Source organism: Streptantibioticus silvisoli (assembly GCF_027947535.2).
Taxonomy (GTDB): Bacteria; Actinomycetota; Actinomycetes; order Streptomycetales; family Streptomycetaceae; genus Streptantibioticus_C; species Streptantibioticus_C silvisoli.
Genome location: NZ_JAAGKO020000033.1, coordinates 1 through 57671 on the forward strand (window position 1 = coordinate 1; position 57671 = coordinate 57671).

Here is a 57671-nt window from a genome sequence, read left to right on the forward strand (position 1 = left end):
CCCCCATCCCCCCGACCTGTGTCATTTGGGGTGCCGTCGGTCCCGTACACTTTCTCTGGCGACCCGGGCCACCGGGTCGACTTCGCACGCCCCGCCTCCGTTGATCGTCCCGACCGGTGAGAAAACCGGTGCGGATGGTGCGGGGGCCGCGTCCCTCGGTCCTCGGAAGACCGCCTCACGGCGGGCCCCGCGGCACGACGCACCGGGCGTCAGGCGTGGCCGCCGGCCGGCGGCCACGGAACCGAGTACCCAAGGAGCACGGCCATGGCCGTCGTCACGATGCGGGAGCTGCTGGAGAGCGGCGTCCACTTCGGGCACCAGACCCGTCGCTGGAACCCGAAGATGAAGCGCTTCATCTTCACCGAGCGCAACGGCATCTACATCATCGACCTGCTCCAGTCGCTGTCGTACATCGACCGCGCCTACGAGTTCGTCAAGGAGACCGTCGCCCACGGCGGTTCCGTGCTGTTCGTCGGCACCAAGAAGCAGGCGCAGGAAGCGATCGCCGAGCAGGCGACCCGGGTCGGCATGCCCTACGTCAACCAGCGCTGGCTGGGCGGCATGCTCACCAACTTCTCGACCGTCTACAAGCGGCTCCAGCGCCTCAAGGAGCTCGAGGAGATCGACTTCACGGACGTGGCCGCCTCCGGCCTCACCAAGAAGGAACTCCTCGTCCTCGAGCGCGAGAAGAACAAGCTGGAGAAGACCCTCGGCGGTATCCGCGACATGGCGAAGGTCCCCTCCGCCGTGTGGATCGTGGACACCAAGAAGGAGCACATCGCCGTCGGCGAGGCGCGCAAGCTGCGCATCCCGGTCGTCGCGATCCTGGACACGAACTGCGACCCCGACGAGGTCGACTTCAAGATCCCGGGCAACGACGACGCGATCCGTTCCGTCACGCTGCTCACCCGCGTGATCGCCGACGCCGCCGCCGAGGGCCTCATCGCCCGTTCCGGTGCCGCCACCGGTGACACCAAGGCCGCTCCGGCCGAGCCGCTGGCCGAGTGGGAGCGCGACCTGCTCGAGGGCGAGAAGAAGTCCGAGGAGGCCGCTCCGGCCGCCGAGGCTTCGGCCGAGACCCCGGCCGCCGACGAGGCTCCGGCCGCTGAGGCCGCCGCCGACGAGGCCCCCGCCGCTGAGGCACCGGCCGCCGAGGCTGCCACCGAGGCTCCGGCCGAGGGCGAGCAGGCCTGACGCACCGGGCCGCGAGGCCACGGTCATCGACGGCGGGGGAGGGGCGTCATCGCCCGCCCCCGCCGTCCACCGCACCGGCCGCCGTTCCGTCCGGACCCGGTCGTGGCGTGACGCGTTCGGCGTGTCACGCCCTGCCGTGTCCGGGCAGGCCACCGCGTCGTCCCTGCCGCACCCGCCGGCCCCGTCGGACCTGCTCCGACGGACCGCGGGCGCACACTCCCCGTAGCCGTACCCCGTACCCGTGCCGGACCGCAGGCCCGGCAGGCCGGACCACGAGCCGGTGACCGGCCCGGAAGCCGCACGGCCCCGGGTCACGGCCCGGGCCTGGCTCCGGTGGTACGGGTCCCGGTAATACGGACTCCGGTAGTACGGGCCCAGCCGTCCGGCCGACAGCCGAGCGGCGATCGTCCCCCGGGACCGCGCAGCACGGGCCCCGGCGGATACGGGCCCGGGCGTGACCGGCGGATACGGGTCCGGCAGGACCGGCGGAGACGACGGGCACAGCGAGAAACGTGCCGCGCGACAGCGGCACGGCGGACATCGGACACGGCGGAAACCGGACGAGACCGGCGCCCGCCCGACGGCACGCCGCCGGCCCGGACCGGCCGGTACAACCCACGACTTTCGAGAAGAGATTTCTGAGACATGGCGAACTTCACCGCCGCCGACGTCAAGAAGCTCCGCGAGCTGACCGGCGCCGGCATGATGGACTGTAAGAAGGCGCTGGACGAGGCCGAGGGCAACGTCGACAAGGCCGTCGAGATCCTGCGCGTCAAGGGCCAGAAGGGCGTGGCCAAGCGGGAGAGCCGCAACGCCTCCAACGGCGCCGTGGTCTCGCTGATCGCCGACGCCAACGAGGCCGGCGTGCTGCTGGAGCTCAACTGCGAGACCGACTTCGTCGCCAAGGGTGACAAGTTCGTGGCCGTCGCCGAGGCGATCGCCAAGCACGTCGCCGACAGCCGGCCCGCCGACCTCGACGCGCTGCTCGCCTCCGAGATCGAGGCCGGCAAGACCGTCCAGGCGTTCGTGGACGAGGCCAACGCGACCCTCGGCGAGAAGATCGTGCTGAGCCGCTTCGCCCAGTTCACCGACGGCTACGTCGCCTCCTACCTGCACCGCACCAGCCCCGACCTGCCCCCGCAGGTCGGCGTGCTCGTCGCGCTGGACCAGGAGAACGCCCAGGTCGCCAAGGACGTCGCGCAGCACATCGCCGCGTTCGGCCCGAAGTTCCTGACCCGCGACGAGATCCCGGCCGAGACGGTGGAGAACGAGCGCCGCGTCGCCGAGGCCACCGCCCGCGAGGAGGGCAAGCCGGAGGCCGCGCTGCCGAAGATCGTCGAAGGCCGCGTCACCGGCTTCTTCAAGGAGAACGTCCTGCTGGAGCAGGCGTTCGCCAAGGACAACAAGAAGACCGTGCAGAAGGTGCTGACCGAGGCCGGCGTCACGCTGAAGGGCTTCGCCCGCTTCCGCGTAGGCGTCTGACCCCCGGCAGCGAACGACCGACGACCCGGTTAGGGTCGATAGCAGCCGGCCGCTCGTCAGGCCGGCCGCAGATGTGACGAGGAGGCCATTGCCGCGCAGGGACAGATTTTCTGGACCCCGGCAATGGCCTCCTTCGTACGCGCACGAGGAGATACCCATGCACCAGGACGCCGCTACCGAATCCACCCAGGCCGCACCCGCTGCCGGCGAGAGCGCCACCCGTCAGCGCCGCTTCCTGCTGAAGCTGTCCGGCGAGGCCTTCGGCGGCGGCAGCGTCGGCGTCGACCCGGACGTCGTGCACAAGATCGCCCGGGAGATCGCCACGGTCGTCCGCGGCGGTACCCAGATCGCCATCGTGATCGGCGGCGGCAACTTCTTCCGCGGCGCGGAACTCCAGCAGCGCGGCATGGACCGGGCCCGGTCCGACTACATGGGCATGCTGGGCATTGTGATGAACTGCCTGGCGCTGCAGGACTTCCTGGAGAAGGAAGGCATCGACACCCGGGTGCAGACCGCCATCACCATGGGCCAGGTCGCCGAGCCGTACATCCCGCTGCGGGCCGTGCGGCACCTGGAGAAGGGCCGCGTCGTGATCTTCGGCGCCGGCATGGGCATGCCGTACTTCTCCACCGACACCACCGCCGCCCAGCGCGCCCTGGAGATCCACGCCGAGGAGATCCTCATGGGCAAGAACGGCGTGGACGGCGTCTACGACTCCGACCCGGCCCACAACCCGGACGCGGTCAAGTTCGACGCGCTGGAGTACGACGAGGTGCTGGCCCGCGACCTGAAGGTCGCCGACGCGACCGCCATCACGCTGTGCCGGGACAACAACCTCCCCATCCTGGTCTTCGAGCTGCTCGCCGAAGGCAACATCGCCCGTGCCGTAAAGGGTGAGAAGATCGGCACGCTGGTGAACGAGCACGGCACCCGGGACTGACGCGCGGTCCGGACACGAGACGTCCGGTTCCGGCATGGACAACGGTGCCGCCGGTTCGACACCGTGCAGGTAGCAGGTACGACGCAGGCAAGAAGCTCACGAAGAAGACCAGGAGCACATGGTGATCGAAGAGACCCTCCTCGAAGCCGAGGAGAAGATGGAGAAGGCCGTCGTGGTCGCCAAGGATGACTTCGCCGCGATCCGTACCGGCCGAGCGCACCCGGCGATGTTCAACAAGATCGTCGCCGAGTACTACGGGAGCCTGACGCCGATCAACCAGATGGCGTCCTTCTCGGTGCCCGAGCCGCGTATGGCGGTGGTGACCCCGTTCGACAAGACCTCGCTGCGGGCCATCGAGACCGCGATCCGCGACTCCGACCTCGGCGTCAACCCGTCCAACGACGGCCACATCATCCGGGTGCTCTTCCCGCAGCTCACCGAGGAGCGCCGCCGGGACTTCATCAAGGTCGCCAAGGGCAAGGCGGAGGACGCGCGGGTCTCGATCCGCAGCGTGCGCCGCAAGGCCAAGGAGACCCTGGACAAGCTCGTCAAGGACAGTGAGGCCGGCGAGGACGAGGTCCGCCGCGCCGAGAAGGAACTCGAGGACATCACGGCCAAGTACGTGGCCCAGGTCGACGAGTTGCTCAAGCACAAGGAAGCCGAGCTGCTCGAGGTCTGATGAACGACTCTTCACCGGGGGGCGCGCCGGACGCGGGGTACCGGGGAGCCGCCGAGGACCCGGCCGCCCCGGGCCGGCCGTACGCCTCGGCGGGTCCCGTGTACGACGTGGCCGCCGCGGCGCAGACTCGACCCATGCCACCAGTACCCGACGAGACCACCGGCCTGCCCGCCGGTCCGCCCGGCACCCCGGGCGGGCCCGGTGAGCCGTCCGGCGGCGCCGGAGGCCACCGCAAGTCCGGCAAGAACGCCGGCCGCAACCTGCGGGCCGCCATAGGCGTCGGGGTCGGACTCGGCGTGGTCATCATCGCGACGCTCTTCATCTACAAGGTGATCTTCCTCGCCGTCGTGGTGGCCGCCGTCGTCGTCGGCCTGTGGGAGCTGACCAGCCGCCTGCGGGAGCGCAAGGGCATCAACGCGCCCCTGGTCCCGCTGGCGGTCGGCGGCGCCGCGACGGTCGTCGCCGGCTACGCCTGGGCCGCCGAGGGCGCCTGGGTGGCCACCGCGTTCACCGTGCTGGCCGTCCTGCTCTGGCGGATGACCCAGTCACCGCACGATTACCTCAAGGACGTCACGGCCGGCGTCTTCGCCGTGTTCTACGTGCCGTTTCTGGCCACGTTCGTGGTGATGATGCTCGCCGCGCACGACGGGCCGTGGCGGGTGTTCGTCTTCCTGCTGCTCACCGTCGTCAGCGACACCGGCGCGTACGCCGTCGGCTGGCGGTTCGGCAAGCACAAGCTGGCGCCGCGCATCAGCCCCGGCAAGACCCGCGAGGGACTGCTGGGCGCGGTGTCCTTCGCCATGGTGGCCGGCGCACTGTCGATGCAGTACCTGATCGACGACGGCAAGTGGTGGCAGGGCCTGGTCCTGGGCCTGGCGGCGGCGGCCAGCGCCACCGTCGGCGACCTCGGCGAGTCGATGATCAAGCGGGACCTGGGCATCAAGGACATGGGCACCCTGCTCCCCGGCCACGGCGGCATCATGGACCGACTCGACTCCCTGCTGCCGACCGCCCCGGTGGTCTGGCTCCTCCTGGTGCTGTTCGTCGGCTCCACCTGAGCCGCCCCGCTCCGCCCCGCCCCGAGGGCCCGCCGCGCACCCCCGCGCCGGGCCCTCGGGGCTGTGGGGGCGACGCAGCTTCCACCGGCAGGCCGTGCCGTGCTCTCTTGCACCCAGCGCGATGGGTCCTCCTCAGATGAGTCCTCCTCAAGGGAAGCGGATCCTGTCGAGGCGGGCCCGTCGCCCCCCTCTCCATTTCGATCTCCTGCGGCAACGGTCACCTGAGCTGTCGCGGGGCCCGGCGAGGCCGGATCCGGGCCGTGCGGGGCCGGCCCATGCCTCCAACGTCGCCCGCCCGTGACCACCCCCACCCCGCTCCCGCCCGGGCCACGCCTCTCCGTCTGAGACACTGGACGAACCATGCCTGCACCTGGAGAACTCACCTTTGTCTCGCCGCGCGGAGCGAAGAAGCCGCCGCGGCACCTCGCCGATCTCACGCCTGCCGAGCGGCGGGAGGCGGTGGCCGGGCTCGGGGAGAAGCCGTTCCGGGCCAAGCAGTTGTCGCAGCACTACTTCGCGCGGTACGCCGACGACCCGGCGGCCTGGACCGACATCCCCGCCGCGGCGCGGGAACGGCTGGCTAGCGCACTGCTGCCCGAGCTGATGTCCGTGGTGCGGCACGTCTCCTGCGACGACGACACGACGTGCAAGACGCTGTGGCGCCTGTTCGACGGCACGCTCGTGGAGTCCGTGCTGATGCGCTACCCGGACCGGGTGACCATGTGCATCAGCTCGCAGGCGGGCTGCGGCATGAACTGCCCGTTCTGCGCGACCGGCCAGGCCGGCCTGACCCGCAACCTGTCGACCGCCGAGATCGTCCACCAGATCGTGGCCGGCATGCGGTCGCTGCGTGACGGCGAGGTGCCCGGCGGGCCCGCCCGGCTGTCGAACATCGTCTTCATGGGCATGGGCGAACCGCTGGCCAACTACAACCGGGTCGTCGGCTCGATCCGCCGGCTGACCGACCCCGAGCCGGAGGGCCTCGGCCTGTCCCAGCGCGGCATCACCGTCTCGACCGTGGGCCTGGTTCCGGCCATGCTGCGCTTCGCCGACGAGGGCTTCAAGTGCCGCCTCGCGGTCTCGCTGCACGCCCCCGACGACGAGCTGCGCGACACCCTCGTGCCGGTCAACACCCGCTGGCGGGTCCGCGAGGTGCTGGACGCCGCCTGGCACTACGCCGACGTCTCCGGCCGCCGCGTCTCGGTGGAGTACGCGCTGATCAAGGACATCAACGACCAGGCGTGGCGCGCCGACCTGCTCGGCCGGCTGCTGCGCGGCCGTCGGGTGCACGTCAACCTCATCCCGCTCAACCCGACCCCCGGCTCGAAGTGGACCGCGTCCCGGCCGCAGGACGAGCAGCGGTTCGTGGAGGTCCTGGAGTCGCACGGCGTGCCGGTCACCGTCCGTGACACCCGCGGCCAGGAGATCGAGGGCGCCTGCGGTCAGCTCGCCGCCGCCGAGCGCTGAGGACACTGCCCCCGGGGCGGGCACCGGGCACGTCCGCCACCGGGCGGTCGCCGGCATCCACCGCTGAAGCGTCGGGCTGCTGAGGACGCGGGCCGCTGAAGACGCCGACCGCTGAGGACGCCGGCACCGCGTACGCGTCCGGCACCGCCCGCCCCCGGCCTCGTGCGCCGCAGGTCACCCCCGGGCTCGTGCGCCGCAGGGCACCCCGCCGCCCCCAGCCCCGCGCGCCGCATGGCACCCCCCAGCTGCGCGCGCCGCGCCCCGCGTACCGCGCAACACCCCGCGTGACCGCCTCCCGAATCCGGCCGGCGGGCCGCTTACGGGGGCTGAGGGGGCGCTGATAGTGTCGTAGGACAAGTTCCGACAGGGGAGCGCGACAGCGCTGAGAGTGCGGAGCCGTCACCGGAAGGTGAGCGGTGGACCGCAGACCCTCGAACCTGATCCGGGTCATGCCGGCGAAGGGAGTTCGGCCATGCAGGCCAACACGTCCACGCCCACCTCCAGCGCGCCCTCCGACGGGGGGGCCGCCGGCGGCTTCCGCTGGCGGACCGTCGACATCGTGGTGGTCGCCGTCCTCGGCGCCGCCTTCGGTGTGGTCTTCTGGGGCTGGAACTCGCTCTACGAGGGAGTGGCCAACGTCATCCCGCTGCCGGCCAAGGCGTTCATGTACGGCGTCTGGCTGCTACCGGCGGTCCTGGGCCCGCTGATCATCCGCAAGCCCGGCGCCGGGATCTTCTGCGAGCTGGTCGCCGCCTCCGTCGAGACGCTCTTCGGGTCCTCGTGGGGGCTGGTCACCCTGGCGTACGGCGTGCTCCAGGGGATGGCCGGCGAGTTCGGCTTCGCCATCACCGCGTACCGGATCTGGCGGCGGCCCACCGCGCTGACCGGCGGTGCGCTGGCCGGCGCGGCCGCCGCGCTGCTCGACCTCGCGCTGTACTACCCGTCGTACTCCACCGGCTGGCAGATCGGCTACCTGGCCATCGTGGTCGTCAGCTCCGCGCTGATCGCCGGGCTCGGCGGCTACGCGCTCACCAGGGCGCTGGCGCAGACCGGCGCGCTGGACCCGTTCCCCTCCGGCCGCGAACGGGCCCTGGTCTGACGGTCCCCGACGGCGGCGAGACCCTCCGATGAGCACCGTCAGGCTGCGCGGGTTCGGCCACCGGCACCCGGGGCGCCGGCGCTGGGCGGTGCGCGGTGTCGACCTCGACATCGCGCACGGCGAACGCGTCGCGCTGCTCGGCCCGTCCGGCGCCGGCAAGTCCACCCTGCTCGCCGCGCTGGCCGGACTGCTGCCCCCGGAGGCCGGCGACCGGGAGGGCACCGTCGAGATCGACGGCCGCGACCCGCGCGAGGCCCGCGACCGGGTCGGCATCGTCTTCCAGGACCCGCAGTCCCAGCTGGTCATGGAACGCGCCGGTGACGACGTCGCGTTCGGCCTGGAGAACCGCGGTACACCGCCGGACGACATCCCCCGCCTGGTCGCCGCCGCCCTGGACCGGGTCGGGTTCCCGTATCCGCCGCTACGGGCCACCTCCGCGCTGTCCGGCGGCGAGCAGCAGCGGCTGGCGCTGGCCGGCGCCCTGGTGCACGGGCCCGGGCTGCTGCTGCTCGACGAGCCGACCGCCAACCTCGACCCGCCCGGCGCCCGGCTGGTGCGCGAGGTGCTGGCTGCCGTCGGCGACACCACGCAGATCGTGGTGGAGCACCGGATCGCCGAACTCACCGGCCAGCTCGACCGGATCGTCGTCCTCGAACCGGGCGGCGGTATCCGCGCCGACGGGCCGCCGGAGAAGGTCTTCGCCGAACACGGGGACGCGCTGGCCGCCGACGGGGTCTGGGTGCCCGGTCTGCCGCTGCCCGCGCACCCGGCGGCCGGACCGCCCGGGGAGGAACTGCTGCGGGCCGAACTGCTCGGTTTCCGGCCGGTGTTCACCGGGCTGCACACCACCGTGCGCGCCGCCGAGGCGCTGGCGGTGGTCGGGCCCAACGGCGCCGGGAAGTCCACGCTGGCCCGGTTGCTCGGCGGCCTGCTGGCCCCCACCGACGGGCGGGTCGCCGCCACCGCCGCGCTGGCCGGCCCGGACGCCGACCGGCCGCCGCACCGCTGGCGGGCCCGGGCGCTGGCCGCGCGGATCGGCTCGGTCTTCCAGAACCCGGCCCACCAGTTCGTCACCGCGCGGGTGCGCGACGAACTCACCCTGGGGGCCGCCGACCCGGCCCGCGCCGACGACCTGCTGGTCCGGCTGCGGCTGGACGCACTGGCCGGCGCCAACCCGCACACGCTCTCCGGCGGCGAACAGCGCCGCCTGTCGGTGGCCACCGCCCTGGCCGCGGCCCCCCGGCTGCTGGTGCTGGACGAGCCGACGTTCGGCCAGGACCGCCGCACCTGGTCCGAACTGGTCGCGCTGCTGGCCGCGTTGCGCGACGAGGGGCACGGCGTGGTCGCCGTGACGCACGACGACGCGTTCCGCTCGGCGCTCGGCGCCCGCGCGCTGCGACTGGGTGCCCGCGAACCCGCGGAGGCCGCCCGGTGAACCGTGCCACGCCCATCGCCGACCCCACCGCCCCGCTGGCCCGGCGCAACCCGGTCGCCAAGCTGGCCGCCGCCGGGGTGCTCGCCCTCGCGCTGGTGATCAGCCTCGACCCGGTCGGCCCGGCGGTGGCGCTCGCGGCGGAACTGGCCGCGGTGCCGTTCTTCGGACTGCGGTACCGGGCGCTGGGCCGCCGCACCTGGCCGTTGCTGGTCGGGGTGGCCGGCATGCTGTTCAGCCTGGTGCTGTTCGCCGCCGACCGCGAGCACATCGTGGCGTCCGCGCTGGCGCTCGCGCTGCGGCTGCTGGCGGTGGCGCTGCCCGGTGTGATCGTCTTCGCCACCACCGACCCGACCGACCTCGCCGACGCGCTGGTGCAGAACGCCCGGGTCTCGCCGCGGTTCGCCATCGGCACGCTGGCCGCGTGGCGGCTGGTGCCGCTGATGGGGGAGGAGTGGCGGCTGATCGGCCAGGCCCGGCGGGCCCGGGGCATCGACCCCGGCCGCGATCCGCTGGCCCGCCTGCGGCTGCTGGCGTCCGCGTCGTTCACCCTGCTGGTCGGCGCGATCCGGCGCGGTACCCGGCTGGCCACCGCCATGGACGCCCGCGGTTTCGACTCCGGCGTCCCGCGCACCACCGCCCGCGTCCAGCGGTTCGGGGCCGCCGATACCGCCCTGGTGGCCGGCGCCGCCGTGCTGGCCGCCGCCGCCCTGACGCTCAGCGTGCTGACCGGCTACTTCAACCCGCTGTTCTCCTGACACCGCCGTCCGGGTGAACGTCGGACGACTCGCCGGTGGTTACGCCGTCGGCGTGAGGCCCGGGACGCCGCGGTACGCCTGTCGGGTGATCGCCGCAACGCCGCCGCGGACCGGTCGGGACATCCGCTGAACGGGTCCGGTGCGGTCGGGTCGTCCGATGAAGACTTCGGTGGGGTGAGCCGGTCATCGGATGGGATGCGGCCGGTGCGGTTGTCCGCTTATCGGGTGACGGCGTTCGGGTGCGGCGTTCGGTGCGACGGTCGGGTCATCGTGGGAAGTGCCCGGTGCGGTGGTCCGGTCATCCGCTGATCGTGCGAACGCGTCCGTGTGCTGATCCGCCTTTCGGGTGAACGTCACCGGTACGCCGACCGTCCACCGCCACCGGTACGCCCACTCGCTCAACGCCACCGGTGCGCCGACCCCCGCACCGCCACCGGTCCGCCGCCCCCCGCACCGCCACCGGTACGCCGACTCGCTCAACGCCACCGGTGAGACGGTCCACCGGTAAGACGTTCCACCGATCCGCTCACCGTACGAACGCCTCCGGCCCGCACCCCACCCACGCGTCCCCGCCACGCGTCCCCACCCACGCGTCAACGCCTCCGGCGCGATCCCCTCAACGCCTCCGCCCGCGGAGCGACCCCCTCAGCGCCCCACCCCCGGCACCGCCAGCCACGCCACCACCGCGGTCAGCGGTCCGCAGACGGCGAGCAGGACGGCGGTGCGCAGGTAGGCGGTCGAGCGCAGCAGGCCGGGGCCGGCGCCCAGGGTGGTGAGCAGGCGGGTGGTGGTGGCCCGGGCCCGGCGGGCGTCGTCGGCCGCGGCGGCCAGGCAGGCCAGCGCGCCGGCCACCACGACGGCGGCGGCCAGCAGGGTGAGGTGGCCGGCCGGGCGGGTGGCGTGCTGCCGCATGACGTGCGCCGACCAGGCGGCGACCGCGGTCGAGGCCAGCAGGCCCACCGGCGGGCCGAGGCGTCCGGCGTCGCCGCGCAGGGCACGGCCGGCCAGCAGGCGCCGGGCGCCGGGGCGGAAGACGGACAGCAGCAGGCCGGTCAGCGCCAGCAGGCCCGGCGCGGCGAGCAGCGTGCCCAGCAGCGCCAGCGCCCAGCCGGTGAAGGTGGCGGGCGCGATCCGGCCCAGGCCGCCCGGCAGCCTCCAGCCGCCGTGCGCCGGGACGCCGGCCAGGTGGACCAGGAGCACGCCCGCGGCCAGCGCGACGACGCCCGTGACGGCCGCGGTGAGCCGGGTGCCGGCCCAGGTGCGGCGCGGGCGCAGCGCGACCAGGCAGGCGGCGGCGGTGACCAGCGGGACGGCCAGCAGCAAGGTGGCCAGCCCCGCGTAGGGCAGCGTGGCCGGATCGGTGGCCTGTTCGCGCTGGTAGACGAAGGTGACGAGGGCGGCGGCGCTGCCCAGCAGCCCGGCCTGGGCCACCTGGGCGGCGGCCAGTTGCGGCAGCCGGGCCGGGCCGAACCCGGCGGTGGCCAGCCCGGCGGCGGTCCCGCCGGAGACCTCCGCCCGGCCGACGGCGACCGCCAGCAGGGCGACGACCGCCAGCGGCACCAGGCACCACGCCAGCCGGACCAGCGCGCCGTGGGACTGCCAGGGGCCGTCGGCGGCGTCGCCGAGGCAGGCCAGCAGCAGGTAGCCGGTGGCGGCCGAGACGGCGGCCAGCAGCAGGCGCCGGGCGGCGGAGACCGGCCGGGCGCGCAGGGCCAGCCGCAGGCTCAAGGCTCCCGGCAGCAGGCCGCTGGAGACCGGGCGGGCGCCGGGATCGGGCAGGTCGCCGGGGATCGGCAGCGGGTCGGCCGGGCCGGCCGGTGAGGGGCCGTCCGGTGCGCGGACCGGGCCTAGCACGTGACGTCCTGGGCGACCGGGCCGGCCGGGAGGGCGGGCAGCCCGGCGGTGGCCGTGCGGCCGTCCAGCAGGTTCACCACGCGGTCGGCGTGCGCGGCGGCGGCCTCGGCGTCGCCGGTGGCCAGCAGCACGGTGATGCCGTGCGAGCGGGCCGCGGTGGTCAGGGTCCGCAGCACCTGCACGCGGTCGGCGGTGTGCAGCGGCGCGGTCGGCTCGTCGGCGAACAGCACCTGCGGTACCACGGCCAGGGCGCGGGCGATCGCCACGCGCTGGCGCTGAGCCTGGGTCAGGCCCTGCGGGCGGGCGCCGGCCAGGTCGCCGACGTCGAGCCGTTCCAGCCACTCGTGCGCCGCGCGCGAGGCGGCGCGGTGGCCGGCGCCGGCCAGCAGCAGCGGCAGGGCGGCGTTCTCCCGGGCGGTCAGTTCCGGGACCAGGCGCGGGACCGGGCCGATCCAGCCGAACCGGTCGCGGCGCAGCCGTTCGCGCGCCCCGGGTGCCAGCGAGTGCACCGGGGCGCCGTCGAACCACACCTCGCCGGCGTCGGGCACCAGTTGTCCCGACAGGCAGCGCAGCAAGGTGGTCTTGCCCGCGCCGTGCGGACCGGTGACGCCGAGGATCTCCCCGGCCCGCGCTCCGAGGGTGACACCGAGCAGGGCGGGGGAGCCCTGGTGCGCGTGGTGCAGGGAGTCTCCCCACACCATGTCGTTGTCCGGCGGGGCCACCATGCCGACGTACCTCCGGTGGGTGAAAGGCTGGCCGAAGCCACGAATCCCCCACGCACGCGTGAGCCGGGTGCGAAGGGGATTCGTCACGCTACCGCAGGTGCTTACAACTTCGTCCACGCCTCGGTCAGCACGCCGCGGACGATCTGCTCGATCTCGTCGAAAGTGGACGCGTCCGAGATCAGCGGCGGTGAGAGCTGGATCACCGGGTCGCCGCGGTCGTCGGCACGGCAGTACAGACCGTTCTCGAACAGCTTCTTCGACACGAAGCCGTACAGCAGCCGTTCGCACTCCTCGGCGGTGAAGGACTCCTTGGTGGCCTTGTCCTTGACCAGTTCGATGCCGTAGAAGAAGCCGTTGCCGCGCACGTCGCCGACGATGGGCAGGTCGTGCAGCTTCTCCAGGGTGCCGCGGAAGGTGTCCTCGTTGTCCAGCACGTGCTGGTTGAGGCCCTCGCGTTCGAACAGGTCGAGGTTGGCCAGCGCCACCGCGGCGGAGACGGGGTGGCCGCCGAAGGTGTAGCCGTGCAGGAAGGTGTTGCCGCCCTGGTAGAACGGTTCCGCGATCCGGTCGGAGATGATCGCGGCGCCGATCGGGGAGTAGCCGGAGGTCATGCCCTTGGCGCAGGTGATGACGTCGGGGACGTAGTCGAACTTGTCGCAGGCGAACATCGTGCCGAGCCGGCCGAAGGCGCAGATGACCTCGTCGGAGACCAGCAGCACGTTGTAGGTGTCGCAGATCTCGCGGACCCGCCGGAAGTAGCCGGGCGGCGGCGGGAAGCAGCCGCCGGCGTTCTGCACCGGTTCCAGGAAGACCGCGGCGACGGTCTCCGGGCCCTCGAAGAGGATCTCCTGCTCGATCTGGTCGGCGGCCCAGCGGCCGAACGCCTCGGGGTCGTCGCCGTGGACCGGGGCGCGGTAGATGTTGGTGTTGGGCACCTTGTGCGCGCCGGGCACCAGCGGCTCGAACGGCGCCTTCAGGGCGGGCAGGCCGGTGATGGACAGCGCGCCCTGCGGGGTGCCGTGGTAGGCGACCGCTCGGGAGATGACCTTGTACTTGCCGTGATTGCCGGTCAGCTTGTGGTACTGCTTGGCCAGCTTCCACGCGGTCTCGACCGCCTCGCCGCCGCCGGTGGTGAAGAAGACCTTGTTCAGGTCGCCGGGGGCGTGCTGCGCGAGCCGCTCGGCGAGTTCGATCGCCTTGGGGTGCGCGTACGACCAGATCGGGAAGAACGCCAGCTCGGTGGCCTGCTTGGCGGCGACCTCGGCGAGTTCCCGGCGGCCGTGGCCGGCCTGGACGACGAACAGGCCGGCGAGTCCGTCGAGGTACCGCTTGCCGTTCGCGTCGTAGATGTAGGTGCCCTCGCCGCGCACGATGGTCGGCACGGGGGCGTTCTCGTACGACGACATCCTGGTGAAGTGCATCCACAGGTGGTCGTAGGCGGTCTTGGAAAGGTCCGCGCTCATGGCTATCGGGTTCCCCAGGTGTAGGTCTGCTTCCGTAGCTTCAGATAAACGAAGCTCTCGGTGGACCGCACGCCGGGCAGCGCGCGGATCCGCTTGCTGATCATCTCCATGAGGTGGTCGTCGTCCTCGCAGACTATTTCGATCAGCAGATCGAAGGAGCCCGCGGTCACGACGACGTACTCCACCTCGTCCATGCCGGTCAGCGCGTCGGCGACGGGTTCGACGTCGCCCTCCACGTTGATGCCGACCATCGCCTGGCGCCGGAACCCCACGGTGAGCGGGTCGGTGACCGCGACGATCTGCATGACGCCCTGGTCGAGCAGCTTTTGGACCCGCTGCCGCACGGCCGCCTCCGACAGGCCGACCGCCTTGCCGATGGCGGCGTAGGGACGGCGGCCGTCCTCCTGGAGCTGTTCGATGATCGCCTTGGAGACCGGGTCGATCAACGGTGCGCCGCCGGGGCGGTCCTTCGGTTCGGGTGTACGTGTGGCCACAGGGCACACTGTGCACGAGGACTCGTTGTGCCGCAACCCCTGGGCGATGAAATCCGTTGCGACAGAAGCGTGAAAGTACCGATTCCATTGTTCTGAGTCGGTGGGTATGTCGAATCCGGTCGTCCAACGACTAGGCTTGCGGTGTCTCACCCTTCGGACGGCGCCGCCGTACGAGGGCCGCGCCGCCGGCCCGGGTGCCGGGCCGCACTCCGGCGCCGGAACCGAGGAACCACCAGGAACAGGAGAGGGCAGTGAGCGAGCTCCGTACTCTGCGCAACTACATCGACGGAGAGTTCCGCGACGCCGCCGACGGACGGACCACCGACGTCGTCAACCCGGTCACCGGCGAGCCGTACGCGACCGCCCCGCTGTCCGGCGCGGCCGACGTGGACGCCGCGATGGCCGCCGCCGCGACCGCCTTCCCGGCCTGGCGCGACGTCACGCCCGCCGAGCGGCAGAAGGCGCTGCTGAAGGTCGCCGACGCGATCGAGGCCCGCGCCGAGGACCTGATCGCCGCCGAGAGCGAGAACACCGGCAAGCCGGTCGGCCTGACGCGGTCGGAGGAGATCCCGCCGATGGTCGACCAGATCAGGTTCTTCGCCGGCGCCGCGCGCCTGCTGGAGGGCAAGTCGGGCGGCGAGTACATGGAGGGCCTGACCTCCTTCGTACGCCGTGAGCCGGTCGGCGTCTGCGCCCAGGTCGCCCCGTGGAACTATCCGATGATGATGGCGGTGTGGAAGTTCGCCCCGGCCATCGCGGCGGGCAACACCGTCGTGCTCAAGCCGTCGGACACCACGCCGGCCTCCACGGTGCTGATGGCGCACATCATGGGCGAGATCCTGCCCAAGGGCGTCTTCAACGTCATCTGCGGCGACCGCGACACCGGCCGGCTGATGGTCGAGCACGACACCCCGGCGATGGCCTCCATCACCGGTTCGGTACGGGCCGGCATGCAGGTCGCCGAGAGCGCCGCGAAGGACCTCAAGCGCGTCCACCTCGAACTCGGCGGCAAGGCGCCGGTCGTGGTCTTCGAGGACGTCGACATCGCCAAGGCCGTCGAGGACATCTCGGTGGCCGGCTTCTTCAACGCCGGCCAGGACTGCACCGCCGCCACCCGCGTGCTGGTCCACCACTCCGTGCACGACGAGTTCGTCGCCGCCCTCACCAAGGCCGCCGCCGACACCAAGACCGGCCTGCCCGACGACGAGGACGTGCTGTACGGCCCGCTCAACAACGCCGCCCAGCTCGCCCAGGTCACCGGCTTCATCGAGCGGCTGCCGGCCCACGCCAAGGTCGAGACCGGCGGCAAGCGGGTCGGCGAGCGCGGCTACTTCTTCGCGCCCACCGTCGTCTCCGGCCTCCGGCAGGACGACGAGATCATCCAGCGCGAGGTGTTCGGCCCGGTCATCACCGTGCAGTCCTTCGCCGACGAGGAGCAGGCCCTGGCCTGGGCCAACGACTGCGACTACGCGCTGGCCTCCTCGGTGTGGACCAAGGACCACTCGCGCGCCATGCGGATGTCGAAGCGCCTCGACTTCGGCTGCGTGTGGATCAACACCCACATCCCGCTGGTCGCCGAGATGCCGCACGGCGGCTTCAAGCACTCCGGCTACGGCAAGGACCTGTCCTCGTACGGCTTCGAGGACTACACGCGCGTCAAGCACGTGATGACGTCGCTCGACGCCTGACCGTCCCCGCCCGACAGGCCGGCCCCCGCACGCACCGTGCGGGGGCCGGCCTGTCACGCGTGCGGCGTCAGCCGCCGAAACCCGCGGTGTACGCGTCGATCTCCCGCGACAGCGCGCGCCGGGTGGCGTCGTCCATGAAGGACGCGGTGACCGCGTTGCGGGCCAGGTCGGCGACCCCGGCGGTGTCGAGGTCCAGCAGGCGGGCCGCCACCCCGTACTCGGTGTTGAGGTCGGTGCCGAACATCGGCGGGTCGTCACTGTTGACGGTGACCAGCACCCCGGCGTCGGCCATCGCGCGGATCGGGTGCTCCTCCAGCGTGGCGACCGCGCGGGTGGCGATGTTCGACGTCGGGCAGACCTCCAGCGCGATGCCGTGCTCGACGAGGTGGGCCAGCAGGGCCGGGTCCTGCGTGGCGCTGGTGCCGTGCCCGATGCGTTCGGCGCCCAGGTCGCGCAGCGCGTCCCAGATGGTCTGCGGCCCGGTCGTCTCCCCGGCGTGCGGCACGCTGTGCAGGCCGGCCGCCCGGGCCCGGTCGAAGTACGGCTTGAACTGCGGCCGCGGCACGCCGATCTCGGGGCCGCCCAGACCGAAGGACACCAGCCCCTCCGGCGCCAGGTCCACCGCGATGTCCGCGGTCACCTGGGCGGACTCCAGGCCCGCCTCGCCGGGTATGTCGAAGCACCAGCGCAGCACCGTGCCGAACTCCGACTCCGCCGCCTTGCGGGCGTCCTCGATCGCCTCGACGAACGCCTCGGCCGGGATGCCGCGCCGCACCGAGCTGAACGGGGTGACCGTCAGCTCCGCGTACCGGATGTTCTGCCGGGCCATGTCCCGGGCCACCTCGTAGGTCAGCAGCCGCACGTCCTCGGCGTCACGGACCAGGTCGACGACCGACAGGTAGACCTGGATGAAGTGCGCGAAGTCGCGGAAGGTGAAGTACTCCGCCAGCGTCTGCGGGTCCTCCGGCACCGCCGACCCCGGGTGGCGCGCCGCCAGTTGGGCCACGATCCGCGGCGAGGCCGACCCCACGTGATGGACGTGCAACTCCGCCTTCGGCAACCCGGCGATGAACTGCTCCAGTCCGGCGGCCGGACTCGGGCCTGCGGTCATGCGATCCTCCAGTGACTGTGCGGAGGGCACATCGTAATCGGCCGCCCTCGTCACCCGGTCCGGCCGGCCGGACCGCCGCCGACCTGGCCGCCGTGCTCACCGCCGGTGACATCGCCCGGCACCTGTACACCGCCGGGCGGCCCGACCCCGACCTGGTGATCCGCACCAGCGGTGAGCGGCGGCTGTCCAACTTCCTGCTGTGGCAGAGCGCGCACGCCGAGCTGTCCTTCTGCGAGGCGTACTGGCCGGCCTTCCGGGAGGCCGACTTCCTGCGGGCGCTGTGCGGTTGCTCCGCCCGGCGGCGCCGCCACGGGGGCCGGCGGCAGCCGGGAAAGCCGCTCCGGGGTGCCGGGTGATGGCCATAGCATGGCTCGGCGCATCTCCGCCCGGTTCCCAGGAAAGGCCCGCATGTCCGACGAGTCGCCTCCGCCGCAACCCGGTGTCCCTCCCGCGTGGCAGGGCACCGGAGGCTACGGAGCGCCCGGTCCCTACGGTCCGTCCGGTCCCGCCGGCCCGTACGGTCCGTACGCCCCGTACGGCGGCTACCCGCCCTACGGGCCCGCGGGGTACGGCGCCGGCTGGCCGGGGTGGCCCCCGCAGGCGCCGCGCAACAAGCTGGGCACCTCGTCGCTGGTGCTGGGCATCGTCGGGGCCGCGGCGGGGCTGACCGTCGTCGGTTCGCTGCTCGGCGTGCCGCTGGGGGTGCTGGCGCTGGTCTTCGGCATCGTCGGGCGGCGCCGGGCGCGGCGCGGCGGGGCGACCAACGGCGGCCAGGCGCTGGCCGGCGCGATCCTGGGCGGGGTGGCGGCCGCGGTGTCGGTGGTGCTGCTGGTGGTGGTGGCCGTGCACCTGGACCACGACCTGCCGGCGAAGGACCCGAAGGTCGCGCTGACCTCCTCGCGCGGCGCCGCCGACCAGCCGCTGGCGCCGGCCACGACGGCGACCTACGCGGACGGCACCTGGGTGACGGCGGGGGTGCCGCGCCGGTTCACCCCGCCGGCCGACGCGCGGGGGCACACCCCGGGGGCGAGCGCGTACGAGGTCGGGGTGACGGTGGACGAGACCGGGCCGGGCGACCTCGCGCTGAGCGGCTACGGGTGGCAGGCGGACGCGCTGGAGCCGGGCGGCGGCCAGCGGCGGCTGAAGCTGATCACGGCCGCCGACGGGCCGCTGTCGCACGACTTCCCGGCGGCGGTGGGCTCGGGCGACACGGTGAAGGTGGACTTCGCGTTCGACGTGCCGGCCGGCGCGGACGCGGTGGGCTTCGGCTTCCGGCCGGCACCGCGGTTCGCCGGCGCCCACTGGCTGCTGCACCCGGGCGCCTGACGCGCGCACCGCGCCCGCGGCCCCCGGCGCACGCACAGCGGGTCCGGACCGCCATCGGCCCGGACCCGCCTCTGTGCCGCAATGGTGCGGTCTAGCCTTCCTCAGGCGTCAACCGGTCGGACGTCAGCTGACGTTGACCGCGGTGTCGTCGATGAGGAAGTCGGTGGCGAGCGAGGAGTCCTCGGTGCCGGTGAACTTCAGGGTGACGGTCTGGCCCGCGTAGGACGACAGGCTGAACGACTTCTGGGTGTAGCCGGAGTTGGCGTTCGCGTTCGACAGCGTCGTCAGGGTGGTCGAGCCGACCTGGACCTTCAGGGTGTCGTACGCGGTGGAGCCGGTCTCCTGGGTGTCGATGTGCTCGTAGAAGCTGAAGGTCGCCGAGCAGCCGGCCGGGATGGTGACGCTCTGCGACAGGGTGTCGGTGTGGGCGCTGCCGTAGCCGTCGAGCCACGCCTTCCAGCTACCGGTGTGCGCCGGCTCGCTGCTGCTGTCGTCGACGACGCCGGTGCTGGCGGTCCACGGCGAGGCGGTGCCGGTCTCGAAGCCCGGGTTGCCCAGCAGCTGGCCCGAGGTGCAGCCGCCGCCGCCACCGGAGGTGCTGACGGTCCAGGTGAAGGACGCCGAGCCGGTGGCGTTGGTGGTGTCCTTGGCGGTGACGGTCACGTTGTAGGTGCCGGCGGTGGTCGGGGTGCCGGTGATCAGGCCGGACGAGGAGATCGACAGGCCGGTCGGCAGGCCGGTGGCCGAGTAGGTCAGGGTCTGGCCGCTGGCCGAGTCGGACGCGCTGATCTGGGTGGAGACGGCGGTGCCGACGGTGGTGGACTTCGAGCCCGGGTTGGTCACCGTGACGGTGTTGCCGCCGGTGCCGCCGCCACCGGAGGTGAAGGCGGCGGTGCCGTTCGGGGTGCCCAGACCGGTCGGGCCGTCGTAGCCGGTGCCCGCGGTGCACAGGTAGGTCGGGCTGCAGCTGCCGTTGTTGCCCGTGGTCACGTCGTTGAGGTTCGCGGCGTGGGCGTACGGGTACGACGCCGGGTTGCTGCCCGCGGCCGGGGTGCCGGCCAGCGCGTAGACCGAGGCGATGAACGGCGAGGAGGCGCTGGTGCCGCCGTACTCGTTCCAGCCGCCGTTGCCGTTGTAGGAGTCGTAGACCGCCACGCCGGTCGCCGGGTCGGCGTCGGAGGAGACGTCCGCGATGGTGCGCTTGGAGCAGCCGGTGTCGGTCTGCCAGGTCGGCTTGGCCTCGTAGGCCGAGCAGCCGGAGCCGCCGCCCTCGGTGCTGCTGGTCTTCCAGACCGACTCGGTCCAGCCACGCGTGTTGGAGGCGGTCTTCAGCGAGGTACCGCCGACCGCGGTGACGTACTGCGAGGCGGCCGGGTACTCGGCGCCATAGGCCTCGTCACCGGAGGAGACCGTCACGACCACGCCGGGGTGGTCGTAGTACGAGCTGTCCTCGGAGGTCTCGGAGGAGTCCTCCGGGCCGCCGTAGCTGTTGGAGACGAACTTCGCGCCCTTGGCGACGGCCTCGTTGACCGCCGCGCCCAGGTCGCTGTCGTTGTCCGAGTTGGCCTCGACCAGCAGGATGTGGCAGTTCGGGCAGGCCGCGGAGACCATGTCGAAGTCGAGGGACTCCTCACCGGTCCAGTCGTCGGAGGACGGCGCCGGCGACGGCAGCGAGGTGGTGGAGCCGGTCTGGCTCATCTTGGTGAAGCAGCCGTTGGCCGTGGTGCACGACGGCAGGCCGAACTGGGTGCGGTAGGTCGACAGGTCGGCCGCCGCGTTCGGGTCGTCGTAGGCGTCCACGATGGCGACCGTCTGGCCGGTGCCGCCGGTGGAGGCGGCCGAGGTCAGGGCGTACGCCGACTGCAGCTGGCTGGGGCCGAAGCCCGCGACCGTGGCGTTCGGCGAGACCGACATGTGGTGGGCGATGTCGGTACGGGCCTCGGCGAGGCAGGCGGCGTGGCCCGGCGCGACGTTCTGCGAGCACAGGTCACGGACCGACACCGAGCTGGAGCCGCCGGCCGAGGCGGCTGCCATCGACGGGGTGGCGGCCAGCAGGCCGTAGCTGATGAGCGCACCGGCGCCGACCAGCGCGGTGGTGGCCTTGACGGCCCACCCGGCGCCGGGTCTGCCGGACTTCTTCTTCGAGCGCATGGGGTATTCCCTCCAGGGAATGATGCGCAGCCTGGATGGTCTGCGCATGACAAAATTGGCCTCGACGAGGCCGGTGGAGATGCGGGGTGCTTGCTGCTGTTCGGTAGTACGTGATGCGCGTAGACACGAGACGAGACGTTTCGCACGGACCAACGCGATCCGTACGGGGAGATGCCCGGGACAAGCGGTGGAGCAAAGGGTGGAACGGGTCCAACTGCCGTGCATATCCGCCGGTTGCCACCCCGAACAGTGGTGGCTACTGGCGAGAAAAGTAGCGAAGTCGCCAACGGGTGACAACCAGGAACGTGCAAATCCTCCCCACAACTTGGCGCCTCGTGCGTATACGGTGTGCTGCCATGGAACCGGAGGACCAGTCCGTCGGTCAGCTCGTGGCACTTGGGCTGGCCCGGTACGAAGCGCGGGTTTACCTCGCACTCATCAGGCGTGAGTCCTACACGGCGGCCGAGGCCGCCCGCGAGGCCGACGTCCCTCGCCAGCGCATCTACGACGTACTGGACGCCCTCGTTCGCCGCCGGCTGGCGGTCGCCCACCCGGGCCGGGTGGCGACCTTCTCGGCCGCGGACCCCGAACTCGCCCTGGCCCGGCTGATGTCGGAGCAGCGCGAGGCGCTCGAACGGATGGAGCGCATCTCCACCGGGCTGGCCGGCGCGCTGCTGCCGGTGTGGTCCGAGGGGCGGTCGCAGTCCGACCCGCTGGACTACATCGAGGTGCTGCGCGACCCGAAGGCCATAGCCGAACGGTTCGCCGACATCCAGGAGCACGTGCGCTACGAACTGCTCAGCTTCAACAAACCGCCGTTCGTCACCCCGACCGTCAACACCGAGGGCATCACCGCGGTGCACCGGCTGTGCCGCGCGCAGGGCGAGGCGCGGGCGATCTACACCTACGACGTGCTCGACGACCCCGACATCACCGACAACGTCCAGCAGTTCGGCCAGGCCGGCGAGCAGGCCCGCTTCGTGCAGGACCTGCCGCTGAAGTTCGTCATCGCCGACGCCTCCCTGGTGCTGTGCGACATGCCCGACCCGGTGGCCGGAACCGGCGCCACCACCGCGCTGTTCATCGAGCACCCCGCGCTGGCCGGCTGCCTGCGGCTGGCCTTCCAGGCGGTCTGGAGCCGCTCGTCGACCCTGGAGGCGATCCGGGAGGCCCGCGCGGCGGCCGGCTGACCCGCGACGGGTTCCCGGGGCCGCACGGGCCCGCCACGGGCCTGCCACGGGCCCCTGAGGCGGCGGGAGCGGCGGGACGGGCCCCGGGGGCGGTGCGGGCGGTGGAGCGGGGCCCGGCGGGCGGCGGGAGCGGCCGGACGGGTTCGGCGGGCGGTACGGGCGGTGGAGCGGGGCCCGGCGGGTGGCGGGAGCGGCCGGACGGGCCGCGGGAGCGGCGCGGGCGGTGGAACGGGCCTCGGCGGGTGGCGGGAGCGGCCGGACAGGCCCCGGGGCGGTGGGACGGCCCCGGAGGCCGGGTTCAGCCGCGGACCGCCTCCAGGGCCAGCAGGGCCACGTGCAGCGACAGGCAGGACTCCACCTGGTCCAGGTCGGTACCCAGCACCCGCTCCACCCGGTGCAGCCGGTCGTAGAACGACGGGCGCGACAGGTGGGCGGCATCGGCGGCGGCCGACTTGTTGCGCCCGCACGCCAGATAGGTGCGCAGCACGCCGACCAGGTCCGCGTCGTTGTCCGCGTCGTAGGCCAGCAGCGACCCCAACTCCCGCTCCACGTACGTCTGGAGCCGCGCGTCGTCGCGCAGCAGGTGCAGCAGCCCGCGCAGCCGCACGTCCGGCAGCCGGTAGTACGTACCGGTCTTCGGACCGCCGGCGTGCGAGGCGGCGTCGGCGACCTGGGCGGCCTCCAGCAGGGTGCGCCGCGCGTCGCGCAGCGAGCCCACCGAGAACCCGGCCGCCATCAGGAACGCCGCCCGCCCCGCGTCCGGTCGCGGCCCGCCGGCGGTCAGCCGTTCCAGCGCCGCCGCGAACCCCTCCAGCGCCGCGTGCTCGTCGTCCGAGGCGCCCAGCGACACCAGCAGCCCGACCCCGCCGTCGTCCAGCGTGCCGATCAGCGCCGCCAGCCCCCGCTCGCGGGCCGCCAGCGCCGCGGTCTCGGTGAAGTCCCGCAGCCGGGCCTGCGCCTCCAGCGCGGCCGAGGAGCCGGTGCCGTGCGGCCGCAGCACGACGCCGACCAGCCGCCGCCCCTCCAGCGGCACCCCCAGCGCCCGGGCCCGCACCGCCACGTCGGAGACGGTCAGCGCGTGCGTGAGGATGCCCGACAGCAGCGTGCGGTGCGTCTGGCGCTCCAGCGACTCGCGGTCGCGGGCCAGCAGCCGGTTGAGCGCCAGCGTCGCGGCGCCGCGTTCCACCAGCACCGTCAGCCGCTGCGGCGGCGCGCCGTCGGCGCCGGTGACCACGATCAGCCGCCCCCAGTCCTGGCCGCGCGCCCCGACCGCGGTGACCAGCCAGCCGGCCCGGTCGTCCCAGCCGGTGCGCCCGGCCGGGTCCACCGCCCGCGACCGCCGCTCCCAGCCGTCCAGCAGCCCGCCGGCGTCCCGCCCGGCCGGGTCGAAGGCCAGCACCTGGTGGGAGAGGTTCTCCAGCACGACCGGGCCGCCGGCCAGCCGGGCCACCTCGCGGACCACCTCGGCGGGCTCGGCGCCCTCCACCGACAGCTCGTTGAAGATCTGGTGCACCGACTCCGAGGCGCGCAGTTCGGCCAGTTGGGCGTTGACCACGTGCTCGTGCACCGCCTCGGTGACCGCCACGAACCGCACCTCGGCGCGCAGCGCCACCAGCGGCAGGCCGTGCCGTTCGGCGGCCCGCACCAGCGGCCGCGGCAGCTCGTCGGCGTAGCGGCGGCCCAGCTCCACCACCAGGCCGGCCGCGCCCACCCCGGCCAGGTCGGCGATGTAGCGGGCCAGCGACTCCTTGTCGGCGGGCAGCATCACCCCGGTGGTCAGCACCAGTTCACCGCCGTGCAGCATCCCGGCGATGTCGGCCAGCTCGCTGATGTGCACCCAGCGCACCGGATGGCCGAGACCCGACCCCCCGGCCACCACCCGGGGATTGCCGCGGCGCAGCGCCTCCAGCTCCAGCACCTGGGCGACGGAGGGGAACATGGGGCGACCTCTCGCAGGGAAGCGTGACCTTGCCGAAGTGTAAAGCGGAACGCCGCGAGCCTGGCGGAGTGACGGTTGTCCGGAACTCGTCCCTCCCGGCATCGTCTCCATGGCAGACCGACCCAATAAGGCACAGATTCCGTTGATTAACCAAAAGGCAACAACGGAATCCCTTGTTTACGGCAGACTGCTCTGCCAGGATCAGCCATCAACCCGGCCCGACGCAACGCACCGCGGACCCGCCGGGAGCACCCGAGGAGAGCGTGATGGACCCACACGGCGAGGACCGCGCCGCCGCGATCGAGGTCGCCGACCGGCTGGGCGCCGGTGCCCAGTTCATCGCGGGACGGGCCCGGCCCGGCACCTCGGGCCGCGAGCACGCCGTCGTCGACCCGGCCACCGGCGAGGCCGTCCACCGCTTCACGCTCGCCTCCCCGGCCGACGTCGACCTCGCGGTGGACGCCGCCCGCGCCGCGCTGCCGCAGTGGGCCGGCGCCACCCCCGCCGAGCGCTCCGAGGCGATGCACCGGTTCGCCGCCACCCTGGCCGACCGGGCCCGTGACCTGGCGCTGGCCGAGTCGCTCCAGTGCGGCAAGCCGCTGCGGCTGTCCACCGGCTTCGACGTGCCCGGCACCGTCGACAACACCGCCTTCTTCGCCGGCGCCGCCCGCCACCTGCAGGGCCAGGCCGCCGCCGAGTACTCCGGCGACCACACCTCGTACGTGCGCCGCGAACCGGTCGGCGTCGTCGGCTCCATCGCGCCGTGGAACTACCCGCTGCAGATGGCCGCCTGGAAGGTGCTGCCGGCCATCGCGGCGGGCAACACCATCGTGCTCAAGCCCGCCGAACTGACCCCGCTGACCTCGCTGATGTTCGCCGCCGCCGCCACCGACGCCGGCCTGCCGCCCGGTGTGGTCAACGTGGTCACCGGCAGCGGCCGCGAGGCCGGCGAGCACCTGGTCGGCCACCCCGGCGTCGCCATGACGTCCTTCACCGGCTCCACCGCGGTCGGCCGCCGCGTCGCCGAGGTCGCGCTGCGCACCGTCAAGCGCCTGCACCTGGAACTCGGCGGCAAGGCGCCCTTCGTGGTCTTCGACGACGCCGACCTGACGGCCGCCGCCCACGGCGCGGTGGCCGGCGCGCTGATCAACACCGGCCAGGACTGCACCGCCGCCACCCGCGCCTACGTCCAGCGCCCGCTCTACGACGACTTCGTGGCCGCCGTCGCCGAACTCTTCGGCCGCGTCACCGTCGGCGACCCCTTCGACCCGGCGACCGACCTGGGCCCGCTGGTGTCCACCGCGCAGGCCGAACGGGTGGCCGGATTCGTCGACCGGGCCCGCTCCTGCGCCACCGTGGTCACGGGTGGGAAACGACCCCCCGGCAGCGCGCCCGCGGGAGCGTACTATCAGCCCACTCTGGTGACCGGGGCGCCCCAGGACAGCGAGATCACGCAGGGCGAGATCTTCGGTCCGGTGCTCGTGGTGCTGCCGTTCGACGACGACGACGAGGGCTTGCGGCTGGCCAACGACACCCCCTACGGCCTGGCGGCCTCGGCGTGGACCCGGGACGTCTTCCGGGCCGGCCGCGCCACCCGGGAGATCTCCGCGGGGTGCGTGTGGATCAATGACCACATCCCGATCATCAGCGAGATGCCGCACGGCGGTTTTCGGGCCAGCGGCTTCGGCAAGGACATGTCGGCGTACTCCATGGAGGAGTACACGCAGGTCAAGCACGTGATGTACGACAACACCGCGGTCGCGAAGAAGGACTGGCACCGCACGATCTTCGCCGACTAGACCGCACCTCGCGCCGGTCTCCCACGGGGGACGCCGGTTCCCCGCACCTTCACAGAAAGGCGGCCGGACCCGATGACGGATTCCAGCTCGTTCGACCCCGCCCGTTTCGTGAACGCCACCCGCGCGCGCTCCACCGCCGCCGCGATGTCGCGTCGCTCCCTGCTGCGCGGCCTGTCGGCCGGCGGCCTGACGGTGGCCGGCGCGGCGGCGCTGTCGGCCTGCGGCGTCAAGGGCCACAGCACCGGCGCGGCGGGCGGGGCCAAGATCGGCCTGGCCGGCAAGGACCTGTCGGACCAGGACAAGACCCTGCTGTGGGCGAACTGGCCCGCCTACATCGACGTGGACGACAAGAACCCCAACGTGCACCCCACGCTGGACGCCTTCGAAAAGCAGAGCGGCGTCAAGGTCACCTACAAGGAGGTGATCAACGACAACAACGACTGGTACACCCACATCGACCCGTCACTGAGCAAGGGCGTCTTCATCGGCTACGACCTGATGGTCGTCAGCGACTACATGCTGCCGAAGTACCGGGCCAACAACTACATCCAGGAACTCGACCTGGCCAACATCCCCAACCACAAGAACATCCTGCCGGACGTGATGAAGGCCCCCGAGGACCCGGGACGCCGCTTCTCCACCCCGTGGGCCTACGGCTACACCACCATCGCGTACAACAAGAACCTGGTGCACGAGCCGATCACCTCCATAGCGGAGGTCTTCACCCGCCCCGACCTGCACGGGAAGGTCTCGCTGTTCAGCGAGATGGAGGACACGATGGCCCTGGCGCTGCTCGCCACCGGCCACGACCCGTCGAACTTCACCGGCGCGCAGTTCAACCAGGCCCTGGACTACGTCCGCAAGGCCAAGGACGCCGGCCAGTTCCGCGCCTTCACCGGCAACGACTACCTCAGCGACTTCCAGCAGGGCAACACCGCGGTCACCATGGCGTACTCCGGTGACGTCGCCCAGCTCGGCAAGCCCGAACTGACGACCGTCGACCTGCCGAAGGAGGGGATGCTCTCCTGGTCGGACAACATGATCATCCCCAACTACGCGCGGCACAAGAAGAACGCCGAGCTGCTGATGAACTACTACCTCGAACCCATGGTCGCCGCGGTCCTCGACGACTACATCGACTACATCCCGGTGGTCACCGGCGCGGTCGCCGAGCTGAAGAAGCTCGACCACACCGCCGCCTCGACGCCGCTGATCGTGCCCACCGCGCAGATGCGGGCCAAGGCACGCGGGTTCATGGCGGTCAGCCTGGCCCAGCTCGACGACTACACCTCCCGGTTCCAGCAGGTCACCGGCCAGTAGACGCGCCGCTCACCGGGACAGGGCAGCGCAGGAAGAGGAAAGGGCTCAGATGAGCAGCAACGATGTACTCGGCCGCGGTACCGGCGGCGACCTCCGCCTGGCGGGCCTGACCAAGCGTTTCGGTTCGTTCACGGCCGTGGACCATCTTGACCTCACCATTCCCCAGGGCTCCTTCTTCGCTCTGCTCGGCGCCTCCGGCTGCGGGAAGACCACCACACTGCGGATGGTCTCCGGCCTGGAGGCGCCCTCCGAGGGCCGGATATTCCTCGGCGACGACGACGTGACCGAACGCAAGCCCCACCGGCGCCCGGTCAACACCGTCTTCCAGAACTACGCGCTCTTCCCGCACCTGGACGTCTACGAGAACGTCGCGTTCGGCCTGCGCCGCCGCGGGATCAAGGACGTCAAGCAGCAGGTCGCCGACATGCTGGACCTGGTCGAGCTCGGCCACCTGGCCCGGCGCAGGCCCAGCCAGCTGTCCGGCGGCCAGCAGCAGCGCATCGCGCTGGCGCGCGCCTTGATCAACCAGCCGCAGGTGCTGCTGCTCGACGAACCGCTCGGCGCCCTCGACCTGAAGCTGCGCCGCCAGATGCAGATCGAGCTCAAGCGCATCCAGACCGAGGTCGGCCTGACCTTCGTACACGTCACCCACGACCAGGAGGAGGCCATGACCATGGCCGACACCATCGCGGTGATGAACTCCGGCCGCATCGAGCAGATGGGCTCGCCCGCCGACCTGTACGAGAACCCCGGCACCACCTTCGTGGCCAACTTCCTCGGCCAGTCCAACCTGATACCCGGCACCGTCGAGGGCGTCCGCGGCGACGTCGTCACGGTCACCGCCCACGGCCAGCGGCTCACCCTGCCCGCCGACCGCTGCCGCACCGACACCGGCGCGGTCATCCTCGGCGTCCGGCCGGAGAAGGTCCGGCTCGCCCCGGCCGGCAGCGCGCTGCCGCCCGGCGTCAACGCGCTGGCCGGCGGCGTCGTCTCGGACGCCTCGTTCATCGGCGTGTCCACCCAGTACCTGGTGCGGCTGCCGTCCGGCGAGGAACTGGCGGTCTTCGAGCAGAACACCGGCTGCGAGATCCAGCGCCCGGGCACCGAGGTCGTCGTGCACTGGGACCCCTCGCAGAGCTTCGGCCTGGACGGCTCCCAGGACATCGAGGCCGGCGCCGACCTGGACGAGGAGAGTGCCGCGTGAGCGTGAGCCTCCAGGCGCCGCCCGCCAAGTCACCGGTGCCGCAGCCGCCGCCCGCCGCCCGCCGGGCCGGCCTGCTGACCCCGTGGATCCTGCTGCTGCCCGGCCTGCTGTGGCTGGTCGTCTTCTTCCTGGTGCCCATCCTCACCTCGGTCGGCGCCTCGGTGCAGACCGGCAACGCCGACCAGGGCTACCGGCTGACCTGGGACTGGGGCAACTACGGCCACGGCCTGAGCGACTACCTGCCGCAGTACGGCCACTCGCTGCTGTACTCCGTGCTGTGCACCGTCTTCTGCCTGCTGCTGGGCTACCCGGTGGCCTACTGCATCGCCTTCCGGGGCGGCCGGTTCAAAAGCCTGCTGATGGCCCTGGTGGTGGTGCCGTCCTTCACCAGCTTCCTGATCCGCACCATCGCCTGGAAGACGATCCTGTCCGACAACGGCCCGATCGTCTCCGTCCTCAACGACCTGCACGTGCTCAACGCCACCACCGCGATGGGCTGGACCGTCGGCAACCACGTACTGGCCAGCCCGGCCGCGGTCGTCTTCGGCATGGTCTACAACTTCCTGCCGTTCATGATCCTGCCGCTGTACACCTCGCTGGAGAAGATCGACCCGCGGCTGCACGAGGCCGGCAGCGACCTGTACTGCGACACCTTCGCCACCTGGCGGCGCGTCACGCTGCCGCTGTCGATGCCCGGCGTGGTCGGCGGCACCCTGCTCACCTTCATCCCGGCGGTCGGCGACTACATCAACGCCCAGCTGCTCGGCAACCCCAACACCGGCGTCGTGGGCCAGAAGATCGAGGACCTGTTCCTGCGGCAGACCGACGGCTACCCGGTCGGCTCGGCGATCTCGGTGGTGCTCATGGCCGGCACCCTCATCCTGGTGCTGCTCTACATCCGCAAGGCGGGCACGGAGGACCTGATCTGATGACCACCACCACCGCGCCCCCCGCCGCGTCCACGCCGTCCGGCGCCGCGGACCCCGGCCGCCCCTACCGCCGCTCCCCGCTGACCTGGATCCGCGAGCACCTGCTGGCCGCGATCACCGTCGTGGTCTTCGTCTTCATGCTCGCGCCGAACGCCGTCATCCTGTGGATGTCGTTCAACCAGCCGATCGGCAAGTTCGACTACGACTGGAACCGGTTCTCCCTCAGCGCGTGGAAGAACCCCTGCGCCACCAACGAGATGTGCCACAGCCTCGGGCTGTCGGTGGAGATCGGCCTGATCGCCACCCTGGTCTCCACCGCGCTCGGCACCATGATCGCCTTCGCGATGGTCCGGCACCGGTTCAAGGCCCGCTCCGGCATCAACTCGCTGCTCTTCCTGCCGATGGCCGCGCCCGAGGTGGTCATGGGCGCCACCTTGACCGCGCTGTTCTTCAACACCATCGGCCCCGGCTCGCTGGGCTTTTGGACCATCACCATCGCCCACATCGTCTTCTGCCTCAGCTACGTGGTGGTCACTGTCAAGTCCCGGCTGGCCGGCATGGACCCCACCCTGGAACGCGCCGCGCAGGACCTGTACGCCACGCCGTTGCAGACGTTCATGAAGGTCACGCTGCCCCTGGTCGCCCCCGGCATCGGCGCCGCGGCCCTGCTGGCCTTCGCCCTGTCGGTGGACGACTACATCATCACCGCGTTCACCGCCGGCAACATGGAGACCTTCCCGATGTACATCTGGGGTTCGGTGCAGCGCGCCTATCCCGCCCAGATCGATGTCATCGGTTCACTGATGCTGATCTGCACGATGGCGATCATCGCCCTGTCGCAGATCCTCGGCCGCGCGCGGAACGCCCGCCGCTGACCCCGCCGACCCGCTGAAGGCGGCGGACGCCCGGAGCCGGCCACCGACATCGGCCGGTCATGAGAAAGGCAGTGATAATGGATGGATCCCGCACGCGCACTCGCTGACGCGACGCCGGAAGCGCTGTGGCTGGAGGACCCCGGCCGGCCCGCCGCGGCCGCCGCGCTGGTCGGGGACGAGTCCTGCGACCTGCTGGTGGTCGGCGGCGGCTATTCCGGACTGTGGACCGCGCTCATCGCCAAGGAACGCGACCCGTCCCGCGACGTCGTCCTGGTCGAGGGCAAGCGCGTCGGCTGGGCGGCCAGCGGCCGCAACGGCGGTTTCTGCGCCGCCTCCATCACCCACGGCCTGGGCAACGGGATCGACCGCTGGCCGGACGAGCTGGCCCGGCTGGAGGAGCTGGGCGCCCGCAACCTCGACGAGATCGAGGCGGCGGTCGCCCGCTACGGCATCGACTGCGACTTCGAACGCACCGGTGAGATCGACATCGCCACCGAGCCGTACCAGGTCGACGACCTGCGCGAACTGGCCGGCGAGGCGTCCCGGTACGGGGTCGAACTCGACTTCCTCGACCGCGACGCGATGCGCGCCGAGGTCGACTCCCCGACCTTCCTGGCCGGCCTGTGGGACCACGACGGTGTCGCCATGCTGCACCCGGCCAAACTCGCCTGGGGCCTGGCCCGCGCCTGCGCGTCGCTGGGCGTGCGGATCTACGAGAACACCCGGGCCCTGCGGCTGGCGCCCAACGGCGCCGGCATGGCGGTGCGCACCGACTACGGCCGGGTCTTCGCCCGGCACGTCGCGCTCGGCTCCGGCGTCTTCCCGTCCCTGGTCAAACGGGTACGGCCCTACGTGGTGCCGGTCTACGACTACGCGCTGGCCACCGAACCGCTCACCGCCGACCAGCTCGACTCCGTCGGCTGGCGCAACCGGGCCGGCCTGGGCGACAGCGCCAACCAGTTCCACTACTTCCGGCTCACCGCCGACAACCGGGTGCTGTGGGGCGGGTACGACGCCATCTACCCGTTCGGCGGCCGGGTCGCCGCCGAACACGACCGCAGACCGCAGACCTACCGGCTGCTGGCCGAGCAGTTCTTCCACTGCTTCCCCCAGCTGGAAGGCGTCCGCTTCAGCCACGCCTGGGGCGGCGCGATCGACACCTGCTCGCGCTTCTCCGCCTTCTACGGCACCGCGCACCGCGGCCGGGTCGGCTACGCGGCCGGCTTCACCGGCCTGGGGGTCGGCGCCACCCGGTTCGGCGCCGAGGTGGTGCTCGACCTGCTGTCGGGGGAGCGCACCGAGCGCACCGAGCTGGAGATGGTCCGCAGCAAGCCGCTGCCGTTCCCGCCGGAACCGCTCGCCTGGGCCGGCATCGAACTGACCCGCCGTTCGCTGGCCCGCGCCGACCGCAACGCCGGCCGCCGCAACCTGTGGCTGAAGACCATGGACCGGCTGGGCCTGGGTTTCGACAGCTGACGCGGGGTCGTCGGGCCGCCGGGTCGTCGCTCCGCCGTGTCGTCGCTCCGCTGTGGGGGAACGTTTCTCCATGGCGGGGCGGCGGTGCTGGCGGCCGGGCGGCGGAAGGCGGCCGGTCGCGGTGGTTGCGTACCGAGGCGTGGCCGACGGCCGGTGCGGTTACCCGGGCCGGCGGAGGGTGCGGTGGTTGCGTCCCCAGGGGGGTGGCCGGCCGGTGTAGCGACCCGTGCCGGCGGAGGGTCGGGCTTCCCCCAGGGGCGGTCCGGCGCGGCCGGTTTCGCGGCGGTGACGCGGGCGTTGACACGTTGTTTCGGCGTGCCGGAGCGCCCGCGTCCGGATGTGACGGGGATCACGCGTGGCGGCGCGTCATGCCCGGGCCGCCGACCGCTCTCCCTTCCGCGTGGCGCACGGCCGCGCGGGGTCGGGGACGGAAGGGGACGCGATGCGCAACTCAGCGGCCGGGGACGCGGTCGCCTGGCTGGCGTCCGCCGCACCGGACCCCGCCGACTGCCGCCGGCGGTGGGAGCGCCATCCGCTGGGGGTGGCCCTGCTGCCGGCCGGCCGCACGTGGGACGTCCTGGTGGTGACTGGCCCGCTCGGCCCGCCGGCGCTGCGGGTGCTGACCCGGTTCACCGACGCGCCGGGACCCGTCCTCGGCGACCCGGCCGGCACTCGCACCGGGTTCTTCGTCCCGCCCGGCACCGCTGCCCGCTGGCTCGGCACCCGCATCCGCGGTGCAGGCCCGGGCAGCTGGGTCGCCGTGCCGCACCCCGGCCGGGCCACCGGCGGCGTGCGGTGGCTGGTCCCGCCGGACGGCTCCGGGCGGCTGAACGACCCCGGGCTGCTGGAACTGGCCCTGCACGAGGCCGCCGGCCAGCTCGCCGACCGGGGGTGAGGGTCGGCGGTGACAGCTGATGGTGAGGGCTGAGAGGTGACGGCCGGTGGTGAGGTCCGGCCCGGAGGCCGATGAGCGGCATCCGTGACGACGGCCGATGACGACGGCCGATGACGGCGGCCGAGGGTGACGGCGCCCCGGCGGCGACACCGTGGCCGACGGTCTGTAAAGGCCGACCGCGTGACGCCGACACGTTGATGCTTGTTACCCCCGGTGGCCGCTGACGACACTGGAGCCACAGGCTCCCCGGTCCCACCCCGCCCCCCGGCGCTCACCCCGGGTCAACAGGAAGGTCTGCCGTGACCACCAAGCGCATCACCCACTGGATCGCCGGCCAGGAATGGACCGGTACCGCCGAACGGCGCGGCGACATCCACGACCCGGCCACCGGCCGGGTCAGCGGGTACGTCGACTTCGCGTCCATCGCCGAGGTCGACCAGGCGGTCGGTGCCGCCGCCCGGGCCTTCCGCGACTGGCGCGAGGCCTCGGTGGCCCGCCGCACCACCGTGCTGTTCGCCTTCCGCGAGCTGCTCAACGCCCGCAAGGACGAACTCGCCGCCCTCATCGTCACCGAGCACGGCAAGGTGCACTCCGACGCCCTCGGCGAGGTCGCCCGCGGCCTGGAGGTCGTCGAGTACGCCTGCGGCATCCCGCAGCTGGTCAAGGGCGGCTTCACCGAACAGGCCTCCACCGGCGTCGACGTGTACTCCATCCGCCAGCCGCTCGGCCCGGTCGCCGTCATCTCGCCGTTCAACTTCCCCGCCATGGTCCCGATGTGGTTCTTCCCCATCGCCATCGCGGCCGGCAACACCGTCGTCGTCAAGCCCTCCGAGAAGGACCCCTCCGCCGCCAACTACCTGGCCGGCCTGTGGAAGGAGGCCGGACTGCCCGACGGCGTCTTCAACGTCGTGCACGGTGACAAGGTGGCCGTCGACCGCCTGCTGGAACACCCCGACATCAAGTCGGTCAGCTTCGTCGGCTCCACCCCGATCGCCCGCTACGTCTACGAGACCGGCACCCGCAACGGCAAGCGGGTCCAGGCCCTGGGCGGCGCCAAGAACCACATGCTCGTGCTGCCCGACGCCGACCTCGACCTGGCCGCCGACGCCGCCGTCAACGCCGGATTCGGCGCGGCCGGCGAACGCTGCATGGCCGTCTCCGTCCTGGTCGCCGTCGACCCCATCGGCGACGAGCTCGTCGAGAAGATCAAGCAGCGCATGGCCCGCCTCACCGTCGGCCCCGGCTGCGCCCCCGAGTCCGAGATGGGCCCGCTGGTCACCGGCGTGCACCGCGACAAGGTCACCTCCTACCTCGACTCCGGCGTCACCGACGGCGCCACCCTCGCCGTCGACGGCCGCAAGCACCCCGTCACCGGCGACGACACCGCCGACGGCTTCTGGCTCGGCCCCACCCTCTTCGACGACGTCAAGCCCGGCATGTCGGTCTACAACGACGAGATCTTCGGCCCGGTGCTGTCCGTCGTCCGGGTCGCCTCCTACGAGGAGGGCGTCGAACTGATCAACGCCAACCCGTACGGCAACGGCACCGCGCTGTTCACCAACGACGGCGGCGCCGCCCGCCGCTTCCAGCGCGAGATCGAGGTCGGCATGGTCGGCATCAACGTGCCGATCCCGGTGCCCGTCGCCTACTACTCCTTCGGCGGCTGGAAGGCCTCGCTCTTCGGCGACAGCCACGCCTACGGCCCGGACGGCGTCCACTTCTTCACCCGCGGCAAGGCCGTCACCCAGCGGTGGCTGGACCCCAGCCACGGCGGCATCAACCTCGGCTTCCCCACCAACGCGTGACCCGGTAGCCCACCACCAGCAGCACCCAGCACAGGCACCAGCTCGCGGCCACGTCCAGCGGCCAGTGGTAGCCGCGCCACACCAGCGCGGCGCCCACCGCGAGGTTCAGCGGCACGGCGGCGGCCACCAGCAGCCGCCGTGCCGCGGCCCGCCGGCACAGCGGCAGCAGCGCGAGCACCACCAGCCCGGACGCCATCGCCGCGGTCGCCGCGTGACCCGACGGGAAGTACCCCGAGTGCGCCCCGAGCACCGACGTGCCCGGCGCCGGCCGGCCCACCGCCGCCTTCCCCGCCGACACCACCAGCCCGGTCACCGCCATCAGCCCCGCGTACACCGCCGGCCCGAACCACGCGCGGCGCCGCAGCCCCGCGTAACCGAGCGCCACCGCCAGCACCGGCAGCGCCACCACCAGGTCGCTGGCGTCCGCCAGGACCTGCGCGCCGCCGCGCCACCCCGGCCGGGCCGCCGCCGCCCGCAGCACCGCCGCGTCCAGCCGCACATCCGCCCGCCACCACGCCCCGTGCGCCACCACCTGCCAGGTCAGCACCGCCAGCACCACCAGCGCGGCCACCACGGACAGCGCCACCACCACGGTCGCCGGGCATGCCGAACGCCCCGGAACAGGGGGGAGAGTTCCGGGGCGTTCGTGACGATCGCCGGGCCGCACGTCCCGGGGGGTTTGGGACGAACGTCGGACCGATCGGCGGGAAGCGCCGGGACGCGAGGTCCCGGCATTGTCGCGCGCGAGGGCACTGCTATATCGGCGATGGGGAGTCGCCGACGGGATGTCGCCCGCAGTCACCCGCGAGCGGGGTGGTTCCTTCATCTGTGACGACACTACGTCACCGGCGACGGGCCGGGCAGGGGTGTCACCCACCTTCCACAGGACCGCACAGGACCTTCACCGCCGCCCGCACGGCCGTCCCGCCGGCCCCTCCCGGCCCGCCCGCCATCACGCTCCGTGTCCCTCACAGTCGGCGGATCACCGGCCGGCGAACGCCGACTCGATGATGTCCAGGCCCTCGTTCAGCAGGTCCTCGCCGATCACCAGCGGCGGCAGGAACCGCAGCACGTTGCCGTAGGTGCCGCAGGTCAGCACGACCAGCCCGGCCGCGTGGCACGCCTTGGCCACCGCGGCCGCCGTCGCCGCGTCCGGCTCCTTCGCGCCGTCGCGGGTGCCGGAGGCCACCAGCTCCACCGCGATCATCGCGCCGCGCCCGCGCACCTCGCCGATCACGTCGTACTTGTCCATCAGCGCCGCCAGCCGCGGCTTCATGATCTCCTCGATGCGCCGGGCCCGGGCCGGCAGGTCCAGCTCCTTCATCGTCTCGATCGAGCCCAGCGCCGCCGCGCACGCCACCGGGTTGCCGCCGTAGGTGCCGCCCAGGCCGCCGGAGTGCGCCGCGTCCATGATCTCGGCGCGCCCGGTCACCGCCGCCAGCGGCAGGCCGCCCGCGATGCCCTTGGCCGTGGTGATCAGGTCCGGCACGATCCCCTCGTCCTCGCACGCGAACCACTGGCCGGTCCGGCAGAACCCGGTCTGGATCTCGTCCGCGACGAACACGATCCCGTTGGCCTTCGCGAACTCCGCGATCCGCGGCAGGAAGCCCTTGGCCGGCTCGATGAAGCCGCCCTCGCCGGCGATCGGCTCGATGATGACCGCCGCCACGTTCTCCGCGCCGATCTGCTTGGTGATCTGGTCGATCGCCGCCTCGGCCGCCTCCGCCGCGCACGCCTGCGCGTCGCCCTTCCAGCGGAACGGGTACGCCAGCGGCACCCGGTAGACCTCCGGCGCGAACGGCCCGAAGCCCTGCTTGTACGGCATGTTCTTCGCCGTCAGCGCCATCGTCAGGTTCGTGCGGCCGTGGTAGCCGTGGTCGAAGACGACGACCGCGGTGCGCCGGGTGTGGGCGCGGGCGATCTTGACCGCGTTCTCCACCGCCTCCGCGCCCGAGTTGAACAGCGCCGACTTCTTCGGGTGGTCGCCCGGCGTCAGCTCCGCCAGCCGCTCGGCCACCTCCACGTACCCCTCGTACGGGGTCACCATGAAGCAGGTGTGGGTGAACGCCTCCAGCTGCTCGGTGGCCCGGCGCACCACGGCCTCGGCGCTGTTGCCGACCGAGGCGACCGCGATGCCGGACCCGAAGTCGATCAGCGAGTTGCCGTCCACGTCCTCCAGCACGCCGCCGCCCGCGCGGGTGACGAACACCGGCAGCGTCACCCCGACGCCGGCCGCGACCGCCGCGTTCTTGCGGGCCAGCAGCTCCAGCGACTTCGGCCCCGGCACGGCGGTGACCAGACGGCGTTCCTGCGGCAGCGCCGGGCCGCCGGACAGATGGGTCATGGGATGCTCCTCGCGATCCGGTGGCGGGCGGTCTGGCCGACCGCGCTGACGACCGCAGGCTAAGCCCGCCCCCGCCCGCCGGGCATGCGCCGCCGGGGAGTGGTGCCGGGGTGCGGTTTCGACGCGGCGGACAGTTGCCCCGCGGCCGTTGCGCGGCGCCCCACCGGCTGCCCCGACCCCCTCGCGGCCCCGCGCGACCGGCGCCGGCACCGGTGCCCGCCGCCGTCCGCGGGCGTGACGAACCTTCAGGGGCCGGGCCCGCTCGACTACATTGAGGACGATCGCGGTCGGCGACGGTGCGAGGGCTAGGGGCAAGCGGAGTATGAACATCGACGGCACGCACGGCACCAGCGACACGACTCCGGCCGTGCCGCCCGTCCCGCGCCCGGCGGCCCCCCCGCCCCCCATGCCGCACCGGCCCCCCACCGGCGCGCTGGAGACCTGGCTGCGCACCCCCCGCCACGCCGACGCCCCCGGCATCTACGCCTACGGCCACCACCCCCGCCCCGCCCAGGACCCCGCCCGCCTCCCGGACCGCAAACTGCTGGGGGGAGCGGCGCTGTCGCTGCTGATCGGGGCGCTGGTGTGGTCGTTGTGCAACGACGAGTACGTCACCTTCTGGTTCTGGCCCTTCCTGTGGCTGACACCGGACTCCTGGCGCGTCGCCCACCCCGGTGACACCCTCGTGGCCTTCAACGTCACCTCACGCGTCTACTACGTGCTGTGCACCCTGCTGCTGCTCGCCGTCTGCGCCCGCTTCGGCCGCTGGCGTGAGGTGCTGCGCCGTTACGTGCTTCCGCTGGTGCGGGCGGCGAAGGAGCCGGTGGCCGCCTCGGGGGCGGTCGAGGCCGGGGCGGTGGACGATCCGCTGGAGTGGCCGGAGGTGCGGGCGGCCGGCGGGGTGGCGGTGGCCGAGCGGCTGGCGCAGGAGGCGCGGGCCGGGCGGATGAACGACGTCGACTACGTGCGGCTGCACCGGGCGTGGCGGATGGCCCGGGGCAGCGCCGACCGGGCGGAGGCGTTCGGCGAGGCGGTGCTGCGGCACGGCGCGGCGGCCTGGACGCATCCGTCCGGCGCCCGCGACGTGCCGGACCGCTCGGCGCGGCACGACCTGTACACCGCGCAGGTCCGCATCGGCGCGGCGGACGAGGGCGACCGCAACCCGTACCAGTACCGCGGGGCGGGCATGGCGCTGGACCCCGCGCTGCTGGGCACGTCGCTGCTGGCGGTCGGGCCGCCCGGTTCCGGCAAGACGCGGCACCTCGTGCGGCCGGTGGTGGAGTCGCTGTGCCTTCAGGCGCTGGCCGGGACGGCCGCGGTGATCGTCGTCGGGCCGGCCGGCGCGGACCTGGGGCCGGCGGACGCCTTCGACGTGGTGATCTCGATCGGCGACCCGGCCTCCGCCTACGACCTCGACCTGTACGGCGGCGCTACCGACCCGGACGAGGCGGCCGGGCTGCTGGCGGCGGCGCTGCTGGACGGGTTCGACAGCGAGCAGAGCGATCCGCGCCGGGCGTCGACCGCGCTGGCGCAGGTGCTCGGCCCGTTCCGGGCGGCGCACGGCCGGTTCCCGTCGGTACCGGAGCTGCGTGAGCTGCTGGACGGCGGCGCGGCGGCGGTGGCGGCGCTGCGCGAGCGGCTGGACGAGGCCGGCCAGCCCGGCTGGGCGCGCGAACTGGACTCGCGGTCCCGGCAGTCCGGCCGGCCCGGCGACGTCGGCGCGCTGCTGGCGGACCGGGTGGCGCTGCTGGACCGGCCGGCGTTCGCGGGGTTCTTCGACGTCAGCGGGCGGACGAAGCCGTTCGCGCTGAGTGCGCTGGAGCACCCGCTGCGGGTCCGGGTCGACCTGCCGGAACGCGGCCACACCGAGGCGTCCCGGATGCTGACCCGGCTGCTGCTGGCCCAGTTCACCGTGGCGGTGACCGGCCGCCGGGACCGGGCGCTGTTCGCCTGCCTGGTGCTGGACGACGCGACGCGCGCGGTCACCGCCGACGCGGTCCGCTCCCTGCAACGGCTGCGGTCCGCGCACGCGGGCGCCGTGCTGGCGTTGCGCGGCCTGGACGACGTGCCGGAGGCACTGCGCGGTGCGCTGCTGGGCGCCGCGGGCTGCCGGATCGCGCTGTCGGGCGTGTCGACGTGGGACGGCAAGCGGTTCGCCGAGTCCTGGGGCACGACGTGGGTCGAGGAGGAGGACATCACCCGTACCCCGGACCAGTCCGGCGGCCTGTTCAAGCGGTTCGTCCGCGGGGTGCGGCGGCTCTTCACCGGCGAGGCGGCGACCACCGAGTCGGTCACCGTCCGCCGCGTCGAACGGGAACGCTGGTCCGCCTCCGACCTGGCCAACGCGGTCCCCCCGGGCCACGCGGTCGCCTCCCTGACGACGGTGGGCGGCGAGACGGCCCCACCGGTACTGATCGACCTGCGGGGCTGAGGGATGCGTGGGGCCGCGGGGCCTGCGGGCCGACGGACCTGCGGCGCGGTCCGCCCGCGGAGCTGATCGCGCCGACCTCGGGAACACGGCTCCGGGCGTGCCCCCGGTGAGGCAGAATCGGAGGCGATATGCCTGCCACTCTCGCGTCACTGGTACGCACCCCCGCGCTGAAGCTGACCGTGCTCGCCGGGGCGGAGCGGCTGGACGCCGCGGTGCCGTGGGTGCACACCAGTGAGCTGGACAATCCGACGCCGTACCTGGCGGGCGGGGAGCTGTTGCTGACCACCGGGCTGAAGCTGGGCGGCGGGCCGCAGGCGTTGCGCGACTACCTGTACCGGCTGGCGGACGCGGGCGTGGTCGGGCTGGGGTTCGGCGTGGGGCTGGGGCACGACGAGGTGCCGCGGGCCCTGGTGGAGGCGGCCGAAGAGCGGGGCCTGCCGTTGCTCAGGGTGCCGCGGCCGACGCCGTTCATCGCGATCAGCAAGGCGGTCTCGGCGGCGGTGGCGGCCGACCAGTACAAGGCGGTGACCAGCAGTCTTGAGGCGCAGCGGGAGCTGACCCGCGCGGCGCTGTCGCCGGACGGGACCCCGGCGCTGCTGGCCCGGCTGGCGGCGCACGTCGACGGATGGGTGGCGTTGTACGACGCGTCCGGCGAGGTGGTGGCCGCCGCGCCGCGCTGGGCGGGCAAGCGGGCGGCCCGGCTGGCGGGGGAGACCGAACGGCTGCGGGAGCGGCCGGCGCCGGCCAGCGTCGCGGTGGCGGACGGCGGCGGGGACGACCGGGTGGAGATGCAGTCGCTGGGCACCGGGCGCCGGCCGCGCGGGTTCCTCGCCGTCGGCACCGGCGAGCGGCTGGCCGGCGCCGACCGGTACGTGGTGCACGCGGCGGTGGCGCTGCTGACGCTGTCGCTGGAGCAGTCGCGGGCGTTGCAGGAGGCCGAACAGCGGTTCGGCGCCGCGCTGTTGCGGATGCTGCTGGCCGGTGAGGCGGGCCACGCGCGGGACGTCGCCGGGCAGCGGTACGGCACGTTGCTGGAGCGGCCGGTGCGGCTGCTGCTGGCCGAACCGGCGCGGCGGCCCGACCCGCAGGGGCCGTCGGACGCGGCGGCGGAGCTGGCGGCGCTGGCCGACCGGGCGGAGTCGGCGGCGCTGCGGGCGGCGGAACCGCTGCTGGTGGTGGCCGACGGGCCGCGGCTGACGGTGCTGGCGGTCGACGGCGGCGCGGTGCTGGCGGCCTGCGCCGACCACGCGGCCGACCATCCGGCGCTCGCCCTCGGGCTGTCGGCCGCGGCACCGGCGCAGGACGCGCCGCTGGCCGGCGGGCAGGCGGAACGGGCGCTGGCGGTGGCGCAGCGGCGCGGGCGCGGCCTGGTGCGGCACGACGAGGTCGGCGCCGGTTCGGTGCTGCCGCTGCTGGCGGACGAGGCGGTTCGGGCGTTCGCCGAGGGGCTGCTGCGGCCGTTGCGCGAGCACGACGCGACGTCCCGCGGCGACCTGGTCGCGTCGCTGAACGCCTGGCTGTCCCGGCACGGCCAGTGGGACGCGGCCGCCACCGACCTGGGGGTGCACCGGCACACCCTGCGGTACCGGATGCGCCGGGTGGAGGAGATCCTCGGCCGCTCCCTGGACGACCCCGACGTCCGCATGGAGCTGTGGCTCGCCCTGAAGACCGGCGCCTGACCGCCGGGGCCCGCCCCACCAGCTCACCGTTCACCGATCCACCGGTTCATCCGCTTCTCGGGGGCGCCCGCTCAACTCCCCTCGCCGAACCGGCCTACCCGGTGCCTCCCGTGCGCCGTGATGGACAAACGACCGGCGGCGCCGCGCGCCCTACCGTGGGGTGGCCAGTACGTCATCGGACGTCAGGTCGTCCGATGAACGCGTCCGACCAACGCATCCGATACACACCCCATCCGATACACACCCCATCCGACACACGTCACCGACATCGCGGCGTCAACCGAACGATGGTCGGGATCATCCGAAAGGCGGCGAGCCGCAATGTCTGCGACGAGCGAGGCGGTGCACGCGTTCTGGGTCGCCGGGCGGCCGGCCACCGGCGAGGGGACCTTCGAGGTCACGCACCCCTACGACGGCCGGACCGTGGGCACCGTGAGCGTGCCGACCGATGCGCAGGTCGAGGAGGCGGTCGCGGCCGCCCACGGCGCGGTCGCCGCGTTCTCGGCCACCCCGGCGCACGTGCGGGCCGCGGCCCTGGACCACGTGGCGCGGCGGCTGGGGGAGCGGGCGCAGGAGATCGCCGAGCTGATCACCGCCGAGAACGGCAAGCCGATGAAGTGGGCGCGCGGCGAGGTCGGCCGGGCGGCGTCGGTGTTCCGCTGGGCGGCGGAGGAGGCCCGGCGGTTCAACGGCGGCGAGGCGCAGCGGCTGGACACCGACCCGGGCGGCACCGGGCGGCTCGCGCTGACCCGGCGGTTCCCGCGCGGCGCGGTCCTGGGCATCGCGCCGTTCAACTTCCCGCTGAACCTGGTGGCGCACAAGGTCGCCCCGGCGATCGCGGTCGGCGCGCCGATCATCGTCAAGCCCGCCCCGGCGACCCCGCTGTCCGCGCTGCTGCTGGGCGAACTGCTGGCCGAGACCGACCTGCCGGCCGGCGCGTGGAGCGTGCTGCCGGTCGCCAACGACAAGATGCCGGCGCTGACCGCCGACGAGCGGCTGCCGGTCATCTCGTTCACCGGTTCCGACACCGTCGGCTTCGCCATCCAGCGGCAGGTGCCCGCCAAGCACCTCACGCTGGAGCTGGGCGGCAACGCGGCGGCCGTCGTGCTGGCCGACTACGCCTCGGAGCAGGACCTGGAGTGGGCGGCCGGCCGGATCGCGGTCTTCGCCAACTACCAGGCCGGCCAGTCGTGCATCTCGGTGCAGCGGGTCATCGCCGACGCCGCCGTTTACGACCGGCTGGCGGAGAAGATCGTGGCGAAGGTCCGCGCCCAGGTCACCGGCGACCCGGCCGACGAGGCGACCGACGTGGGCCCGCTGGTGAGCGAACAGGCCGCCGAGCGGGTGGAGTCCTGGGTGGCCGACGCGGTCGCCAAGGGCGCCAAGGTGCTCACCGGCGGCGGCCGGCAGGGCGCGTCCTACGAGCCGACCGTGCTGGCCGACCTGCCCGCCGACGCGATCCTGGCGGGCGCCGAGGTCTTCGGACCGGTGCTGACGCTGCACCGGGTCGACGGCACCGACGCGGCGTTCGCGGCCGTCAACGACTCGGCCTTCGGCCTCCAGGCGGGCGTCTTCACCCACGACCTGGCGACCGCCTTCCGGGCCCACCGGGAGCTGGAGGTCGGCGGTGTGATCATCGGCGACGCGCCCTCCTACCGGGCCGACCAGATGCCGTACGGCGGTGTGAAGGCGTCCGGCACCGGCCGCGAGGGCGTGGCCAGCGCGATGGCGGACTACACCTACGAACGCGTCCTGGTGCTGACCGGCCTCGACCTGTGATCCGCCGGACCGGTTGACCGCCGTATCCGTTGGCCGCCGGAGCGGTTGACCGCCGCATCCGGTGGCGGCCGGTTCGCCGGAAGGGGCCGGCCACCGCCTCGCCGGGGGGGCTCCCGCCTCACCGGGGGGCGACCGCTTCACCGGCGAGGCGACCGCTTCACCGGCGGGGCCGAGCACTTCACCGGCGGAGCTGCCGCTTCACCGGAGGCGCCGACCGCCTCACCGGCGGGGCCAACCCCCTCACCGGCGGGGCCGAGCGCGTCCCCGGCCCCCTGCCCACCGCACGCCCCGGCGGCCCGGTCCGCCGTACCGGAACAACGCCCCCCACAGCCCGTCCGACCTCACCACTCGCCCCACCCGACAACAGGGGGCGTCGCCCGCGTACACGCGGCGGCGCCCCCTTCGCGTCGGGCGGGGCTTCGCACTCGGCGGGACCGTTTCGCGCGCACCTCTGCGGCGGGGCCGTCCCGCTGACGTGCCGGAGTCCTTCACACTCCGCCGGGACCGTTCACCTGTGCGTCGGGAAACCGCACGCTGTGCGGCAGTCGTGTCCGAGATGTGCGGTGTCTGATAGGGAAAGCGTTAATCGGGTACATACGCTCGGGTAGCACTACGTGGTAATCAGAACAGAGCAGGACAACCCGACGCCACGGCGAGGTGAGTTTCCGTGTCCACCGCCCCCAAGGTCTCCGAACGCGAAGCCCGGCAGGTCGCCGAGGACGCCCGTGAACAGGACTGGCACAAGCCCAGCTTCGCCAAGGAACTGTTCCTCGGACGCTTCCGGCTGGACCTGATCCACCCGCATCCGACCGGGACGACGGAGGACCGGCAGCGCGGTGAGGAGTTCCTCACCAAGCTCCAGGACTTCCTGGCCACGAAGGTCGACAGCGCCGAGATCGAGCGCGACGCGCGCATCCCGGACGGTGTCATCGACGGGCTCAAGCAGCTCGGCGCGCTGGGCATGAAGATCGACACCAAGTACGGCGGACTCGGTCTGACGCAGGTCTACTACAACAAGGCGCTGGCCATGGCCGGTACCGCCAGCGCGGCGATCGGCGCGCTGCTGTCCGCCCACCAGTCGATCGGCGTCCCGCAGCCGCTGAAGATGTTCGGCACCCAGGAGCAGAAGGACGTCTTCCTGCCGCGCTGCGCCCGTACCGACATCTCCGCCTTCCTGCTGACCGAGCCGGACGTCGGCTCGGACCCGGCGCGGCTGGCGACCGCCGCGGTGCCGGACGGCGACGACTACCTGCTGGACGGCGTCAAGCTGTGGACGACCAACGGCGTGGTGGCCGACCTGCTGGTGGTCATGGCGCGGGTGCCGAAGTCCGAGGGGCACAAGGGCGGCATCACCGCGTTCGTGGTCGAGGCGGACAGCCCCGGCATCACGGTGGAGAATCGCAACGCCTTCATGGGACTGCGCGGCATCGAGAACGGCGTCACCCGCTTCCACCAGGTCAGGGTCCCGGCCGCCAACCGGATCGGCCCGGAGGGCTCCGGCCTGAAGATCGCGCTGACCACCCTCAACACCGGCCGCCTGTCGCTGCCCGCCGCCTGCGCCGGCGCCGCCAAGTGGTGCCTGAAGATCGCCCGCGAGTGGTCGGCGGCCCGTGAGCAGTGGGGCCGGGCCATCGCGGACCACGAGGCGGTCGGCGCCAAGATCTCCTTCATCGCCGCGACCACCTTCGCCCTGGAGGCGGTGGTGGACCTGGCCAGCGAGATGGCCGACGAGGACCGCAACGACATCCGGATCGAGGCGGCGCTGGCCAAGCTGTACGGCAGCGAGATGTCCTGGCGGATCGCCGACGAGCTGGTGCAGATCCGCGGCGGCCGCGGCTTCGAGACCGCCGCCTCGCTGGCCGCCCGCGGCGAACGCGCGGTGCCCGCCGAGCAGATGCTGCGCGACCTGCGCATCAACCGGATCTTCGAGGGCTCCACCGAGATCATGCACCTGCTCATCGCCCGCGAGGCGGTCGACGCCCACCTGTCGGTGGCCGGTGACCTCATCGACCCGGACAAGAGCCTGGGCGACAAGGCGAAGGCGGGCGCGCGGGCCGGCGGCTTCTACGCCCGCTGGTTGCCCAAGCTGGTCGCCGGTGCCGGTCAACTGCCCAACTCCTACAGTGAGTTCGGCCACCTCGCCGGCCACCTGCGGTACGTCGAGCGCACCTCGCGCCGGCTGGCCAGGTCCACCTTCTACGCCATGTCGCGCTGGCAGGGGAAGATGGAGACCAAGCAGGGCTTCCTGGGCCGGGTGGTCGACATCGGCGCGGAGCTGTTCGCGATGAGCGCGGTGTGCGTGCGCGCCGAGAAGCTGGGCGGGAGCGGCGACGACGGACAGGCCGCCCGGCAGCTGGCCGACGCCTTCTGCCAGCAGTCCCGGCTGCGGGTGGAGGAGCTGTTCGGCCGGCTGTGGAACAACACCGACGACCTGGACCACCAGGTGGTCAAGGCGGTGCTGGCCGGCCGGTACGAGTGGCTGGAGGACGGCATCATCGACCCGTCCGGCGACGGGCCGTGGATCGCCGACGCCACCCCGGGCCCGTCCGGGAAGGACAACCTCCACCGGCCGATCCGCTGATCCGCACTCCACCGATGGCCGCATCCGCGGTCCGAGCCCACAGCGGATGCGGCCACAATGGGTGCATGACCGAGTGCCGAGAACCTCTCGCCGATCCCCACCAGCTGTACACACCCGGACCCGAGGGCCCCGACGGGCCCCGGGAGATCGTGATCCTCGGGTCGACCGGCTCGATCGGCACCCAGGCCATCGACGTCGTGCTGCGCAACCCGGACCGGTTCACGGTCGTGGCGCTCTCGGCGGCCGGCGGCCGTACCGCGCTGCTGGCCGAGCAGGCGCACCGGCTGGGCGTGCGGGCGGTCGGGGTGTCCGACCCGGCGGCGGTGCCCGCGCTGCGCGAGGCGCTGGCCGCCCGCTACGGCGCCGGCGCCACGCTGCCGGAGATCCTGGCCGGTCCGGACGCCTCCACCGAGCTGGCCCGCGCCGAGTGCCACAGTGTGCTCAACGGCATCACCGGCTCCATCGGCCTGGCGCCCACCCTGGCGGCGCTGGAGGCCGGCCGGGTGCTCATCCTGGCCAACAAGGAGTCGCTCATCGTCGGCGGCCCGCTGGTCAAGGCGGTCGCGCGGCCGGGGCAGATCGTGCCGGTGGACTCCGAGCACTCCGCCCTGTTCCAGGCGCTGGCCGGCGGCACCCGTGCCGAGGTGCGCCGGCTGGTCGTCACCGCCTCCGGCGGCCCGTTCCGCGGCCGGACCCGCGACGAGCTGGCCGCGGTCACCGTCGAGGACGCGCTGGCCCACCCGACCTGGGACATGGGACCGGTGGTGACCATCAACTCGGCCACCTTGGTCAACAAGGGCCTGGAGGTGATCGAGGCGCACCTGCTCTTCGACATCCCCTTCGACCGGATCGACGTGGTCGTCCACCCGCAGTCCTACATTCACTCCATGGTGGAGTTCACCGACGGCTCGACCCTGGCGCAGGTCAGCCCGCCGGACATGCGCATGCCGATCTCGCTGGGCCTGGGCTGGCCGCACCGGGTGGCGGACGCCGCGCCGGGCTGCGACTGGACCCGGGCGCACAGCTGGGAGTTCCTGCCGCTGGACACCGAGGCGTTCCCGTCGGTGGGCCTGGCCCGGCAGGTCGGTACCCTCGGCGGTACCGCCCCCGCGGTCTTCAACGCGGCCAACGAGGAGTGCGTCGAGGCGTTCCGCCACGGCCGCCTGCCGTTCACCGGCATCGTGGACACTGTGGCCGAGGTGGTCGCCGAACACGGCACCCCGGGAACTTCCGTGACCCTCGCGGACGTCCTCGGTGCGGAGGAATGGGCGCGATCCCGCGCCCGCGAACTGGCTCAGCAGGTGGCAGCGGAGGCCCGCGTATGACGACCTTGATGACGGTGCTCGGGATCGCTGTCTTCGCCGTGGGACTGCTCATCTCGATCGCGTGGCACGAGCTGGGCCACCTGTCGACCGCCAAGCTGTTCGGCATCCGGGTGCCGCAGTACATGGTCGGCTTCGGCCCGACCGTCTTCTCGCGCAAGAAGGGCGACACCGAGTACGGGGTCAAGGCGATCCCGATGGGCGGCTACATCCGGATGATCGGCATGTTCCCGCCCGGCGACGACGGCCGGATCACCGCCCGGGCCAGCTCGCCGTTCCGCAGCATGATCGAGGACGCCCGCTCGGCGGCGTTCGAGGAGCTCCAGCCCGGCGACGAGGAGCGGCTGTTCTACACGCGCAAGCCGTGGAAGCGCGTCATCGTGATGTTCGCCGGCCCCTTCATGAACCTCGTTCTCGCGGTGCTGCTCTTCCTCGGCGTCCTGATGGGCTTCGGGATAAGGGCACAGACCACCACCGTCGGCAGCGTCTCGGACTGCGTCATCAGCCAGTCCGCGGCCAGCGCCGGCAAGACCGCCTGCGGCAAGGGCGACCCGGCCTCCCCGGCGAAGAAGGCGGGCCTGCGGGCCGGGGACCGGATCACCGGCTTCGACGGCCGCCCGGTCACCGACTGGGACACCCTGCAGAACGACATCCGCCGCACCACCGGTCCGGCCACCATCACCGTGGACCGGCGCGGCGGCGACGTCACCCTGAACGCCGACCTCATCAGGAACCAGGTCGCCAAGAGCGACGGCCACGGCGGCTACGTCGACGGCCAGTACGTCTCGGCCGGCTTCCTCGGCTTCACCCCGGCCGCCGGCATCGTCAAGCAGGGCTTCGGCGACTCGGTCGGCCAGATGGGGTCCATGGTGCACGCCACCGTCGGCTCCCTGGTCAACCTGCCCGAGCGGATCCCGGCGCTGTGGCGGTCCGCCTTCGACGGCGCGCCCCGGCAGCCGGACAGCCCGATGGGCGTGGTCGGCGCGGCCCGGGTCGGCGGTGAGGTCTTCTCGCTGGACATCCCGCCGGAGCAGCGGATCGCCACCATGCTGATGCTGGTCGCCGGCTTCAACCTGTCGCTGTTCCTGTTCAACATGCTGCCGCTGCTGCCGCTGGACGGCGGTCACATCGCCGGCGCGCTGTGGGAGGCGGTCAAGCGCAATCTCGCCCGGGTCTTCCGCCGGCCCGACCCGGGACCTTTCGACGTGGCCAAGATGATGCCGGTGGCTTATGTGGTGGCCGGTATCTTCTTGTCCTTCACCGTGCTGGTGCTCATCGCCGACGTGGTGAATCCGGTCAAAATCACCTGAATACCCATGAAAAGCCGATGGCGGACGAATCCGGCCGGGCATCCGGGTGCCCGGCCGGTGCCGTTCCCCGTCGCGTGCGCCCGGTCCGCGCCGGGTGCCGTAATCTCGTCATCCGGAACGCGCCCGGCGCAATCCGTTGCCGCCGGCCCACGCTGCCGCCAGACGACCTCGAACCAGACGTTGGGGATGCACCGCACATGACCGCCGTTTCGCTTGGTATTCCGTCCGTTCCGCTGAAGCTGGCCGAGCGCCGGCGGTCGCGTCAGATCCAGGTGGGGTCGGTGGCGGTGGGTGGGGACGCGCCGGTGTCGGTGCAGTCGATGACGACGACGGTGACGGCGGACATCGGTGCGACGTTGCAGCAGATCGCGGAGTTGACGGCGTCGGGTTGTCAGATCGTGCGGGTGGCGTGTCCGTCGCAGGATGACGCGGATGCGTTGGCGACGATTGCGCGGAAGTCGCAGATTCCGGTGATCGCGGATATTCATTTTCAGCCGAAGTACGTGTTCGCGGCGATTGACGCGGGGTGTGCGGCGGTGCGGGTGAATCCGGGGAACATCCGGCAGTTCGACGACAAGGTGAAGGAGATCGCGCGGGCGGCGTCGGCGGCGGGGACGCCGATCCGGATCGGGGTGAACGCGGGGTCGCTGGACAGGCGGTTGCTGGAGAAGTACGGGAAGGCGACTCCTGAGGCGTTGGTGGAGTCGGCGTTGTGGGAGTGCTCGTTGTTCGAGGAGCACGGGTTCCGGGACATCAAGATCTCGGTGAAGCACAACGATCCGGTGGTGATGGTGAATGCCTATCGGTTGCTGGCGCAGAGGTGTGATTACCCGTTGCATCTGGGGGTGACGGAGGCGGGTCCGGCGTTCCAGGGGACGATCAAGTCGGCGGTGGCGTTCGGTGCGCTGTTGGCGGAGGGGATCGGGGACACGATCCGGGTGTCGTTGTCGGCGCCTCCGGCGGAGGAGGTGAAGGTGGGCATTCAGATTCTGGAGTCGTTGAATCTGCGGCAGCGGCGGTTGGAGATCGTGTCGTGTCCGTCGTGCGGTCGGGCGCAGGTGGATGTGTACAAGCTGGCGGATCAGGTCTCGGCGGGGCTGGATGGTCTGGAGGTTCCGTTGCGGGTGGCGGTGATGGGGTGTGTGGTCAACGGTCCGGGTGAGGCGCGTGAGGCGGATCTGGGGGTGGCCTCGGGCAACGGCAAGGGGCAGATCTTCGTCAAGGGCGAGGTGATCAAGACGGTGCCGGAGTCGAAGATCGTGGAGACCCTCATCGAGGAGGCCATGAAGATCGCCGAGCAGATGGAGGCCGACGGCGTCGCCTCCGGAGAGCCCGCGGTGTCCGTCTCCTGACCCGCCCGCCCCGGTCCGGCCGCCCGCCCCGGGCCCGCCGGACCGGTCGGGACCCGGTCCCGCCGGACGGCCCTCGCCGGACCGCTTCCGCCGGACCGCTCCCGCCCCCGCGTGGCCGCCCGCGAACCACCAGGTGACCGCCCGCGGCCGGTGCGGAACGCCCCCGCGCGCCGCCCCCGTACACCCCGTGCGCCGTCCCCGCGGCGTCACGCGCGGGGGCCGGGCGGGGCCGCCGCGAGGTAAAGTGCCGGGATCAACGGGATCAAGTAGCCCACCTGCGGGCCCGTACTGCGAGGCGCCCACCGTGCTGACGACGTCCACCACCAGGGTTCTGGAACCCGCCGACCTCGACGCCGCGCTGGCCGTCCTGGACCGCGACCCGGTCGCCAACGCCTTCGTCGCCGCCCGGGTACGCGTCGCCGGACTCGACCCCTGGCGGCTCGGCGGCGAGATGTGGGGCTGGTACGCCGGCGGACGCCTGGAATCCCTGTGCTACGCCGGCGCCAACCTGGTCCTGATCTGCGCCGGCCCCGCCGCCGTCCGCGCCTTCGCCGAACGTGCCCGCCGGGCCGGCCGCCGCTGCTCGTCCATCGTGGGCCCGGCCGACGCCACCGCCCTGCTGTGGTCGCTGCTCGAACCCGGCTGGGGCCCCGCCCGCGAGGTCCGCCGCAACCAGCCGCTGATGGTCACCCGCACCCTGCCGGAACACATCGCCCCCGACCCCCGGGTGCGCCGGGTGCGCCGCGAGGAGATGGACGTCGTCATGCCCGCGTGCGTGGCGATGTTCACCGAGGAGGTCGGCATCTCCCCGCTGGCCGGCGACGGCGGACTGCTCTACCAGGCCCGCGTCGCCGAACTCGTCACCACCGGACGCGCGTTCGCCCGCATCGACGACGGCCGCGTCGTCTTCAAGGCCGAGATCGGCGCCGTCACCCAGCACGCCTGCCAGATCCAGGGCGTCTGGGTCGCCCCCGAACACCGCGGCCGCGGCCTGTCCGAGACCGGGATGGCCGCCGTCCTGCACTACGCGCTGCGCGACGCCGCCCCCATCGCCAGCCTCTACGTCAACGACTTCAACACCGCCGCCCGCGCCGCCTACCGCCGGGTCGGCTTCACCGAGACCGGCTCGTTCATGAGCGTGCTGTTCTGACCCGGGCCGGCACCGGTCCCCTCGATCGGGCCCCGCGCGCCCCGGGCGGTCGGCTAGGGTCCGGATCATGGATGACGCAACGGTCGGACCGGTCGACCTCGCGGCCCGGGTCGACGAGGCACTCGCGGTCCAGGCCCTGGCCTTCGGGCTCACCGACGACGAGATCGCGGTCCGCGAACAGATCGTGCGGCGCCACCTCCAGCAGCCCGGCGTCCGCTCCCTGGGCGCCACCTCCCCCAGCGGCCGGCTCGTCGGCTTCGTCTACGGCATGCCCAACGACCGCGGCCACTGGTGGTCCACCATCGTCGAGCCCTACCTGCGCCGCGAGGGCGGTGACCGCTGGCTCGACGACTCCTTCGTGGTCGTCGAACTCCACGTCCTGCCCGCCTACCAGGGCCGCGGCGTCGGCGGCCGGCTGATCACCGGGCTCACCGACCCGGTCCCGCAGCCGCGCACCATCCTGTCCGCGCTCGACCTCGACAGCCCGGCCCGTCGCTTCTACCGCGGCCTGGGCTACGCCGACCTCGCCCACCCGGTGCACTTCCCGAGCGCCCCGATCCCGTACACCGTCATGGGCGCCGACCTGCCGCTGCGCCGCCCGGCCCGGACCACCGCGGACGACCCGGCCTGACCGCCGGGAGCGGGTTGGCGCGTGCCGCGTGCCGGACGCCGGTGGTCGACGCCTGCGCAGGCCGGCGCGGAACGCCCGGCAGGCGGATCCCGTAGCGGCGCACGGCCCGGCCGCCGAACCGGCGACGGCGTCGGCGCTCCCGCGGTCCGGCGCGGCGGTGAGCGCGGCGGAATCACCCCCGAGAAGTCCCTCGCCCACCCCGCGGCAGCCGCCCGGAACCGGCCCCGCGACGGGCACCGGGGGGCCGCAGGGCGCGGCCTGGACGCCGTGCGCGCTTCCACGGCCGACGAGTCACCCCCGTGCCGCAGGAGGGCGCTCACCGGCCTACGGGTGACTCCCGTGCCGCAGAGGGACGTTCGCCGGCGCCTACGGGTAACTCCCCTGCCGCAGATGGCCCTTGACCGGCGCCTACGAATAACTCCCGTGCCGCATAAGGGTGTTCACAGCCAGCCGGCGAACTCCAGCAGCAGTTCGCCGTCGGCCCGGGCGCCCGCCGCCAGTGCCCGGGCGCCGGCCTCCACCGCGCGGAAGACCGTCCAGCCGCGCAGCCGGTCCCGGTCGACGTCGAGCGCGTCGGCCAGCTTCGACAGGCGGCGGGCCGCCACGGCCGGTGCCGCCGAGCCGGCCGCCAGCGTCAGCAGCCGCTCGCGGGCCAGCCAGGCCAGGTCGTAGGCCGGGTCGCCGACCAGCGGGTCCGGGCCCACCGCCAGCCACGGCGCGCGTTCCGCGGCCAGCACCGCGCCGTGCCGGAACTCCCCGTGCAGCAGCACCGGCGCCGGGTACGGCACGGCGGTCAGCCGGTCCCGTTCCGCCAGCGCCTCGTCGATCAGCGGGGCCAGGTCCGCCGCCCACGGCAGGGTCCCGGCCTCCCGCAACGCCGCCGCCCGCCGCTCGGTGCGGTCGGCGACGGTGGTGAACGGATGGCCGTCGGCCGGCGGTACCCACAGCCGGCGCAGCACGCCCACCGCCTCCAGCGTGGCCTTGGCGTCCGGCAGCGACCGCAGGGTGATCGCGGCGTGCAGCCGTTCCAGCAGCAGCACACCGCGGTCGGGGTCGGCGCGCAGCAGCCGCACCGCGCAGTGGCCGTCCCAGTGCGCCAGCGCGGCGTGCTCCTGGCCGCCGTCCGCCACCGGCAGGGCCGCCTTCAGCACCGCGGGGCCCCCGTCGGCCGTGGTGACCAGCACGACCAGGCTCGCGCCGCCGCCCGGCCGCACCACCCGCACCGGCGTCAGCTCCCAGCGTTGCAGGAACTCCCCGACCAGGTCCGGCAACCCGGCCAGCCACCGCCGGCCGTCCTCACCCGCCCGGGTGGCGGCGGCCCGGGACAGCCGCTCCGGGGGCTCGACGGGAACACCGGGTGCCGAGGTCATGGGTGGGTCGGTCCCTCCGGGGGCTGCGGCCCGTACGCGGACCGTGGTTGACGGACGTTCACAGGACGTTCAGAGACTGTCGGCGGCCGGTGAGGCGGCGTCGGAGGCCACACCGTCGCGCTCGGGCATGCCGGGGAAGGCCGGGCCGCTGCCGCGCCAGCGCACCGCGCGCACCGCCGCGTCCCGCAGGCAGGCCGCCGCCTCACCGCGCAGCGGGCCGTCGCAGGCCGCGACCAGGTCGGCGTAGGCGTCGGCGACGCGGTCCTCCAGCTCCGCCGCCAGCCGGACCGCGGCCGCCGCGTCCGGTACCGGGAACGGCAGCGCGTATCCGGCGTCCGCGGCCACCGGGTCGACGCCCAGTGTCCGCACCGCCCGGCGCATCGCGTCCCGGGCGGACCGGTGCGCGGTGTAGGCGGCCGTCGCGTCCGCCCGGTCACCGGTGCCGACCCGGGCGCCGACCACGCCGTACCCGTAGACGGCCGCGTACTCGGCGGCCAGTGCGGCCTGCGCGGCCGCCACCTCGGTCCGCGGAGCGGTCACCTGGCACCTCCGGTCAGCAGGGCGACGTGGGCCGCGCCGCAGGCGGCGACCGACGCCAGCAGCCGGGCCAGGTCGGGCGAGGCGGCGGCGACCGCGGCGGACCGGGCGGCGGCGGTGACGCGTTCGGCGCCGGCCAGCGCCGACAGGGCCTCGGAGGTCCCGGACGGCACCGGCGGCACCGCCGGCGCGCCGGACGCGGACGGGGCGGGGGAGCCGGACGCGGCGGCGGACGCCGAGGCGGGCGCGGTGGCCGGCGGCCGGGCGGACGGGCTCGCGGCGCCGGCGCCGAACGCGGCGGCGTGCGCGGCGACCTGCGCCCGCAGCGGGGCCAGCCGGCCGGCCAGCGCCGGGTGCGCGGCCAGCGTGGCGTCGTAGCGGGCCAGCAGCAGCGCGCTGTCCGACGCCGCCTGCCGGCGCAGTCCGGTGTCCCGGGAGGCGGCCCGCCGTGCGGCCGGCCGGCTCGCGGTGCAGCCGGCGAGCACCGCCGCGAGCGCCCCGCCGGCGCCCGCGGCCCAGCCCAGCACGGCCCGGCGCGGCGGCCCGGCGCGGCGCACGGCCGACGCGGAGATCCTGAACGGCACGTTCCTCTTTTCTGAGGGAGGGGTCCGACACTGGCAGGTGTGAGGCTGACAGGTCCGACAGTCGGGAGGTCGGAAGATCCGGGGTCCTGCGGAGGGGCGTGCGGGAAGTCGTACCGGGGGTCGTACCGGCGGGTCGTGCGACGTGCGTTTCCGGGGCCCGGGCCGCGGTGGTCCGGCGTCGTGTTCCGGAGGTTGCCGCGCTCCGCCGGGGCAGCCGCAGGACGGCACCCGGACGGTACGCGGACCGCACCCGGACGACGCCCCGACGCCACCCGGACGGCGCCCGGACGATCACGACGACGCACCGGCGGCGGGGCGGCGGTGCCGCCACAGCCGGCCGGCTCAGCAGCCTACCTGCGGTGATCGCCGCGCGGGCCACGGCCACCCGCGCGTCCGTGCCGAATCGTCAGCCGGGTACCGGAACCGATAGGCTCGGGAGCCGACACGACGTACCCACAACAGCACACGCGGCCGAGGAGTCACCCGGATGAGCACCACCCCAAGCGACAGGCTGCGAGCGTTGTTGGAGCCGCCGGCCACCGCGTCGGGACTGGATCTGGAAGAGGTCGAGGTGACCCCCGCGGGCAAGCGCCGCGTGCTGCGTGTCGTCGTCGACTCCGACAGCGGGGTCTCGCTGGACGCGGTGGCCGCCTTCAGCCGCCGGATCTCCGAGACGCTGGACGAGTCCGACGCCATGGGCGGCGCGCCGTACACCCTGGAGGTCACCTCCCCGGGCACCGACCGTCCGCTCACCGGGCCCCGGCAGTTCCGCCGCAACATCGGCCGCCTGATCGCGTTCACGCTGGTCGGCGGCGGTGAGCTGACGGCGCGTCTGCTCTCGCTCGACGAGGACGGGATGGACCTGGAGGTCCCCGGGGTGAAGGGCCGCAAGCCCACCGCCCGCCGGCTGGAGCTCGCCGAGGTCGCCAAGGCACGGGTCGAGGTCGAGTTCAACCGCAAGGCCACCGACGCCGAGCTCGCCCAGGGTGAGCAGGACGACGACGCGGACGACGAAGACGAGTACGACGAAGAGCACGAAGACGAGCACGACGACGCGGACCTGCCTTCCGCCGAGATCGACGAGAGCACCGAGGAGGCGTAGCCGTGGACATCGACATGAGTGCCCTGCGGGGACTGGTCCGGGAGAAGGAGATCTCCTTCGACCTGCTGGTCGAGGCGATCGAGTCGGCCCTCCTGATCGCCTATCACCGTGAGCCCGGCAGCCGCCGGGACGCCCGGGTGGAGCTGGACCGCACCACCGGCACGATCACCGTGCTGGCCAAGGAGGACCCCGCCGAACTCGACGAGGGCGCCACGCCCAAGGAGTTCGACGACACCCCCGGCGGCTTCGGCCGGATCGCCGCCACCACCGCCAAGCAGGTCATCCTCCAGCGGCTGCGCGACGCCGAGGAGGAGATCACCTTCGGCGAGTACGCCGGCCGTGAGGGCGACGTGGTGGCCGGCATGGTCCAGCAGGGCAACGACCCGCGCAACGTCCTGGTCGACATCGGCAAGCTGGAGGCCATCCTCCCGCCGCAGGAGCAGGTGCCGGGCGAGTCCTACAAGCACGGCACCCGGCTGCGCACGTACGTCGTACGGGTGGTCAAGGGCGTACGCGGCCCGTCCGTCACCCTGTCGCGCACCCACCCCAACCTGGTGCGCAAGCTGTTCTCCCTGGAGGTGCCGGAGATCGCCGACGGCTCGGTGGAGATCGAGGCCATCGCCCGCGAGGCCGGCCACCGCACCAAGATCGCCGTGCGCTCCACCCGCCAGGGCCTGAACGCCAAGGGCGCCTGCATCGGCCCGATGGGCAGCCGGGTGCGCGCGGTGATGGCCGAGCTGAACGGCGAGAAGATCGACATCGTCGACTGGTCCGACGACCCCGCGCAGATGGTCGCGAACGCGCTGTCACCCGCACGGGTCAACAAGGTCGAGGTGGTCGACCTCGCCGCCCGCTCCGCGCGGGTGATCGTCCCCGACTACCAGCTGTCGCTCGCCATCGGCAAGGAGGGGCAGAACGCCCGCCTCGCCGCCCGCCTCACCGGCTGGCGCATCGACATCCGGCCGGACACCGAGCCGGAGCCGCAGGACTAGGACATGCCCGAGGGTGTGCCCGCCGGTAACCGCCGCACACCGGCGGGGATTACCGCTGAGTACCGAACATGGAGACGCAAACCAACCCGAACGGGTGAGGTTGGCGCGGGGAGGTAGACTTACCAGTGTCTGGCCGGACGCGTGACCGAACATGCCCCGAGCGAACCTGTGTGGGGTGCCGGAAACGGTCGGCCAAGACCGAACTGCTGCGCACCGCGGTGGTCGGGGAGGAATGCGTCCCCGATCCGCGCGGTACGCTGCCCGGCCGGGGTGCTTACCTGCATCCCGACCCGGCGTGTTACGACCTGGCGGTCCGCCGCCGTGCGTTCTCCCGGGCCTTGCGCGCCCAGGAACCGCCCGGCACCGCGGAGTTGCTCCAGTGGTTGCGGCACGCGGCACAAGCTGAAACGACGTAAGAACGGCACGGGCGACCGTGCGGTCAGGTACCTCGCGAGTGGAAGTAGGTCGAGATTGCGATGAGCACTCGATGAGTACGCGATGAGTACGCCCATGAAGTAGCGACGGTCCGGCGGACGACCACCCCGGACCTAGAAGGAGCGAAGTGGCTAAGGTCCGGGTATACGAACTCGCCAAGGAGATGGGAGTCGAGAGCAAGGTCGTCATGGCCAAGCTCCAAGAACTCGGCGAGTTCGTCCGTTCGGCGTCCTCGACCATCGAGGCGCCGGTTGTCCGTAAGTTGACCGACGCATTGCAGACCGGGGGCAACTCCTCCGGCAAGCCCTCGGCGCCGCGCAAGCAGGCGCCCGCAGGGTCCTCCGCACCCACCCCGGGTGCGGCACGTCCGGCGGCCCCCAAGCCCGGCGCCCCCGCGCCGCGCCCGGCGGCCGCCAACCCCGGTCCGGCCGCCCCTGCGGCGCCCGCCCCGGCCTCGTCGGGCCCGGCCTCGTCCGGTCCCCGGCCCCCCGCGCCCGGCCCGCGTCCCGGCCCCAAGCCGGCCCCCGCGCAGCCTGCGCCCGCCGCGGAGTTCTCCTCCCCGGCGCCCGCCACCCCGGCGACTCCGGCGGCCCCGGCCGCTCCGGCGAGCCCGGCCCCGGCGGTCACCCCGGCACCGGAGCGCTCCGCGTCCCGTCCGTCGGCCACCCCGGGCCCGCGCCCCGCGCAGCGTCCCGGCTCCGGTTCGCGTGACGGCGGCGCGGTGCGTCCCGGCGGCGACCGCGGCGAGCGTCCGGCGCGTCCCGCCGGCGACCGTCCGGCCCGTCCGGGCGGTGCCCGTCCGGCCGGACCGCGTCCCGGCAACAACCCGTTCAGCTCGTCCGGCAGCACCGGTATGCCCCGTCCGCAGTCCCCCGGTGGACCGCGTCCCGGCGGCGCGCCGCGTCCCGGTGCCCCCGGCGCCGGCGGCCCCGGCAGCGGCGGCCCCCGTCCGCAGGGCGCTCCGCGTCCCGGCGGCGCGCAGGGCGGCGCACGTCCCACCCCGGGCGCCATGCCGCGTCCCGGCGGCGGCCCCGGCGGTCCCGGCGGCAACCGTCCGAACCCCGGCATGATGCCGCAGCGTCCGGCGGCCGGACCCCGTCCGGGTCCCGGCGGCCGTGGCCCCGGCGGCCCCGGTGGCGCCGGTCGTCCCGGTGGCGGCGGCGGCGCGGGTCGTCCCGGTGGCGGCGGCGGTTTCGCCGGTCGTCCCGGTGGCGGTGGCGGTGCCGGTCGTCCCGGTGGCGGTGGCGGTTTCGCCGGTCGTCCCGGTGGCGGTGGCCCCGGTGGCGGCTTCGGCGGCGGCGGTGGCCGTCCCGGCTTCGGCGGGCGTCCCGGCGGCCCCGGTGGCCGTGGCGGCACGCAGGGCGCGTTCGGTCGCGGCCCCGGTGGCCGTCCGGCGCGTGGCCGCAAGTCGAAGCGGCAGCGGCGCCAGGAGTACGAGGCCATGCAGGCCCCGAGCGTCGGCGGCGTGATGCTGCCTCGCGGCAACGGCCAGATGGTCCGGCTGTCGCGCGGTGCGTCGCTCACCGACTTCGCGGAGAAGATCAACGCCAACCCGGCGTCGCTCGTCCAGGTGATGCTGAACCTCGGCGAAATGGTCACCGCGACCCAGTCCGTCTCCGACGAGACCCTCCAGCTGCTCGCCGACGAGATGAACTACGTCGTCGAGATCGTCAGCCCGGAGGAGGAGGACCGCGAGCTGCTCGAGTCCTTCGACATCGA

The 57671-nt window shown here is 73.2% G+C and carries 46 protein-coding genes, 1 pseudogene and 1 riboswitch (1 of these 48 running past the window's edge); of the genes and pseudogenes, 35 read left to right on the forward strand and 12 right to left on the reverse strand.

The genetic code is table 11. From position 1 onward, the window contains the following. Window positions 1-264: 264 nt before the first annotated feature. The 10 genes from rpsB (at window position 265) to POF43_RS21580 (ending at window position 10617) form a co-directional block, all read left to right on the forward strand. The gene (rpsB, locus tag POF43_RS21535) at window positions 265-1194 is read left to right on the forward strand and encodes a 30S ribosomal protein S2 (protein WP_271324951.1); all 930 of its coding nucleotides are present in this window, start codon (window positions 265-267) and stop codon (window positions 1192-1194) included. Between the two features lie 645 nt (window positions 1195-1839). Beyond that, a complete protein-coding gene (gene tsf, locus POF43_RS21540) occupies window positions 1840-2676 on the forward strand; it encodes a translation elongation factor Ts (RefSeq protein WP_271317122.1) in 837 nt (278 codons plus the stop codon). 157 nt (window positions 2677-2833) lie between these two features. Beyond that, on the forward strand, window positions 2834-3616 hold the full coding sequence (gene pyrH / locus POF43_RS21545) for a UMP kinase (RefSeq protein WP_271317121.1): 783 nt from the start codon (window positions 2834-2836) through the stop codon (window positions 3614-3616). 121 nt (window positions 3617-3737) lie between these two features. Next, window positions 3738-4295: a ribosome recycling factor gene (gene frr, locus POF43_RS21550; RefSeq protein ID WP_271317124.1), complete on the forward strand. Its 558-nt coding sequence runs from the start codon at window positions 3738-3740 to the stop codon at window positions 4293-4295. Then, complete coding sequence (locus tag POF43_RS21555; RefSeq protein WP_271324950.1) at window positions 4295-5353, forward strand: phosphatidate cytidylyltransferase; 1059 nt, start codon at window positions 4295-4297, stop codon at window positions 5351-5353. The genes frr and POF43_RS21555 overlap by 1 nt, the downstream gene beginning before the upstream one ends. Before the next feature lie 360 nt (window positions 5354-5713). Continuing rightward, on the forward strand, window positions 5714-6820 hold the full coding sequence (gene rlmN / locus POF43_RS21560) for a dual-specificity RNA methyltransferase RlmN (protein ID WP_271325984.1): 1107 nt from the start codon (window positions 5714-5716) through the stop codon (window positions 6818-6820). A gap of 355 nt (window positions 6821-7175) precedes the next feature. Then, window positions 7176-7302, forward strand: a riboswitch (TPP riboswitch). Continuing rightward, window positions 7293-7919: an ECF transporter S component gene (locus POF43_RS21565; protein ID WP_271313016.1), complete on the forward strand. Its 627-nt coding sequence runs from the start codon at window positions 7293-7295 to the stop codon at window positions 7917-7919. (Overlaps the previous riboswitch by 10 nt.) A gap of 28 nt (window positions 7920-7947) precedes the next feature. Then, window positions 7948-9354 (forward strand): ABC transporter ATP-binding protein, encoded by a 1407-nt coding sequence (locus POF43_RS21570; RefSeq protein ID WP_271325384.1) that lies wholly within the window; start codon window positions 7948-7950, stop codon window positions 9352-9354. Then, window positions 9351-10109 (forward strand): energy-coupling factor transporter transmembrane component T family protein, encoded by a 759-nt coding sequence (locus tag POF43_RS21575; protein WP_271313014.1) that lies wholly within the window; start codon window positions 9351-9353, stop codon window positions 10107-10109. The genes POF43_RS21570 and POF43_RS21575 overlap by 4 nt, the downstream gene beginning before the upstream one ends. A gap of 346 nt (window positions 10110-10455) precedes the next feature. Further along, window positions 10456-10617, forward strand: coding sequence for a hypothetical protein (locus POF43_RS21580; protein WP_271325385.1), 162 nt, complete (start codon window positions 10456-10458; stop codon window positions 10615-10617). A gap of 137 nt (window positions 10618-10754) precedes the next feature. Here the strand turns inward: POF43_RS21580 and POF43_RS21585 are convergent, their stop codons facing one another. The 4 genes from POF43_RS21585 to POF43_RS21600 form a co-directional block, all read right to left on the reverse strand. Continuing rightward, on the reverse strand, window positions 10755-11963 hold the full coding sequence (locus tag POF43_RS21585; RefSeq protein ID WP_271323723.1) for a hypothetical protein: 1209 nt from the start codon (window positions 11961-11963) through the stop codon (window positions 10755-10757). Continuing rightward, entirely contained in the window at window positions 11957-12688 is a 732-nt protein-coding gene (locus tag POF43_RS21590; RefSeq protein WP_271323724.1) for an ABC transporter ATP-binding protein, read from the reverse strand. Before POF43_RS21590 ends, POF43_RS21585 begins: the two co-directional genes overlap by 7 nt. A 101-nt stretch (window positions 12689-12789) precedes the next feature. Then, complete coding sequence (locus tag POF43_RS21595; RefSeq protein ID WP_271323728.1) at window positions 12790-14169, reverse strand: aspartate aminotransferase family protein; 1380 nt, start codon at window positions 14167-14169, stop codon at window positions 12790-12792. After that, window positions 14154-14645: an Lrp/AsnC family transcriptional regulator gene (locus POF43_RS21600; RefSeq protein WP_271313018.1), complete on the reverse strand. Its 492-nt coding sequence runs from the start codon at window positions 14643-14645 to the stop codon at window positions 14154-14156. The genes POF43_RS21595 and POF43_RS21600 overlap by 16 nt, the downstream gene beginning before the upstream one ends. A gap of 251 nt (window positions 14646-14896) precedes the next feature. Between POF43_RS21600 and POF43_RS21605 the strand changes: the two genes are divergently transcribed. After that, a complete protein-coding gene (locus tag POF43_RS21605) occupies window positions 14897-16333 on the forward strand; it encodes a gamma-aminobutyraldehyde dehydrogenase (RefSeq protein WP_271313011.1) in 1437 nt (478 codons plus the stop codon). A 67-nt stretch (window positions 16334-16400) separates the two neighbouring features. Here POF43_RS21605 and POF43_RS21610 read toward each other — a convergent pair whose 3' ends face one another. Then, complete coding sequence (locus tag POF43_RS21610) at window positions 16401-17444, reverse strand: adenosine deaminase (protein WP_271323725.1); 1044 nt, start codon at window positions 17442-17444, stop codon at window positions 16401-16403. 65 nt (window positions 17445-17509) lie between these two features. Here POF43_RS21610 and POF43_RS21615 point away from each other — a divergent pair. After that, a pseudogene (locus POF43_RS21615) lies at window positions 17510-17800 on the forward strand (undecaprenyl diphosphate synthase family protein); the annotation flags it as partial. 52 nt (window positions 17801-17852) lie between these two features. Then, on the forward strand, window positions 17853-18770 hold the full coding sequence (locus tag POF43_RS21620; RefSeq protein WP_271323726.1) for a hypothetical protein: 918 nt from the start codon (window positions 17853-17855) through the stop codon (window positions 18768-18770). A 123-nt stretch (window positions 18771-18893) separates the two neighbouring features. Here POF43_RS21620 and POF43_RS21625 read toward each other — a convergent pair whose 3' ends face one another. Then, window positions 18894-20921, reverse strand: a complete 2028-nt coding sequence (locus POF43_RS21625; RefSeq protein ID WP_271323727.1) for a putative Ig domain-containing protein — start codon at window positions 20919-20921, stop codon at window positions 18894-18896. A 356-nt stretch (window positions 20922-21277) separates the two neighbouring features. Between POF43_RS21625 and POF43_RS21630 the strand changes: the two genes are divergently transcribed. Continuing rightward, window positions 21278-22111, forward strand: a complete 834-nt coding sequence (locus POF43_RS21630) for a TrmB family transcriptional regulator (protein WP_271313007.1) — start codon at window positions 21278-21280, stop codon at window positions 22109-22111. Window positions 22112-22409: 298 nt separating this feature from the next. Here the strand turns inward: POF43_RS21630 and POF43_RS21635 are convergent, their stop codons facing one another. Further along, the gene (locus POF43_RS21635; protein ID WP_271313006.1) at window positions 22410-24050 is read right to left on the reverse strand and encodes a PucR family transcriptional regulator; all 1641 of its coding nucleotides are present in this window, start codon (window positions 24048-24050) and stop codon (window positions 22410-22412) included. Window positions 24051-24316: 266 nt separating this feature from the next. Here POF43_RS21635 and POF43_RS21640 point away from each other — a divergent pair, with 266 nt between their 5' ends. The 8 genes from POF43_RS21640 to POF43_RS21675 all read left to right on the forward strand — a co-directional run bounded on the left by POF43_RS21640 (window position 24317) and on the right by POF43_RS21675 (window position 34353). Further along, on the forward strand, window positions 24317-25849 hold the full coding sequence (locus POF43_RS21640) for a gamma-aminobutyraldehyde dehydrogenase (RefSeq protein WP_271313005.1): 1533 nt from the start codon (window positions 24317-24319) through the stop codon (window positions 25847-25849). Window positions 25850-25921: 72 nt separating this feature from the next. Continuing rightward, window positions 25922-27169, forward strand: coding sequence for an ABC transporter substrate-binding protein (locus POF43_RS21645; RefSeq protein WP_271313004.1), 1248 nt, complete (start codon window positions 25922-25924; stop codon window positions 27167-27169). Window positions 27170-27218: 49 nt separating this feature from the next. Beyond that, window positions 27219-28373, forward strand: a complete 1155-nt coding sequence (locus POF43_RS21650) for an ABC transporter ATP-binding protein (RefSeq protein ID WP_271323848.1) — start codon at window positions 27219-27221, stop codon at window positions 28371-28373. Further along, window positions 28370-29302: an ABC transporter permease gene (locus POF43_RS21655; protein ID WP_372516101.1), complete on the forward strand. Its 933-nt coding sequence runs from the start codon at window positions 28370-28372 to the stop codon at window positions 29300-29302. The genes POF43_RS21650 and POF43_RS21655 overlap by 4 nt, the downstream gene beginning before the upstream one ends. Further along, window positions 29302-30177 (forward strand): ABC transporter permease, encoded by an 876-nt coding sequence (locus tag POF43_RS21660; protein WP_271313002.1) that lies wholly within the window; start codon window positions 29302-29304, stop codon window positions 30175-30177. Before POF43_RS21655 ends, POF43_RS21660 begins: the two co-directional genes overlap by 1 nt. Window positions 30178-30258: 81 nt before the next feature. Next, on the forward strand, window positions 30259-31653 hold the full coding sequence (locus tag POF43_RS21665) for an NAD(P)/FAD-dependent oxidoreductase (protein WP_271313001.1): 1395 nt from the start codon (window positions 30259-30261) through the stop codon (window positions 31651-31653). 442 nt (window positions 31654-32095) lie between these two features. Further along, window positions 32096-32548 (forward strand): hypothetical protein, encoded by a 453-nt coding sequence (locus POF43_RS21670; RefSeq protein ID WP_271323847.1) that lies wholly within the window; start codon window positions 32096-32098, stop codon window positions 32546-32548. Between the two features lie 299 nt (window positions 32549-32847). Next, window positions 32848-34353 carry a CoA-acylating methylmalonate-semialdehyde dehydrogenase gene (locus POF43_RS21675; protein WP_271317617.1) on the forward strand — a complete coding sequence of 502 codons (1506 nt, stop codon included), beginning with the start codon at window positions 32848-32850 and terminating at the stop codon, window positions 34351-34353. Here POF43_RS21675 and POF43_RS21680 read toward each other — a convergent pair. Continuing rightward, a complete protein-coding gene (locus tag POF43_RS21680; protein ID WP_282704699.1) occupies window positions 34325-34945 on the reverse strand; it encodes a phosphatase PAP2 family protein in 621 nt (206 codons plus the stop codon). The two genes, POF43_RS21675 and POF43_RS21680, sit on opposite strands and share 29 nt — an antisense overlap. A gap of 390 nt (window positions 34946-35335) precedes the next feature. Next, window positions 35336-36697: a 4-aminobutyrate--2-oxoglutarate transaminase gene (gene gabT / locus POF43_RS21685; RefSeq protein WP_271317615.1), complete on the reverse strand. Its 1362-nt coding sequence runs from the start codon at window positions 36695-36697 to the stop codon at window positions 35336-35338. Window positions 36698-37019: 322 nt separating this feature from the next. On the opposite strand from gabT, the gene POF43_RS21690 reads away from it, so the two are divergent. The 9 genes from POF43_RS21690 (at window position 37020) to POF43_RS21730 (ending at window position 50932) form a co-directional block, all read left to right on the forward strand. After that, window positions 37020-39128 (forward strand): type IV secretory system conjugative DNA transfer family protein, encoded by a 2109-nt coding sequence (locus POF43_RS21690; RefSeq protein ID WP_282704700.1) that lies wholly within the window; start codon window positions 37020-37022, stop codon window positions 39126-39128. A gap of 128 nt (window positions 39129-39256) precedes the next feature. Continuing rightward, on the forward strand, window positions 39257-40807 hold the full coding sequence (locus tag POF43_RS21695) for a helix-turn-helix domain-containing protein (protein ID WP_271323763.1): 1551 nt from the start codon (window positions 39257-39259) through the stop codon (window positions 40805-40807). Window positions 40808-41128: 321 nt separating this feature from the next. Further along, window positions 41129-42586: an aldehyde dehydrogenase family protein gene (locus POF43_RS21700; protein ID WP_271313233.1), complete on the forward strand. Its 1458-nt coding sequence runs from the start codon at window positions 41129-41131 to the stop codon at window positions 42584-42586. A 667-nt stretch (window positions 42587-43253) separates the two neighbouring features. Further along, window positions 43254-45167 (forward strand): acyl-CoA dehydrogenase family protein, encoded by a 1914-nt coding sequence (locus POF43_RS21705; RefSeq protein WP_271323762.1) that lies wholly within the window; start codon window positions 43254-43256, stop codon window positions 45165-45167. A 65-nt stretch (window positions 45168-45232) separates the two neighbouring features. After that, window positions 45233-46492 carry a 1-deoxy-D-xylulose-5-phosphate reductoisomerase gene (gene dxr / locus POF43_RS21710; protein ID WP_271323761.1) on the forward strand — a complete coding sequence of 420 codons (1260 nt, stop codon included), beginning with the start codon at window positions 45233-45235 and terminating at the stop codon, window positions 46490-46492. Further along, window positions 46489-47799 (forward strand): M50 family metallopeptidase, encoded by a 1311-nt coding sequence (locus tag POF43_RS21715; RefSeq protein ID WP_271313230.1) that lies wholly within the window; start codon window positions 46489-46491, stop codon window positions 47797-47799. The genes dxr and POF43_RS21715 overlap by 4 nt, the downstream gene beginning before the upstream one ends. Before the next feature lie 197 nt (window positions 47800-47996). Continuing rightward, window positions 47997-49151: a flavodoxin-dependent (E)-4-hydroxy-3-methylbut-2-enyl-diphosphate synthase gene (gene ispG, locus POF43_RS21720; protein ID WP_282699017.1), complete on the forward strand. Its 1155-nt coding sequence runs from the start codon at window positions 47997-47999 to the stop codon at window positions 49149-49151. A gap of 304 nt (window positions 49152-49455) precedes the next feature. Further along, complete coding sequence (locus POF43_RS21725) at window positions 49456-50301, forward strand: GNAT family N-acetyltransferase (RefSeq protein WP_271324483.1); 846 nt, start codon at window positions 49456-49458, stop codon at window positions 50299-50301. A 67-nt stretch (window positions 50302-50368) separates the two neighbouring features. After that, window positions 50369-50932 (forward strand): GNAT family N-acetyltransferase, encoded by a 564-nt coding sequence (locus POF43_RS21730; protein WP_271316528.1) that lies wholly within the window; start codon window positions 50369-50371, stop codon window positions 50930-50932. Between the two features lie 440 nt (window positions 50933-51372). Here POF43_RS21730 and POF43_RS21735 read toward each other — a convergent pair whose 3' ends face one another. The 3 genes from POF43_RS21735 to POF43_RS21745 form a co-directional block, all read right to left on the reverse strand. Further along, window positions 51373-52302: an aminoglycoside phosphotransferase family protein gene (locus POF43_RS21735; RefSeq protein ID WP_271324482.1), complete on the reverse strand. Its 930-nt coding sequence runs from the start codon at window positions 52300-52302 to the stop codon at window positions 51373-51375. 69 nt (window positions 52303-52371) lie between these two features. Continuing rightward, window positions 52372-52842: a ferritin-like domain-containing protein gene (locus tag POF43_RS21740; protein ID WP_271316530.1), complete on the reverse strand. Its 471-nt coding sequence runs from the start codon at window positions 52840-52842 to the stop codon at window positions 52372-52374. After that, window positions 52839-53423 (reverse strand): hypothetical protein, encoded by a 585-nt coding sequence (locus POF43_RS21745; RefSeq protein WP_271324481.1) that lies wholly within the window; start codon window positions 53421-53423, stop codon window positions 52839-52841. The genes POF43_RS21740 and POF43_RS21745 overlap by 4 nt, the downstream gene beginning before the upstream one ends. Window positions 53424-53910: 487 nt before the next feature. Between POF43_RS21745 and rimP the strand changes: the two genes are divergently transcribed. The 4 genes from rimP to infB all read left to right on the forward strand — a co-directional run. Further along, window positions 53911-54525, forward strand: coding sequence for a ribosome maturation factor RimP (gene rimP, locus POF43_RS21750; protein WP_271324480.1), 615 nt, complete (start codon window positions 53911-53913; stop codon window positions 54523-54525). A gap of 2 nt (window positions 54526-54527) precedes the next feature. After that, window positions 54528-55517: a transcription termination factor NusA gene (nusA, locus tag POF43_RS21755; protein WP_271316533.1), complete on the forward strand. Its 990-nt coding sequence runs from the start codon at window positions 54528-54530 to the stop codon at window positions 55515-55517. Between the two features lie 125 nt (window positions 55518-55642). Then, window positions 55643-55933, forward strand: coding sequence for a YlxR family protein (locus tag POF43_RS21760; protein ID WP_271316534.1), 291 nt, complete (start codon window positions 55643-55645; stop codon window positions 55931-55933). Between the two features lie 146 nt (window positions 55934-56079). Then, window positions 56080-57671, forward strand: partial view of a translation initiation factor IF-2 gene (infB, locus tag POF43_RS21765; protein WP_282704701.1) — the 5' portion only. Its footprint extends 1564 nt past the window's final position; only the first 1592 of its 3156 coding nucleotides appear in the window; the start codon lies at window positions 56080-56082; its stop codon lies beyond the right edge, outside the window.

Bases quoted from the DNA above. Each gene is read 5' to 3' on its own strand.
- rpsB (WP_271324951.1), top strand. From the start codon at position 265: ATGGCCGTCGTCACGATGCGGGAGCTGCTGGAGAGCGGCGTCCACTTC.
- tsf (WP_271317122.1), top strand. From the start codon at position 1,840: ATGGCGAACTTCACCGCCGCCGACGTCAAGAAGCTCCGCGAGCTGACC.
- pyrH (WP_271317121.1), top strand. From the start codon at position 2,834: ATGCACCAGGACGCCGCTACCGAATCCACCCAGGCCGCACCCGCTGCC.
- POF43_RS21555 (WP_271324950.1), top strand. From the start codon at position 4,295: ATGAACGACTCTTCACCGGGGGGCGCGCCGGACGCGGGGTACCGGGGA.
- rlmN (WP_271325984.1), top strand. From the start codon at position 5,714: ATGCCTGCACCTGGAGAACTCACCTTTGTCTCGCCGCGCGGAGCGAAG.
- POF43_RS21565 (WP_271313016.1), top strand. From the start codon at position 7,293: ATGCAGGCCAACACGTCCACGCCCACCTCCAGCGCGCCCTCCGACGGG.
- POF43_RS21570 (WP_271325384.1), top strand. From the start codon at position 7,948: ATGAGCACCGTCAGGCTGCGCGGGTTCGGCCACCGGCACCCGGGGCGC.
- POF43_RS21590 (WP_271323724.1), bottom strand. From the start codon at position 12,688: ATGGTGGCCCCGCCGGACAACGACATGGTGTGGGGAGACTCCCTGCAC.
- POF43_RS21610 (WP_271323725.1), bottom strand. From the start codon at position 17,444: ATGACCGCAGGCCCGAGTCCGGCCGCCGGACTGGAGCAGTTCATCGCC.
- POF43_RS21620 (WP_271323726.1), top strand. From the start codon at position 17,853: ATGTCCGACGAGTCGCCTCCGCCGCAACCCGGTGTCCCTCCCGCGTGG.
- POF43_RS21625 (WP_271323727.1), bottom strand. From the start codon at position 20,921: ATGCGCTCGAAGAAGAAGTCCGGCAGACCCGGCGCCGGGTGGGCCGTC.
- POF43_RS21630 (WP_271313007.1), top strand. From the start codon at position 21,278: ATGGAACCGGAGGACCAGTCCGTCGGTCAGCTCGTGGCACTTGGGCTG.
- POF43_RS21635 (WP_271313006.1), bottom strand. From the start codon at position 24,050: ATGTTCCCCTCCGTCGCCCAGGTGCTGGAGCTGGAGGCGCTGCGCCGC.
- POF43_RS21640 (WP_271313005.1), top strand. From the start codon at position 24,317: ATGGACCCACACGGCGAGGACCGCGCCGCCGCGATCGAGGTCGCCGAC.
- POF43_RS21645 (WP_271313004.1), top strand. From the start codon at position 25,922: ATGACGGATTCCAGCTCGTTCGACCCCGCCCGTTTCGTGAACGCCACC.
- POF43_RS21650 (WP_271323848.1), top strand. From the start codon at position 27,219: ATGAGCAGCAACGATGTACTCGGCCGCGGTACCGGCGGCGACCTCCGC.
- POF43_RS21660 (WP_271313002.1), top strand. From the start codon at position 29,302: ATGACCACCACCACCGCGCCCCCCGCCGCGTCCACGCCGTCCGGCGCC.
- POF43_RS21665 (WP_271313001.1), top strand. From the start codon at position 30,259: ATGGATCCCGCACGCGCACTCGCTGACGCGACGCCGGAAGCGCTGTGG.
- POF43_RS21670 (WP_271323847.1), top strand. From the start codon at position 32,096: ATGCGCAACTCAGCGGCCGGGGACGCGGTCGCCTGGCTGGCGTCCGCC.
- gabT (WP_271317615.1), bottom strand. From the start codon at position 36,697: ATGACCCATCTGTCCGGCGGCCCGGCGCTGCCGCAGGAACGCCGTCTG.
- POF43_RS21690 (WP_282704700.1), top strand. From the start codon at position 37,020: ATGAACATCGACGGCACGCACGGCACCAGCGACACGACTCCGGCCGTG.
- POF43_RS21695 (WP_271323763.1), top strand. From the start codon at position 39,257: ATGCCTGCCACTCTCGCGTCACTGGTACGCACCCCCGCGCTGAAGCTG.
- POF43_RS21700 (WP_271313233.1), top strand. From the start codon at position 41,129: ATGTCTGCGACGAGCGAGGCGGTGCACGCGTTCTGGGTCGCCGGGCGG.
- dxr (WP_271323761.1), top strand. From the start codon at position 45,233: ATGACCGAGTGCCGAGAACCTCTCGCCGATCCCCACCAGCTGTACACA.
- POF43_RS21715 (WP_271313230.1), top strand. From the start codon at position 46,489: ATGACGACCTTGATGACGGTGCTCGGGATCGCTGTCTTCGCCGTGGGA.
- ispG (WP_282699017.1), top strand. From the start codon at position 47,997: ATGACCGCCGTTTCGCTTGGTATTCCGTCCGTTCCGCTGAAGCTGGCC.
- POF43_RS21730 (WP_271316528.1), top strand. From the start codon at position 50,369: ATGGATGACGCAACGGTCGGACCGGTCGACCTCGCGGCCCGGGTCGAC.
- POF43_RS21735 (WP_271324482.1), bottom strand. From the start codon at position 52,302: ATGACCTCGGCACCCGGTGTTCCCGTCGAGCCCCCGGAGCGGCTGTCC.
- rimP (WP_271324480.1), top strand. From the start codon at position 53,911: ATGAGCACCACCCCAAGCGACAGGCTGCGAGCGTTGTTGGAGCCGCCG.